A 51,327-nucleotide genomic window follows, 5' to 3' on the forward strand; every position below is an offset into this window, starting at 1 on the left:
AGAAGTCAGCGACACAGCGCCCGCTGCGGCTTGGCTGATAGTCGAAAATCACCGCCGGGTGAGCGGCAAACTCGCCGCTGCGGTAGACCCACATGTAGGATTTGCTCTGCGCTGGGCGATCCCCTTCGTGAAGCACCTGTACGGGGGTTTCATCCGCACATATCAAGGGTTCATTGCGCAGATGCGCCTGCATCAGTTCGACCAGCCCATGCACCTGACGGCCGAGCTGCACACACCAGTTCGCCAGCGTGCTGCGGCTAATCTCGATACCGGAACGCGCCAGAATATCGGTTTGCCGGTACAGGGGCAGTGCATCGACATATTTGGCCGTGACAATGGCGGCCTGCGTGTCCGGGCTGGCTATTGTGCGGGGCAACAAACTGGGCGGCGCCGGGGCGGTGATAATTTTGCTGTGCGTCTGCGTCTTTTCGCACTGCCGGCAAGCGTATTTGGTGCGTTCGTGACGAATAACACTCACTTTCTGCGGGACGATTTTCAGGGTTTCTGAGGTCTCAACGCCGCAGGTGTGCAGCGGTTCGCCGCAACAGTCGCAATGCGGGGCATTCAGGGTATGGCGCTGAACTTCCCGTTCTAACCCGGCGGGCAGCGGCTGACGGCCCTTTTTATGATGGGCAGGCGCCGGTTTGGGCAGGACATCCTGCTGTTCCGCCTCGTTGAACGTGCCTTTGTCGGCTTTTTCACTTTGTTTGCCAAAGCGTTTCGATTTGCTCAGGTTGAGCTGTTCGAGCAGTTGTTTGATTTGAGCACGCAGTTCAGTCAGCGATTCCGCCTGCGCCTGATTCGCGGCCTGAAGCTGGCAGACGAGGGCTTTCAGTTGGTCAATATCATCCGGCAGGTCAGTCATTATTCAGGCTCTCACGGGGGAAAGCCGGAGTGTGACAGCCAGCCGGAGGTAAGATCAAGGTCACGGATCACACTTTTAATCCCCGTAAGGGCTGATGAGCGTGGGGAGGAGAGAGGGTCAACCCCGATAACAGCCAGTTCAGTTGCGGGCGCGTAATGTGCACCGTCCCGTCGGTTTTCGGTGCAGGCCACTGAAAGCGGCCTCTTTCCAGCCGGCGATAGTAAAGCCAGAAGCCGTTGGTATCCCAGAATAAAATCTTGAGTTTATCGCGATGGCGGTTGCAGAAAATAAATCCGGCGTCACTGAGCGGATCGAGGCCGAGGGCATCCACGATCCCCGCCAGCCCGTCGATAGATTTTCGCATGTCGGTGTGACCGGACACTATATAGATCGTGCCACACGGTATCATCGCAGCGCCTCAATCCAGTGGCGGATCTGCGTAGTGGATAACCCTGCCGGCAACTCAGCCCGGATACCATTAGGCAGGCAGAGTGTGACGATGTGTCCGGCATTCAGTGCCTCATCGAGCACAACCGGGTGCAGGTGTTGAGGCTCAGTCTGTTGCCGGCATTTTTTGGACCAATAGTAAAACGTGGCGAGATTAATCTCATGGTGCTGACAAAACGCAGTCACCGTCAGCCCGCTCTGTTTCCGGGTCTCGATAACCGCTGCCCAGTGCTGTTGTTTTTCAGTCAATGTCATGGTGGTTCCCCTTCTCAATAAAAGAAAACACACTATGACAAAAGATTAACCAGTCAGGTATGTGGGGTTAATTAGGCGCTTACGGTTTTTCCGCCTCCCCGCCGGTGCAATACGGATGGAGTCCACGAGGTCAGCCCCATGAAGCAGAGCCGCAAAACCCGGTCAGACGGTCAGTGCTAGGTGCGCTAAATTACACTGATAACACACTGTTTTATCAGATAATATCAAACAGTGTCACGCGGAATGATGTCATTGATTTTTTAGCGCAGGTCGCCCAACAAGGCGATCATCGCCTGACATTTGTCGTGTTAGATAATGCACCTATCCATCATGGGATCGATGAAAAAATTAAACGTCGCTGGTTACGAGAGCACAACCTGTTTTTACTTTACCTTCCCGCCTACAGTCCTGAGCTGAATCTGATTGAAATCGTCTGGAGGGAGGCTAAATACCACTGGCGACGTTTTATCACTTGGACTCAGGAAACAATGGAATATGAGATCAATACATTATTAGCAGGTTATGGTCACCAATTTGCAATTAATTTCTCTTGAGGACTTAACCGAATATTAATTAATGTTTGAAAATATAATTGAAATACAAATTTTTTGAAAAATTTTGCATTTATTTTTTATTACCTTTAATTCTGATGTAGATGTTGAATTTTCAAAAACATTACCATGTGCAATGTCATGTCTTTTTGTATTAATATTATCAAAAAATGATTCCCAAAGACTTCTATCCTTTGATTGTATTGATTTTATTTTTTGTATCAATACGAAATTGTCTAATATTTTTTGTTTTGATAATCTTTTTCTTACTGATGTGTCTATAATTTTTTCAAATCTTTCTATTTCCTTGTCCGTCATTGAAAATACATTATCGAATATTGTTCCACTCAGTTTTTCGAATATTTTCTTCGTTCCTAAATTATCACATATTGATTCAATTATACTGGGCTTTGGATTTTTATTTTTGCTTGGCAGAAATGCGTCATAAGATATTTTAAAGTTACCATGATTTTCTAATTCGTTAATCAAGCTGGTTATTTTTTTATTATTTTCTTTATTATCTTCATATCCAACGAACTGCTTGCAAAATTGTCTTTTCATTGCATCTGGAAGTAATTTAAAATCCATTTTATCTATATCTGAAATGAAGTTTTTAACTAATTCCTTATAAAAATTTTCCATATGTGATACACATAACACCATAGCAGAACGGCATAGACTATTATATGTATCAATATTGTTGTGTATGTGTTCATCTGCCAAGTCAATTATGCAATCAATCTCTCTCCATTGATCATTAAGCTTACTTATATAGTTGACAGTAAACGGCCTCATTATTTATATAACTCCGTAGCTTTAGTCATTCTGGTTCTTAATTTTGAGATATCGTTATAACTTCCAGAACATGCTTCTACATAGCCAGAATCTTTGAATAAGAAGCTAGTGAGTGAATTTCTTGTGAATTTTTCATTCCCTAAATAGTATATCCTGCAAACTGTATCATACACAGCGACATTGAAGCTTGATTTTTTCTTTATTTTACCGGTTGTGTGATCAACATTCCAGTTTGAAAATGGCATATCAATTTTGCTATTTGCAATTCTTTTGAATGTTTCTTCAAATTTATGCTTCATATCTTTCAATTCATTTTCATCTAGGCCATTAAAAAAATCCATTTTATCATTGAGGAATTTCTTAAATCCACTCTTATAGTCTGTATATCCATTGTTATAGTGTAGAGAAAAGAATCTAAGAATTATCTCCTGATCATCCATTTTTGCTACTTTTTTATTGCTAAGATTTGTTGTGTTTTTAAAGTCAATGTTTGAACATAATTCGATAAGGAGATCTTTAAATGGTCCCCTGTAAATTGCATTTCTTAATTCTTGAGATTCTAACTTTAATGCACCTGTATTAAGTCTTTCAAATATATCATACTTTACTTGAGGATCAATAGTTGAATCTATTCTTAGACATTTAATTGTTCTTTCTTCTAATCTTCTTATTAAGAATGCAGGTAAGTCTGAATAAGAGGCATCGTTTAATGGAGATAATACTTCTAATCCAGATAAAGAGTATTTGCCTTTCATAAACTCATATATTGCAGTAATTCTCTGCTGTCCATCAATAACTGAATATCTATATTGTTCATCTTCATCACCTATTTCATCATCCACATCAACATCTAAAGATATATATACATAGGGTATAGGTATATTAAGTATTAAACTTTCTATAAGCCGAGATGAGGCTTCAACCGTCCAGCGATGTCTGCGTTGATAGTCAGGATTTAACTTTATTGTCTTGCGATCTATTTTTTTTACTAACGTTTCTAAATCATATTCTATGTTCTGAGTTTTTACAGTTCTTTCCTTGGCTTTTTTCTGTAAGTCAGCCAGTTGAAATTTTAATGTCATATTATAAGCCTCAATAAAATAGATTAGATAGTATTCTACATCATTACTTATCCCTAGTGAACCAAAACACTTCTATGTTTTTAGCAAATTAAAATTGATAGTGTCCATTATGACCTTAACTGTAAAAAGGTATGGATCTATACTAGATAAACTTCAAGTTGCGATCTGCAATATGAAGTAAAACCTTACATTTTCACGTGTTACGGGAAGGTCTAACATGCACCTTGAAGTTGAATGGGTATATATTGACCCATTAGATGTCTGAAGAGCTGTACAACAGATTCAAACCACACTGACGCGCTGCGCTTGTCTTCTCCGAGTTACCGGGCTAATAAATTAACCCAGTAACACGGAGAGCTAAAAGATCACCTACCAGAGAAAACATTTTTACCTACCCCCTCCCTATTAAAGAATTATGGATAAAACTGTTCACCCTGTTCACCTTTGAATAATTTTATTGAAATTCATGTTGTTAAAGGGTGATGAGTTGAAATTAAACTCATCACCACTCTTCACCCAACCATTCACCCTGAACCGGAAAATTAAGGTGAACAGTGATGAATAGTTGTGAACAGTTTTAAAATAACTATTCACCCTATAATGTTTTGATATATCTGGTTTAAATTATAGGATGAACAGTAGTGAACACTTTTTTATATTTCTTTGAAAAATGCCCATAATCAGAAAAAAATTATTCTTCTGGCTGGCTATTCCTTGTCAGTTTCGGCATCCATTCGGTAGCAGTATCAAGATTCAGGCTCAGATTGCTACGAATGCCTTGTTTGCTTTTCTTGCGTAAATATTGCTGGCTGTATTCTGCCAACGCACCCGGCATATCCATGCCAAAACGAGTTACAGAAACGGGTTTATTCAGGTTATTGCCTTTCATATAAGCAAGATAGGCGTGATAGAGGTATTTATGAGGATTGAACGGCATAATTTCCGCATTACCGATTAACAAGCCATCAGGTTCATGAGAAGCAATCAGGTAGCCACAGAAATCGATCAGTGGATCGGTGCCACGTTTAATATCCAACGCCTCCGCAGATTTCTGTTGTTCTGCCAGTAAGCTCCTTGCAGTTTGTGGATCAGTGAACCGATGCAACAAATGCCGGATAATCACAGGCAATTCTGCCGCGATTTTATCCCGTAGGAGTGGATCACGTTCATTTTCTGGCACAACTTCGGAAAAATTAAAAATCACCCGACGCCGTGACACACCACCACTACGATCACTGAAACTCATGGCATTATTGTTTACTGCCAATACCACCGCTGGAATACGAGTTGAGTAGGGCTGTTTGTGTTTCGGATCGATAGCAACTTCATCACCACCAGTAATTGCCTTGATGCCGGAACCATCGCCCACATAGCGAGTTTGATCTGGCAGGATAATCAGCGAATAGCCGACAATCAACGCCCGTTCCCGTGGGTTTTCTAGTGCAGCCATGCTTGCAGAAACAGTATTGCCTTTACCTGCCAGCATGGAACAAATTTCGGCAAAGATGCTTTTACCGCTGCCTCCGGCTCCGGTGACTTCCAGAAAAAGTTGCCAGTCATAGCGGTTCGCCAGCACCATAAACAGTGCTGCCAGCACTCTGTTTGTTTTGTTTTCACAGTTGGCTGTTGCCTGATTGAGCCAGCGCCAGAACTGTGGCGCGTGATCTTGCAGGGTTTCCCCCGAAACAGGGGAATTGAATTCAACGTCATTGGCAAGCAATAGCCAGTCATTTTTGCGGTGAGGCCGGAACTGACAGGCTTTCAGGTCAAATACACCATTATTGAACCCGATTAAGTGGCGTTCTGGTGGTTGCATCATGGGAAGTTGTAATTTCAGGGCATCTACGGCAGAGCTGATACCATGTGGTGAATACGGTAGTTTCTCTTCCATAAAAGCAGCAACCATTTCCCGCCTTAAATCGCGATCATTGACCGGACGCCAGACAACGCTATCATAGTGATGAACGTTTTCCGAAGCACCATCCAGTGCCAAATCACTGTTATACCGCGCCAGTAACACTTCTCCGCGCTGGCTCGCTCCCATCTGGCATAATGTCAGTTTTGAAGATTCGGTATCATTATTAACCTGAACGGCTACTTTTTTCTTGATTGATGTTGGTTGATAAAGCCCCTGAGCAAAGGCTTGCTGTGCTGTTTCCACTCCGTGTTGTTGACGGTAATCGTCCCAATCGGCTTTGTACTCAGTTGGTGGTAACGTTACCCATCCGTTGATAGCTTTGGCGGTTTTCTCTGCTGTAATCTTGCCAACGTTCTTTTTTGGTTTACCGTTCTCATCTAACTCATCAGGAAGATGCCAATCATTATCTGCGGCAATAATAATTTTCGTATCAGGCCAGTGTTCCCGGACTGATTGAGCGACAGAGAGCAAATTACCTGCATCTATTGCAGCTAGAATGGTGCCTTGATGTAACTGGCTAATAGTCAGTGCCGTGGCATAACCTTCGGTAATGATCACTGTGCCTGGATGTTCTTCCATCTCTGATAATGCAATAAAAGCACTTTTCTTTTGGCTACCAGACAGTAATTTCTTAGTTCCATCCGGTTTGATAATTTGCGCACCTGTAACTTTTTTATCCGGCGTTATCAATGGCAATAACAACGAACCATCTTCCAGTAACTTCTGGTTAGAACAATGCAATCCTTTTGCAGTCAGATAGGACGATTCTCCGGCGACAGTTTGCGCCATCAGTGCCGCTACTCTTTCCGCAACTGACTGCATGGCTTGAACGTTTTCTTTGGCTGGCTTGGATTCCGATAAAGGCAACGCCAGAGCATCAGCAACAACTTTTGCCGCCTCAAGAATCGAGATCCCTTTGGTTTTAGCCACTAAATCTAACCCATCGCCATAATTTGGGGCGTCACACTGGCGGCAATGCCAGTTGCCGTTATGGTGATCATCAATAAGGTGAAAGCGGTCAGTACCGCCGCAAATAGGACAAGAACCATGTTTGCCTTTTGCAGGAATATCAATACCACAGGTGGGTAGAAGATTTACCCAATGATACATAGCAGATTTTTTCACGGATTGGATCAGGTCGAGCGGTTTTTGTTCGCCTGTTTTATCTGAAGATGTAAATTTAGGGTGAGTTTGGGTATGCTGTATATCAGCCATCATCGTTACCTTTCTTAACGGTTGTTGGTTAGACGCCTCGATAGTGTTTGCTGCACTTCGGGGCGTTGTTTTTTATGTCATGCTTTTATGTATTACGTAACTGGCTATCCTATATATAAAATTTTGTTGGCTATGCTACTGGTTTTTCCTGTCACGAAGCGGCTTGGCAAAATCATAAGGAGTTACAAATTGCGCCTTGTTAGCATCCAGATAATCCGCCCACCATTGCACCATCAACCGCCGTTCATCCAAATGTTTGGATGTGTGAATATACGCCGCCCGGACATTGTTTCTTTCGATATGGCTTAACTGGCGTTCGATCGCGTCATCACTCCACAGGCCAGATTCTCCCATTGCACCACGTGCCATTGTGCGGAATCCGTGCCCGCAAACTTCTGTTTTGGTGTCATAGCCCATTGTACGTAACGCATTATTGACGGTGTTCTCACTCATCACTTTCTTTGGATCGTGATCGCCGGGAAACATTACCTCACTTTCTCCGCTCAGACTGTGCAAGGTTTCGATAAGCGAAATCGCCTGATGGCTCAACGGTACAATGTGCTCAGTTTTCATTTTCATACCACGTTGAGAATGTTTAACACCATCAATGGGTTTTCGTGTCGCCGGTATATGCCAGATCGCTCTTTCAAGATCGATTTCTTCCCAACGGGCGAATCTCATTTCACTGGAACGAACAAACGTTAATAAAGTTAGCTCTACCGCAATTTTGGTCAGTAAGCGCCCACGATAACATGAAAGGCGAGTTAAAAATTCAGGCAGGCGTTCATGAGGCAATGCAGGGTGATGTTTGGGTTTTACTATGGTGAGAGTACCCGCCATATCATTGGCAGGGCTATATTCAAGGAGGTCATTTTGGACAGCATAACGCATGATGGCAGCTACACGCTGTTGTAATCTCTGGGCTATATCGTGTTTGCCATCAGTATCAACGGCTTGGATCGGTGCTAACAGTTGGCTGGTTCGCAAAGTGCGAATATCGAGAGTACCAATATAGGGGAAAATGTATTGCTCGAAACCTCGCATAATTCGGTCTCGATGGTCTTCACTCCACCGTTTATTGCTGGCGTGCCATTCACGAGCGATCCGCTCAAAGGTATATGCACCCTTTGATTCGGCTTGTGCGTCTTTTCTCTCTGCTTTGGGATCAATACCTTGAGCGAGCAATTTTTTGGCTTCGTCCCGTTTAGCGCGTGCATCAGCTAATGAGACAACAGGATAGACACCAAAAGCCAGCCGATCTTCTTTTCGATCGGCTGGGCGGTGATACTTCATGCGCCAGTATTTAGAACCGCGCGGCGTGATTTCGAGATATAAGCCAGCGCCATCCGCTAATTTATAGGATTTCTCTTTCGGTTTAGCAGTCTCGATTTGTCGGGCGTTTAGTTTCATTTTTGGGGCACATTTACAATCGAAGTGTAGATGCCCCAAATTATGCCCCTTGGTGCTTGTTGATTGCAACAGACCACAGTAGACGTCAAAATAACTAAGTATCTTGATTTATTGGAGTTTTTTGGGAGTTTGTAGACTTGGATAGACGTTAGGAAACTAACAAATGGTGCCGAAGGCCGGACTCGAACCGGCACACCCGAAGGCGGTTGATTTTGAATCAACTGCGTCTACCGATTTCGCCACTTCGGCACTGAAGTATTCGGAGAACGGGGGCCATTATACCTGCCAGAAGACCATTCGCAACACTTATCCTTTCAATCTTGTTCAAGTGTCTAAAAAAGAATCATTAAATCCATTTTTTCGCCAACAAAGATCAAAACACAACCACTCCGGCAACTGCACAACATAAATTCTTCCTTCACAATTATCTTCCTTCAATAGACAACCTATAAACTCCTTATATAATTCAAAACAATACACTGCTATGAGGTAAATTATCATGACTATTATCAGTTGGATTTTTACAGGTATCCTGTTGGGTATCGTTATCGGTGCCATTATGGCGATTTTTAAGAAAAAAAAATAACAGCTTTATTCCCCACTTGAGCGTTCTCTGATTGGTTAATCCAAAAATGAAAAAACAGCTATATAAACTGTGTACAGTTTCCGCCCTGATATGGGCGATCTCGGCTTGTGCTGATTCTGGCGGTTTGCACCAAAACAAACTCCAGAAATCTCATGCACAACCTGCAAAGTGGGAAGTTTTTGAAGGTAATGACAATATCAAGAAAATGACTACCGCGCTGGTCGAGCAGTATGCGCAGTCCATATTTGATGAAGGTAATCCGTCAGGGATGGCGATGGTGGTAATCGATAATAATCAGGTTGTGCATCGCAGTTTTGGAGAGACTTATCCGGGAAGTGGCGTTCAGCCTCGGCAGGATTCTGTGATTCGTATTGCTTCTATTACCAAATTGATGACCAGCGAGGTCATGATCAAATTGGCACAGAAGGAACGTATTAAGATTACCGATCCGTTGCAGAAATATACTTATTACGGTGTCCATGTACCGGATTATGGCACAGGTCAGCCAATCCGACTGTATCATCTGGCAAGTCATACCAGCGGGCTGCCGCGGGAGCAGCCCGGTGGGAAATGGGGACGTCCTGTGTTTATTTGGCCGACTCAATCGAACCGCTGGACTTGGCTGAAAACCGCAGGGATAAATGCCGTACCCGGTACGACCGCCTCATATTCTAATCTGGCCTATGATTTATTGGCAGATGCGCTTTCCAAAGCCACAGGAAAACCCTATTCCCGTTTGCTACAAGAAGAGATTACCCGCCCTTATCGCATGAAGGATACAACTCTGACTCCCACGCAATCCCAATGTGCCCGCTTGATGGCAGGCGCGAAATCCAGCCCTTGCGTGAATACCATTGCCGCCGCAGGCAGTGGTGGGATTTATTCTACTCCTGCAGATATGCAACGCTGGATGCAACAGTTTTTATCTTCCCAAAATCAGTTAAGGAAGCAAACTGCCAGTCGTGAACAGGGCATCTACTTTAAACGCGCTGATCTAACGTCAATCAAAGGAATGGATGTTGCAGGTCTGGCGGACGGTATCGGTCTTGGCTGGGTATATATGGACGCCAAAGGCAACGTGCCCGGTATTTACCAGAAAACCGGCGGTGGCGGTGGGTTCAATACATATATGGCGATGATCCCGGAACAAAATATCGGCGTGTTTGTGGTGATGACGCGGAAAGAACAAAGTAAATTCAGTCGGGTGACAAGTGGGGTTAATGAATTAGTCGCTGCACTGGCTCTCAATCATAATCAAATTTAATATTGTCAGGATTGACAGAAAAATTACAGCCTGAGTTTTATTTATTTTGCTAATATAAAACTCAGGCTGGTGCGTCGTCGATTCCCATCATTAAGGCTTCATAAAAACCAGCGCTTATTCCTTCAGGAAAGTCAAAAGCATTTATTATATTAAAGGAGATCATTTATATTCCTGCTGAATCTTCCATTACAAAAGAATACTTGGTTAGCAGGATACTTCTCCATATTAATTGGGTTACATGTTTCAAACTCTCCCTCAAATTCACTCACTGACTGCCAAAAAGCCTCCTTTATATTTGTGTTTTCTGCATTTGCAGATCGGAACAATAATGGATTTATAGAATCTATATCATAACCAGATTTCAATATTCTTTTCGGCCGGGAATTAATATTTTTATTAACCTTATCAAGGTATTGATTGTCGATTTATGAGATATCTTCGAAAGAATTAGTTGTTCGACTATAGTGCGTCCTTGTTACGTCAATGACCCCCTGATAAGCCTCTACGATCACCTGAGCAGAATTAGGAAGTAATCGGGAGAAACTGGCTGCAAAAGAATTTCCATACTCATCCCGGCCTGCCGAATGGCAAAATAATAAACTAATATGACGATATCTAGGCATAGCATGTCTGAAATATTTATATAAAATGGATATTAACTTTTCTGGTCCCATAGGGCCAAACTCAACATTAGCCATCTTCCCTCTAGCGATGCCATGACCTGATATATTCAAACGCAACGCTCTGGAGGCATCATGACGTACATCTTCAAAAACATGAAACCCCTCTGAAAAAAATTTAAGGTACTTCATTGTAAAACCCTCCTAATATACTTGTCTCTCATCCGTTATTCTTGTTCCGTTATAAAACCATACGGGATGATGAGGAGTCAGCATTTCATACAAGCCCTGAGCCGTTTTTCCGATATGGTGACCATTCTCATCAAGACATAACATGAAGCCATTTCCGTAATATCCACTATGGCCACATACATTCAGTCGATTTCTTCCATGTGAGTGATCCGGGAGAACGGTAGACCTAAAAAAGATGCTAACAGACATCCTCTTTTAATGTGACAGAAAACCTAAAAGAAAATCGCCCCCACAATTATGAAGTGATTTCATAAAAGCGGAGGCGAGAAGTAAGTTCGATGAAATATCAGGAACTGTTATTTTCGGCGAAGAAGTAAGTAAATACTCACTACAAAGAATAACAGACTTGGCAGCAATGCCCCCAATATCGGTGGCATGCTATAAACCAGACTGAGCGGGCCGAATATCTCATTCAACACATAGAAAAGGAAGCCCATGCTGATACCCACAACTACCCTGAATCCCATCGGTACGCTGCGCAGCGGCCCGAAGATAAAGGAGAGTGCCATAAGCATCATCACCGCAACCGATAAAGGTGCGAAGATTTTCTTCCACATATTAAGCTGGTAGCGTCCGGCATCCTGCTGCCCTTGCTCTAAATACGTGATGTATTGATGTAGGCCACGGATAGAGAGCGCCTCAGGATCAAGAGAAACCACTCCCAACTTTTCTGGTGTCAGCCGGCTTTTCCAATCCGCAGAAATACGTTGTGAACCCGTGATTCGCCCATTTTGCGTTAAATCAGATTCTTCAACCTGAGATAATTTCCATTGCTGGTTATCCTTGTCATATACCGCTGAAGCCGCGTATTTGATGGATAGCAGTTTTTGTTTGTCGTCAACGTGATAAATGTTAACGCCGTTCAGGGAGTTATCCTTAGACACGCTCTGGATATAGACAAAATCATCACCATCTTTCGCCCATAAACCTTTGGTCGTGGACATCAGCGAACCACCAAACATTTTCTGGGCACGATAATTACGGGCAAGCTGCTCCCCTTGTGGAGCAACCCATTCACCAATGACCATTGTCAGCAGGACCAGCGGGATCGCCGTTTTCATGACAGAACCCGCCACTTGTAAGCGGGTAAAGCCGGAAGCCTGCATTACCACCAGCTCACTGCGCGTCGCCAGCGTTCCCAGCCCCAATAGCGCCCCAAGCAAGGCCGCCATCGGGAAGAAGATCTGGATATCTTTAGGAACGCTCAGCAGGGTATAAATACCTGCGGACATCGCAGTATATTCCCCCTGCCCGACTTTACGCAGCTGATCGACAAATTTGATAATGCCGGAAAGCGATACCAGCATGAACAATGTCATCAGGATGGTTTGCAGAATTGTCCGACCGATATATCTATCCAATACCCCAAACATCATGACGCTCCTTGTTTCTTAAAGCGTGAACGTAGTTTGCGCATTGGTACGGTATCCCACAGATTAAGCGCCAGAGCCAGAGCAAAATACGCACCGTTAACCAGCCACATCCAGAACATAGGGTCAAGTTTACCCTTGCCGCCATTGGAACGCAGGGAGCTTTGCAACAGGAAAAAAATCAGGTAAAGCAACATGGCGGGCAGCATACTGATTATCCGCCCCTGACGCGGGTTCACGGCACTCAACGGGACAACCATCAACGCCATGATCAACACCGAGACAATCAACGTCAAACGCCAGTGGAATTCTGAACGTGAATCATCGTCAGTATCATGCCAAAGCTGCTCAATCGATTTCTGCTCGACTTTGCTGTTATCAATATCTGCTCTCTGATGCCCGATCACCGCCTGATAATCAGTGAATTCGGTAATGCGGAAATCACGCAACATCGCCGTACCTTCATAACGCGTACCTTGATGAAGTACAGCAACCTGATTACCATTCGGACGCTCTTCCATATGACCGCCATCCGCAATGACTACCGAAGGACGCTGATCATTCGTCGGACGGAGCTGGGCAAGGAATACGTTCTCAAAGTTATTGCCCTTCACGTTACCGATATAAAGCACCATGTTGCCATCGCGGGAAGGCTTAAATTGCCCTTCCATGATCACAGCAAGACTTGGATTGGCTTTTGCATCTGCCAATACTTGTGCCTGATGTTTGGAAGACCACGGCGTGATCCAAATAACATTGGCAGCCGCCAGCATTGATGTCAGCAATGCCAGAATAAGGGCTGATTTCACCAACACACTTTTGCCCAATCCGCAGGCATACATGACGGTGATTTCACTTTCGGTATAGAGTTTACTGAAAGTCATTAGCACCCCGAGGAATAAACTCAGGGGTAAAATAAGCTGCGCCATCTCTGGCACACCCAAACCTAACAAAGATATAACCAAATTTGCGGGAATATTTCCTTCTACCGCCGCCCCCAACACATCCACTAATTTCTGACAGAAGAAGATCAGTAATAAGATGAAAAGTATTGCGATTTGGCTTTTCAGGGTTTCCCGTACTAGATATCTAATGATGATCACGCTTATTACGCCTGTGAAAACTTGTCTTTTTGCAGGAAAGTCGCTAACTTCGTCGTATATCTACCATTTATATGAATCAGTTTGGCTTCCCCATCGCTAAAATGATACCAAAGCATCCCATATATTGGTTCCCAATTAGAACATACTTATCGTTAGCTAAGTACCAAAAAATAATATGCTTAGCTTAACATAACAGTTAATTTTCCTTGGGATGAATTAATGCGGAACGTGATATTTTAGCGATTGTATCCATCTTTGTCTTTAAGATTCAGGAGAACGCATGGAGTTTAGTGTAAAGAGCGGTAGCCCGGAAAAACAGCGCAGTGCCTGTATTATTGTCGGCGTGTTTGAACCTCGTCGCCTTTCCTCTATCGCAGAGCAGCTTGACAAAATAAGTAACGGCTACATCAGTGCTTTATTGCGCCGTGGTGAACTTGAAGGCAAGGTAGGTCAGACCTTGTTGCTGCATCATGTTCCTAATGTCCTGTCTGAACGTATTTTGCTGGTGGGTTGTGGAAAAGAGCGTGAACTGGATGAGCGTCAATATAAGCAGATTATCCAGAAAACGATCAGTACCCTCAATGAAACCGGTTCAATGGAAGCAGTTTGTTTCTTGACTGAACTGCATGTGAAGGGACGCAACAACTACTGGAAAGTACGTCAGGCGGTCGAAACAGCAAAAGAGTCACTGTATGTTTTTGATCAACTCAAGAGCAGTAAGAACGAACTGCGTCGCCCACTGCGCAAGATGGTGTTTAATGTACCGACCCGCCGCGAATTAACCAGCGGTGAACGCGCCATTCAGCACGGTCTTGCCATTGCATCAGCTATCAAGGCGACGAAAGATCTGGCAAACATGCCACCGAATATCTGTAATGCTGCCTATCTGGCATCACAGGCTCGTCAGCTCGCTGATAATGCCGCCAATCTGACAACCAAAGTCATTGGCGAAGAGCAGATGAAAGAACTGGGCATGAATTCCTATCTGGCTGTCGGTCAGGGTTCACAGAATGAATCCTTGATGGCAGTCATGGAGTATAAAGGCAGCAAAGACGCCAATGCGAAACCTATCGTACTGGTGGGTAAAGGGCTGACTTTCGACTCCGGTGGTATCTCCATCAAGCCGTCCGAAGGTATGGATGAGATGAAATATGACATGTGCGGTGCAGCGTCGGTTTATGGCGTCATGCGTGTTGTCGCCGAACTGCAATTGCCAATCAATGTCATCGGTGTTCTGGCTGGCTGTGAAAACATGCCGGGCGGGCGCGCTTATCGTCCGGGAGATATTTTGACCACTATGTCCGGTCAGACTGTTGAAGTGACAAACACGGATGCAGAAGGCCGTCTGGTACTGTGTGATACGCTGACTTATGTTGAGCGTTTTGAACCAGAACTGGTCATTGATGTTGCAACCTTAACCGGCGCTTGTGTCGTTGCTCTGGGTAGCCACTATACCGGCCTGATGTCCAACCATAATCCACTGGCTCATGAACTGCTGAATGCCTCAGAGCAAGCAGGCGATCGTGCATGGCGTCTGCCATTGGGTGACGAATATACCGAACAGTTAGAATCCAATTTTGCGGATATGGTAAACTCGTGCGGACGTTCAGGTGGCGCTATTACCGCAGGTGCTTTCCTGTCCCGCTTTGCAACCAAATACAATTGGGCGCATCTGGATGTTGCGGGTACAGCATGGCGTTCAGGTAAAGCGAAAGGCGCAACAGGTCGTCCGGTTGCACTCCTGTCACAATTCCTGTTAAATCGTTCAGGTTTGAATTCTGATGATTAATGTCCCTGCCGCACATTTTGTTCAATAGAAGTTTATTCAATAAAACTGCGGTTAATGATATTAAAGGAATAGATAGAATTAAGGGTATTGCAGATGCAATACCCTTTTCCGTCACTACTTCCGTAATCTTGTAGCCAAGAAACTATGAAAAACGCCACCTTTTATTTATTGGAAAAGCTACCATTGGAAAAGCTGCCATTGGAAAGTCTGGCTCCGGAACAATCATCGTCGCCGGATAATTTACAGTCGCATGAATGGCTGGCATGTCAGCTTGCTGCCGATCAGTGGCGGGCAGGGAAGCGAGTCCTGATTGCTTGTGAAAGCCAACAACAGGCTGAAAAACTGGACGAAGCATTATGGCAACGGGAACCAAGTCAATTTGTACCGCACAATCTTGCCGGAGAAGGCCCCCGCTATGGCGCTCCTGTGGAATTGTGCTGGCCGCAAAAAAGAAGCAATGCTCCCCGCGACGTATTGGTGACACTGCTTCCTCATTTTGCAGACTTTGCCACAGCTTTCCATGAAGTGATAGACTTCGTTCCTATTGATGAAAATCTAAAACAGTTAGCGCGCGAACGATATAAATCCTATCGTAACGTCGGCTTTAATTTGACCATGGCAACCCCGCCAACCTATTAAATATTCAAGACACTATGGAAAAGACTCCCGCTAATCAAACGCAATCTGAGCCATCTCTCGATAAAACGTACAATCCGACAGAGATAGAGCAACCTCTTTATCGCCACTGGGAACAGAGTGGTTACTTCAAGCCGAATGGCGATACCAGCCGTGAAAGTTTCTGTATCGTTATTCCACCACCAAACGTCACCGGCAGCCTGCATATGGGCCACGCATTCCAGCAGACTATCATGGATACCATGGTGCGTTACCAACGTATGCAGGGTAAAAACACCCTGTGGCAATCGGGAACCGACCACGCGGGTATTGCGACACAGATGGTTGTTGAGCGCAAAATCGCGGCAGAAGAAGGTAAAACCCGCCACGATTATGGTCGTGAAGCCTTTATCGACAAGATTTGGCAGTGGAAAGCGGAATCGGGTGGCAATATTTCCAACCAGATGCGCCGTCTGGGTAACTCCGTAGATTGGGAGCGTGAGCGCTTCACCATGGACGAAGGTCTGTCCAAAGCAGTTAAAGAAGCTTTCGTCCGCCTGTATCAGGAAGATTTGATTTACCGTGGCAAGCGTCTGGTTAACTGGGACCCGAAACTGCGCACTGCGATTTCTGATCTGGAAGTTGAAAACCGTGAAGTGAAAGGTTCCATGTGGCACCTGCGCTATCCGCTGGCTGACGACGCAAAAACCGCAGAAGGCAAAGATTACCTGATTGTTGCCACGACCCGCCCGGAAACCATGTTAGGGGATACCGGCGTTGCGGTTAACCCAGAAGATCCCCGTTATAAGGATCTGATTGGCAAAGAGATCCTTTTGCCATTGGTCAACCGTCGTATTCCTATCGTCGGCGATGAGCACGCGGACATGGAAAAAGGCACCGGTTGTGTGAAAATCACCCCTGCCCATGATTTCAATGACTATGAAGTCGGTAAGCGCCACAGCCTGCCAATGATCAATATTCTGACCTTCGACGGCGATATCCGCGAAACCGCAGAAGTATTCGATACCAATGGCGAAGCCTCTGATAACTACTCAACCGACATTCCTGCTGAATACCGTGGTATGGAGCGCTTCGCTGCGCGTAAAGCGATTGTGGCAGAGTTCGAGAAACAAGGCTTGCTGGTTGAAATCAAACCTCATGATCTGACCGTTCCTTACGGTGACCGTGGCGGCGTGGTTATCGAACCCATGCTGACTGACCAATGGTATGTCCGCACCGCACCACTGGCAAAAGTGGCGATTGAAGCAGTTGAGAACGGTGATATTCAATTCGTACCAAAACAGTACGAAAACATGTACTACTCCTGGATGCGTGATATTCAGGATTGGTGTATTTCCCGTCAATTGTGGTGGGGACACCGCATCCCGGCGTGGTATGACGCACAAGGTAATGTTTACGTTGGTCGTGATGAAGAAGAAGTCCGTCGCGAAAACAATCTGGGGGCAGATATCACTCTGACTCAAGACGAAGACGTACTGGATACCTGGTTCTCTTCTGGCCTGTGGACATTCTCCACACTCGGCTGGCCTGAGCAGACCGAAGCGCTGAAAACCTTCCATCCGACGAATGTGCTGGTCAGTGGCTTCGACATTATTTTCTTCTGGATTGCCCGCATGATCATGATGACCATGCACTTCATCAAAGATGAAAACGGCAAGCCACAAGTCCCATTCAATACTGTCTATATGACCGGCCTGATCCGCGACGACGAAGGCCAGAAGATGTCGAAATCCAAAGGGAATGTTATCGATCCGCTGGATATGATCGACGGCATTTCGCTGGAAGACCTGCTGGAAAAACGTACCGGCAATATGATGCAGCCACAACTGGCTGATAAAATCCGCAAACGCACTGAAAAACAGTTCCCGGAAGGTATCGAAGCCCACGGTACTGATGCCCTGCGTTTCACACTGGCCGCACTGGCTTCTACCGGTCGTGACATCAACTGGGATATGAAGCGCCTGCAAGGTTACCGCAACTTCTGTAACAAACTGTGGAACGCCAGCCGTTTCGTGCTGATGAACACGGAAGGGCAAGATTGCGGTCAGAACGGTGGTGAAATGTCGCTGTCACTGGCAGATCGCTGGATTCTGGCGGAATTTAACCAAACAGTTAAAGCCTATCGTGAAGCGCTGGATACCCATCGTTTCGACATTGCCGCGAACATTCTTTACGAATTCACGTGGAACCAATTCTGTGACTGGTATCTGGAGCTGTCCAAACCTGCGATCAACAAAGGCTCAGAAGCGGAAGTCCGCGCGGCTCGCCATACCCTGATTGAAGTATTAGAAGGTTTGCTGCGTCTGGCACACCCAATCATTCCATTCATCACCGAAACCATCTGGCAACGTGTGAAAGTTGTCAAGGGTATTGATGCAGATACCATCATGCTGCAATCTTTCCCTGAGTTCGATCAGGCGAAAGTGGATGAGCTGGCACTGAACGATCTGGAATGGATCAAGGAAGCGATCATTGCGGTACGTAACATTCGTGCAGAAATGAACATCGCACCAAGTAAACCTCTGGAAGTTCTGCTGCGTGATGCCAATGAAGATGCACAACGTCGCGTAACTGAAAACCTCAACTTCCTTCAGGCGATGGGCCGTCTTTCTTCTGTAACCGTATTGGCAGCGGGTGAAGAAGCCCCTGTTTCTGTCACCAAACTGATCAATGGGGCAGAAATACTGATCCCAATGGCAGGCTTGATCGATAAAGAAGCAGAGCTGGCGCGTCTGGATAAAGAAATCGAGAAGCTGGATAAAGAGATCAGCAGCATTGACGCGAAACTGGCTAACGAAGGTTTTGTCAGCCGTGCGCCAGAAGCCGTCGTTGCCAAAGAGCGCGAACGTCTGGCAACCAACAATGCCGCAAAAGAGAAATTACTGGCACAGAAAGAGACTATTGCTGCCCTGTAATCTCTCCTGATTGAAGTTTATTCCTATGAAGCCACTGTAATATACGGTGGCTTCAGGCATATTCTCATTGTTAGTTGTAAAAAATGGTTAGAGGGGGTCGAAGTAAGCAGATACATCTGTCTGATTTTACAATGCCCGGTTAAAACAATGCCCGGTTAAAGTCTAAAAAGTTAGCCACTCTGGTCAGAGTGGCTGGTAATCTATACTGTGATTAAATAATCAAAACTAAATCTTATTGAATTCATGTTAGACTGTTTTTTTGAAAATCCAACATTAAAATATAAGCCTCAGTTTCAACTAAAATATTATATACCCCAGTTATCAATTGCCTTATCTGCCATATCAACGCCAGTGTGGGCAAGATTTTCAATACTTTTGTAAGTACCTTCAGATATGACACCTGACTTCTTAAGGCTTTCAGCTGCACTATCAACTACAACCTCAACGCCATGAACAAGGCCCTTAAACAGATCACCCCAGAAACCAGCGCCAGCGACTTGTTCTAACTCAACTTGGTTTAACTCTTTCATATATAACCTCATTTATTTATATCATTGACATAATGTTCCAGAATATAATAAAGAACCACAGCATTAATCAGATACTTGCTTGAATATGGTTCCAGAAAAATTAAAACCTTCACCAAAAATCAGTTAATAAGGAAACAATCAAAAAAATCACCGCAATATATTTTTAATGAATTTTCAGGCTGTTTAAAAAAATTTATATTTGCAGTTAATGTATGGTTAAGGTTTATATCTTTCTGTAACCAAATTCTATTTTTTCTCATGTATTATCATAACCCACTTAATCTTAACGTTAATTAAACAACAATTGTTTAATGTCAACTTAAGTTAAAAACCGCTTAATGTTAAACTTATTTAATAATATATTTATTTGCTAAGAGGATGTTCTAAGTTATTACTACTGGTTATATTAAACTCAAACATTATGAATAGTTTCCCTTCTAATAAAAAATTAATTTCATTCAATTGATTATAGCTCATGGCCTAACGCTAAATAATTTTTTCATTTGTCTTTTCAGGAATGATTCATGACACTGCAATAACGCGTTTAGCAGATGCAATTGTTGATGGTCGATGCGCAATAATAATTCTGGTTATATTTAACGTTGATATTGATTCATTGATATAATTTTCATTAGCTAAATCAAGATGACTGGTTGCCTCATCCATAAATAAAATGCTTGGTCGGCGATAAAGGGCTCTGGCTACCAATAGTCTCTGTATTTGTCCACCGGACATTCCGCTACCTAATTCACCAATGAGTGTTTCATATCCCATCGGCATCAATAAAATATCGTTATGAATATTGCAACGTTTAGCACATTCTTGTATATACTCAAGATTAGGAGAGAGATCAAACCCAGATATATTTTCAGCGATAGAGCCAGAAAGTAATTTATCATCTTGTAATACACAAGAAATACATCTACGGTAATTATTCAGACCAATAACGTTAATATCCAGCCCATTAATTAAAATAGTGCCTTTGCTAGGTTCCAATAGCCCACACATTAATTTCATTAATGTTGTTTTTCCTATACCAGACGGTCCAACAATAGCTACACTTTCTCCCGCTTTGATACTAAGATTAAAATTAGAAATGATGGGTTTTGATAAATTGTCGTATTGATAATGCAAATTGCAAATAGTTAATTCTGCGGGTAATCCTGAAATACCAATATCCCGGTTTGGTGCTTCTCTTTCTGGTTCAGAAAGTACTATATCGGAGATTCGTTCATTATGTAAATTTAACATGCGCAATCTGAGCACCATATCGATCAAATTACTTGCCCTATCAGCAAATTGCCCACGATAGGCGTTAAAAGCGACAAACATTCCAAGGGTCATTTGATTATCTATAACTAATGATGCACCTAACCACAGAATAATAACTTGCTCACAAGTAATAATAAAAGTATTAACGATATCAAAGATTGTACCTATTTTGGCAAGTTTGGTATTTGAGTTAATAGTATCGACACTCAGATTTAACCAGGATTTTGCCCTATTTTCACATAATCCCAAGGATTTTAATGTATTAATACTATATAAAGTTTCCATAAAATGGGAATTTGCTCTGGCATCCTTGACTATTTGCTCTTCGGAAAGTTGCCTATAATATTGATAAGTGAGTAACCTTAAGATGACATAAGTAATAGTGAACCCTGATACTACCCAAACAAGCCAGTCACCGTAGAGTAACATCATAATGAAAACACTGATCAACATAATCGCGTCGATAATACTATTGACAATATTTTTGGTAAAAGTGGTACGTATGATATTTAATGAACCAAATCGTGACTGGATATCACCTAACTTACGTTTTTCAAAGTAAGCTAAAGGTAATTTCATTAGATGATCAAACACCCCTGATTTCCATTGAGCATCAACGAATGTTTCCATCGTAATGGATGTCCAGCTACGCAAAGTAGAGACACTCACTTTAAATAGAATAAAGACAAGCAAACCACAACAAATAATAGTTAATAGGTTATTATCCTTAGCAATAATGACGTGGTCCATAATTAGCTGCGTTCCTACAGGGAGCAGTATATTAATGGCTTCTATAACAAGAGATAAGAAGAAAATTTTCCCCAGTGTCGCCTTAAGTCCCTGAATATTATTTAACAGTGATATGATGCGCAATCTGTTTTGTTTTTTGGCAGGAACAAAATCATTACTTGGCCACAATTCTAATGCAATGCCAGTAAAATGTTTGGAAAATTCTTGTGTACTCAAGACCCGGTGCCCAAATGCTGGATCGTGAATGGTGATTTTATTTTTATTAACTCTGACTAAAACAACAAAATGATTCATGTCCCAATGCAGAATACAGGGTAATTTTAATGCGTGAAGTTCATCAAGATCCAGTGATACGGCTCTGGTTTTAAATTTAAGGGCACTGGCAATACTAATCAATGTAGTTAACGCAACTCCACGTGTAGAAATTCCAAATTGGCTACGTAAATGGGATAAATCAATTTGTAATCCATGATAATGAAAAACCATTGCTAAACTTGCCAACCCACACTCTGCTGCCTCAGTTTGTAAAATTTTGGGGATTTTCCTTTTGAATCCTAGATTCAACTTATTGGTAATAGTTTCAAAATATTTTTTATCCATGTTGTGGCCCCATCAATGTTTTTTTCATGTCATAGAATGGTGAGAACATCCATTGATAAAGGGGACGTTTCTCAAGGAAAAAAGTAGATTGGGCTTTCATGCCATTAGATAAATTTAATTTTCTTCCATTGTAATCAAACTGATTTTTATCTAAGGTAACTAAAACTTTATAATAGGATTCGCTTTTTTCTCCGGCTTTGTTTATAGGAGAGCTTCTATAATGAGACATTTCTTGGGCAGAAGCAGGGATATATGAAATATTATCGATTTGCCCTGAAAACTGCCCGAACTTTTCAAATGGGAATGCATCATAACGTATATTAATGGCATCTCCTTTCGAAATATACGGCAAGCTGCTATTAGGAACCCATAGAATTAAATAGTAATTAGATTTGATATTATATGGAATAACTTGAGCCAGAATATCGTTTAAGGTTATCGTCTGACCAACGGTGAAGCCGAGTGATTCAATGCGTCCATTAATCGGGGAGGTTATTAATAGAGCGCCATTGGCTGCCATTTCAGTTAATTTTCGTTGTAAATCGTCACGCTGAATTTTATATTGAGAAATTTGTTTATCAAAATCAGTCTGTCTAAGAATAATTTCACTATTCAGGTTAGTAATTTTCAATGCATCATTGATATACTGGCTGTATAGATTCTGGTATATGTTTTGTTGCTGATAATAGGAATAGCCATAGCTATTAAATTGATCTTTTGTAATAAGCCCGCGTTTCTGATAGAGCTTGTAGCTTTCCATGTTTTCCTTTGCAAATTCAACCCCCTTACGGGCATTATCAACAATAACTTTAGATTCTTCCTGTGATGCTTCATACTGCTTTTTTTGTTCTTTCAAGCTTTCTAAGGTGATGTACTTATCATCTTGTAAGCTTTCGATAATATTATTAATCTGCATTAATTGGTTTTTTAATGAGTTTTTTGTATTAGTGCTGATTTTTCCTGACTCTGTAATTTGATTGAAATCCACCTGATAAATTTTTTGTCCTTGTTTTACAAAATCCCCCACATTGACGAATTCCTGGGAAATAAACCCTTGTTGAGAAGAGAAAATATTTATTGGATGGGGATTGGTTATCACTTCACCATAGGCATTAATGCGTCTTGTGTAACTACCAAAAGTAATAAATAAAAATAAAATAACTAAAAAAACCGATGAGACAACACAAATAACCCAAGCTGGAATTTTTGCTATTAATAGTGCTTCTCCAATCCATTTGGATTTTTTACTTTCTATAGCTTCTTTCCTAAACAAATTATTCATAGCAGCCATGTGTAATTAACATTTGTGTTTTATTTAGTCATCACGATTTAAGATGCAATATTAAGTTATTATTTATCAACGTAATGGAAGTGTTCCCGATTTATTTTACTGATTATAATGTAATATATTTGGCCTTAACGTAGTGTAAACCGTCAGCAAAATTCCTTGATAGAATGGAACTCTTTCCGGTTCTGTTATGTGGTATTGGGGATAGATGAGGTTAAGCTCTCTCGCTTGACGAAATCGTGCCTCAAAATCATCGGGTTCGCAAAGTGGAAGGCAGGCGTATTTAGCTCAGCAACCACTGTACCAACATAAAAAATGTCAGTGAAAGGCCCAAGCTCTTTAAGATGGAATGTGTATATTTACTGATGACATAAGCCAGCATGACCGTTACCAGAGCAAGCACATATTTGATATCAAACTGTTCAATTAATTCACTTAAGGATAAGTTACCCAGTGAAATATTGACGATAATCGTTCCCAGAATAAAACAGATGGCATAATCCAGAGAAGTAATCAGCAAACCTTTTCCGTTGAATAGCTTATTACTTTTTATCAGAAAAGGAGCCGCTCTTAACACGAAACTGACCACGCCCATTAATACAATCAGCAACATCATAATGTTTTATCCTTTCTGATTTTCCGTTCAATGAGAGCAATTACGATCCCACACAAAACAGGCACCGCCAGATCCATTAATTTCATATCCACTTCATTCAATAACGGCGCACACAATCCTCCCATTACCGTCGCCAATACAGACAAATCTTTGCCCGAACGTTTGGCAGTCAGGGTCGCAAAATGAATGGGAACTAGCATCACCAGGAACAAAGAAAGGGACTCATAATTCAGGTGCTCTGCCGAAATATAGCCCAATAAAGTGGCACAAAAAGTCACCACAAAACAGGGTATAGCAACGCCCAAATAAAAATGAAATTGGGATTTTCCATCTGAGACATTTTCCGCAGAAAGATATGAATGTGCCACCGTATAAGTGCTGGCACTAAATCCCAACATCGACAGCAAAATATTTCGCTTTGGAATACCCTGAAAATATTGCGTCATAACCATCGCCATCAAGAAAAACCGGAAGTTGACCAGCAATGCCAGAATGATAACGGAGAGTGCCGCGCCATCGGCCAGATAACCTACAGCTGCCACCTGCAACGGCGCAGCATATATCAATAATGAGCCGATCAGCGTTTCCATTAATGGAACACCATGACTTTGATAAAGTGCGCCAATTGAAGTAAAAATAAGGAAAAAAGAGATACAGACAGGCAAAGAATCCACCATGCCTTTCCTAATAAACGGATTCAACACTTAGCACCTATATTGAGAGTTATATTTAACGTAGTGAAATCATCAGCATATTGCATGATGAAATAATAGCCATACCTATCATTGCGCTATATTATGAATGGAAGGTTAAAGATATAGCAGGCTATATATCATGGCAATCACTTTAATAATATTTGTGACATAAACCTACTTAATGGAAACTACCCAATAAGTAATAACGCTTATTTATTGTAACTCTTTTCGAAAAATTATATATCTCCTCCCAATATGATATAACTTTATTTTATATATAAGGCTTTTGATATTCCCGTTATAGTAAGAATAATTTCAAAAACAATAGTTTCATCTCGGAGAAATAAAATGAAGGTATTACTGAACATATTATTGGCGGGTATTGTCCAATTTGGATTTACGCAACTCACCTATGCGCAATCTACTCTCGATAACATTCACTCCACAGGCGTATTCCGGATTGGAACAGAAGGCGCTTATGCTCCATTCAGTTACCATGAGGCATCAGGAAAATTGACTGGATTTGATGTAGAAATCGGCCGTGAAATCGCATTGCGTATGAAAGTGAAGCCAGAATTTATTGAAGGCAAATGGGATGGCTTAATTAGTGGCCTTGATGCAGGGCGTTCCGATGCAGTGATGAACCAAATCGCCATTACACCAGAACGCGAGAAAAAATATAGCTTCTCCCTGCCTTATGTGATTTCAGAAGCCGTACTGATTACCCGAAAAGATAATAACGAGATTAAGACATTCAGTGACTTAAAAGGTAAAAAATCAGCCCACACCCTGACCAATAATTTTGCCCAGATCGCCAGAAATTATGGTGCAGACATTATCGGCGTTAACGGTTTTAACCAAGAAGTGGATCTCGTGAGCACAGGCCGTGCAGATGCAACCATCAACGATAAACTTTCTTATCTCGACTACAAAAAACATCGTCCGGATGCACCGGTAAAAATTGTTGCGGCTGATACTCAGGCAGCACAATCCGCCGTACTGCTTCGTAAAAATGACACTGAATTAAAGGCCGCAGTCGATAAAGCCATTACTGAGATAAAAGCAGATGGGACTTATCAACACATATGGGATAAATATTTCGCAGAAGGAAAGAGTGAATAATTAGGATATATCCGTTCAATTCCGAGTTACAGCAAAGCGACAAAGGAGTAAACACACAGCCACATAGCTAATCACTATGTGGCTGTGTGACTGAAGTATGTATTTTATACATTTATTAATAAATCCACTTCGTAACAAATTGCACTAATCTATATTTAGCAGACAATAACATTCATAAAAACTCAACAACTACCGCCTAAAATCGGTAGTTTTAACCTTTCATATGGAGTAATAAATTTCGGGTATTCAATAGCGACTTTAATTCGTTAAAAAGTAAAAAACGGATATCATCATTACCTATTAAATAACAACATCATGATATTTCCATCATATTTTAGCACTTATTACTTGCACAAGTAATAAGTACCTCATATAATATTAAGTCCATAATGATGGATACAATGAGTTATTCAGAATTTCTGATTTACGAAGAAACAACATATCTGATCGCTAGCGCTAAAAGTGCAGCTTATTTAAACTCTACTCGAACAATCCTTTCTAATAAAAATCACAATATAAGCTATTAATTTTTTGTGGGTTACTAAACATGATATATAGAAATAATTCTAATATAAATTATCCGATAGTATCCAGGTCTTTAACTCGATCTAGATCAGAAGGTAATTTATTTGATACATTACGTAATAGCATTACTTTCGAAAATGCAAATTAGATATTAATTTATTATTCAATAGAATTCTTATAAAAGATATAACTGCTAAAGAAGCATTAATGTTATCTAATACTATGAAAAGAAGTATAATATTTAATGATTGCATTTATACTAATAAAAATAAAAAATTAGATAAAAATTTGAAAAAAGCTCACTTACAAGACAATATTTATGAAGTTCTTCCTGATATATTCGAAAAAAGTTTAGACAATTCTCAAAAAAACTGGAATAGTAAATGTAATGATACATACAATACACTTCAACTAATATCTAATCTTTCACATCGTGCTGTATCAGAAAATATTAATAAAGAGAAAAAAAAGGAATTTTACTTTTTTGCTTCTTTTTTTCGTAATGTTCCTGTGGGTATATTAGTACTCTCGGATTCAAACTCAAATCGAGCGGGTATCCCTATAATTAGGGCTATAGTTACTCATATGGGTACCCGTAATTGTGGGAGGTCATTGATCGAATATGCTGTGAACAAATCACAAGAATTAAACCGCAAAGGAGTTGTTCAACTTGAACCAGTCCCAAGTGCGGTTCCAGCTTACCTTAGATTAGGATTTACTGAAGATACGGATGACTGGATGGTGTTAAATCCTGCCAGACAGGGTTCTCTGTGGAATTTGAATAACGGGATTTATCGTTTGTGTCAAGTAATATAAGCAGACAAACCGAATATGCAGATTCGCAGTAATAATAATTTATTAGTTAAACTTTCAATTCGTGAAAAAATAAAAAGCAGGCGCACTCAGCGCCTGTTAATCAAATTTACCAACCAACTGCAATACCAGCGCCCAAGACCGTACCTTCTGCATTATTCCAGCTTGTAGAAGCTTTAATATTCACATTCTCTGTGAGTTTGGCCTGAGCACCAACCGCAACCGCACTACCATCATGATATTGCCCTAAGCCCATGCCAACACTAAAGCGATTCGTATTGCTGAAAGGAATATTGGTCATTGCCGCAACACTGGCAATCCCGGCATTTGCCCTTACTAAAGCCCGCTGCGAAAGAGTTCCAAGATTTATTCTTAATAAACGACTTTCCTATAGCAATAGATTGATAAGCCCCCTCTTCAATAGATGAGTCTTCCATAGCAATACTATTTTGGTTATCAGAACCAAGAATAGATGAGCTATTATCTTTATAAGAAGCATAAGAAGACTGCACGGATAAGGCACTAATTAAAGCTAATAAAATCGCAAGGTTAAATAAAACATTTCTCATTGCTTCACCATAATAAAAACAGATAAATTTATTTATCAAAACAATAAATTACTCAGGGAATAAAAAATAAAGATTAATTCAGGTGATATGAATAATATTTTTTAAAATATCATCAATTACATTTAAATAAGATGATGAAGTAAATACTAGATTTAAATAGAATGCAATATATTCATTCATAGATGATAAATATATCAGACTAATCCTATCATTATACATTACCTGCCATCACTAACCCCCTGATTTTACCAGCCATTAATAATACATCTAAGATTACTCCGATAACACACCTAAAGTTAACAATTAGACTCACCACTATATCTTACATTTATTTTCCTCATAATTTAGATAAAAATATTTATTAAAAAACATTCTTAAAACCAATTAATAAAGTTATTTATTTAAAATAGGAACTTAAAAACACAATAACATCACCATTAATTATTAATTCAACTTTTACCACATTTACATATATCGCCAACCCACCCTAAAGTTCTAAGCTATAACTTTATTGTATATAACGATATCCTTTTCTTGCCATATCATCATTAAAACAACCTTATAAAAAATAAACATATTTTTAATATCAATCTATTAGGAAGATTCTATGACCCCAGATTGGCTCAGTTTAGCGCTGGATTCCCTGTGGCCGATGCTATATGCCGGCCTGACATTCACCATTCCCCTCACGCTGATTACTTTCGCACTTGGGATCTCATTGGGGTTTATCGTTGCTTTAATCAGGCTTTATGGCCCTAAGCCACTGGTTGCTGTAGCTCGGTTTTATGTCTGGTTAATCCGTGGCACCCCTTTATTGGTACAGCTATTTTTGATCTTCTACGCTCTGCCCAGCGTGGGAATTACTCTGGAAGCCTTCACCTCTGCGGTTATCGGCTTTACCCTGAATGTGGGTGCCTATACTTCAGAAGTGATCCGCGCAGCATTGGTTTCGGTTCCTAAAGGGCAATGGGAAGCCTCTCACTCTATCGGCATGAGTTGGTGGCAATCACTGCATCGGATTGTTTTGCCACAGGCAGCACGGGTTTCAATTCCCCCTCTGTCCAATACCTTTATTTCACTGGTAAAAGATACTTCTCTGGCTTCGGTTATTACCGTGCCAGAAATGTTTCTGGCGGCACAGCGCATTGCTGCCGTTACCTATCAGCCGCTGATTCTGTACACCGAAGCCGCCATTCTCTATCTACTCTTAAGCTCAGTGCTGTCAGCACTGCAAGTCCAGTTGGAAAAGAAATTCGCCCAACAAAGCAGCAGCAATAATAAGGAAGCCAAAGATGATTCAGCTCACCAACATTGAGAAAAGTTTCGACGGACAAAAGGTGCTGAAAAATATTAGCCTGACCATTAAAGAAGGCAGCCTGACGGCGCTTATCGGCCCTTCCGGTAGTGGGAAAAGTACCTTGCTGCGTTGTATTAATCTGTTGGAGATCCCACAGGCCGGTAAACTGGAAATTGGCAAAGAGCAGATTACCTTTAACGGTAAGGAAAAACTGCCACATCGTGAAATCCAGCGTTTTAGCCTGCAAACTGGCATGGTATTCCAGAACTTCCAGCTTTTCCCGCATCTGACGGTGATTGAAAATATTATGGAAGGGCTGATTTGGGTACAAAAATGGCCCCGCGAACGCGCCAGAGAACGGGCTATAGAGCTGCTGAAAAAAGTCGGCCTGTCCCACAAGGCCGATGTCTGGCCGAGCACACTATCGGGAGGCCAGCAACAGCGCGTGGCAATCGCCAGAGCAATGGCGCCTTCCCCCAAAGTACTACTGTGTGATGAGCCAACTTCAGCGCTTGACCCTGAATTATCCAAAGAAGTGGTCTCAGTTCTGAAACAATTGGCGGGAGAAGGCACCACCATGTTAATGGCAACGCACGATTTGCGTCTGGCCGCCAATCTTGCTCATGATGTGGTTTTTCTGGAATCCGGCGAGATTATTGAAGCAGGCCCGGCAAAAACCATTTTCACCCGCCCCAGTAAGGTGCGCACTGTCGAATTTATTTCAACCCTGACAGAAACCTTACCGGATTGGGAAATATAGCGAGCAGTCACGTTTGACATCAGCAACATTATTTATTCGGAGAAACGCAATGAAAAAAATTTTGAGTCTGTTACTGGCGGGCGCGACTGCCCTTGCTATTTCTGCCCCCGGTTATGCAGGCAAAGATTTTGATGCCATAAAAGCCTCTGGCGTCTTTAAGATTGGTACGGAAGGCACTTACCCTCCTTTTACCTATCACGATGCCAGCAACAAATTAACTGGCTTTGACGTGGACATCGCACGGGAAATTGCCCAGCGTTTGAACGTTAAACCTGAATTTATGGAAGTCAAATGGGATGGTTTGATCGCAGGATTGGATGCCAAACGTTTTGATGCCGTTATCAACCAAGTCGGTGTTACACCAGAACGTGCAGCGAAATACAGTTTTTCCATTCCTTACACAACCTCTCAGGTCGTGCTGATCACCCGTAATAATAATGGTGATATTAAAACCTTTGCGGATATTAAAGGAAAACGTTCCGCCCAATCACTGACCAGTAATTACGGGCAACTGGCAACGTCTTACGGGGCTAATCTGGTCAGTACAGATGGTTTTAACCAAGCCATTGATTTAGTCGTCACCGGACGTGCTGATGCCACATTGAATGATCGTTTGTCATTCCTCGATTTTAAAAAACAGCGCCCTAATGCGCCGGTTAAAATCGTCGCCCAACAAGCCGATGCAAGTAAATCCGCCGTTTTACTGCGTAAAGGGGATGCTGAATTGGCAGAGGCGGTTAATAAAGCCCTGCAAGAGATAAAAGACGACGGCACATATGCCCGTATCTCCGACAAATATTTTGGCGTGGATATTTCTAAGTAATTTTTCTTTGCTTAATAAGATGGCGGTATTTTTATAAGGCCGCCTTATTCGCATTTCAATCCTCTACTTCTCTGGATGTTCATTCTCTCTATGACAAACCCCATGGGAACCAAGATCTTTTCCTTAATAAAAAAGATATGATTTTTATTTAAGTTACCTATATTATTAATGAAATTTTTTCAATAAGGGATGCTGGGATGATATTCGCTTTATTAATGGTCATTAAATTTTCTGCCTTTTTTGTAATATTTGCAGTAGTTAATTACTTTTTCATTTTAGATAGAAAGTTTAAAAAAACCTTATTATCATCGTTATTGGTTTCTATTATTTTTATTTTAGTTGAAATTTTTTCTCCGGTACTGCTTTACGGTTTTATGTATTTATCTGAGTTCGCGTATAATGTCATAAATTAAAAACTCAGCCTTCTGAACGTCTGGATTATGTCGTGCGTTCAGTGCACGACAATAACATTGTGATATTATTTATCAATTACTTGAAAGACGACAAGTATAATAGTTAAGTATGTATTAGTCAGTTTACATTATAATTTTTCACATCACCATTCTTTATTAATGACAATTAACATATTTAAACACACTAAAAACATTTAACCCGGCGCTATAAAAATTTATTATCCAGCTTATTCTCACTAAAACTAAAAACACTAACAAAGGTAATTCATAGATAACCCATTAATGTGTTGAGAAAAGGATAATCAAAAAATAATACCTAATCAGTAAATAATTTACCCTGCAAAAAAGATAAGGAAAATAAATAATGCTATTTGAAATGGCCACTGCTTATCGTAAATCTAATGCACTGTTTGCTTTTGTGGAAAGCAAAGCACCACTATATTTAAGCACCCAAGATGGCAAAACTGTGGAGCAACTTGCTCAACTATGCCATGTTTCTCAAGATAGGTTCCATCGGTTATTGAATTATATGCAGTCGCTTAATGTGTTAACAAAAAAAGATGATAAATTTTACCTTACTGAGCAATGTTCATCACTAAGCGATCCAGACAGCCTTGAAACATTACATATCAAATTGGAATTAAGTCCAACCTGTTGGGGCGCTTGGTCACAATACGCTGCATCCTTCAATAAAATGAATAGCAAATCTGCTTTTGAACTTAACTATCATGAGAAATTTTTTGATTATCTCAGTCATGAGCATAATAAAACCCTCAAAACGACTTTTGATAATTTAATGTCAAAAGCGACCGATGTAATGAATGAGCATATTATTGAGCATATCCCTCTAAATGGCATTTCTTCAATGATTGATATAGGGGGAGGGCAGGGTTCTTTAGCACAAAATATAAAAATGCACTATCCGCATATCCAATGTCACGTCATGGATCAGTATGATTTTACCAGACAAGAATCAGAAGGGATCACGTTCATCAATGGCGATTTCTTTTCCGCTATTCCATCAGGATATGATGCTTATTGTATAAAAAGTGTTTTGCATAATTGGCCAGATAATAAAGCCATTGATATTCTCAAAAATTTCCATAAAGCAATGAGTGAAGATTCCGTTCTATATGTTATAGATATGATTAAAGAGCAAAATGATGCAAATGCAGAATCATTTGATTTATATATGGATGCCCTTTTGTTAGGTAAAGAACGATACCAGTCAGAATTTGAATCTATCGCAAAACAAGCTGGATTCTCTATCACAAATATATACAACTTGAATTTTTCCCTAACGGGCAGTAACCAGTACATTATTGAAATGAAAAAATAAATTATCAACAACCCGTGGATAAGAAATTGAACTAAGTGCCTGTTCCGAGATCTGAGTCTTGGATCAATAAAAAAACGGATCTTAAAAGGAACAGGCTACGGATAAATAACACATTGATTTGGAGATATCTGTGGCAGTAGCACTAAGAAAACCAAGGCAGCTTTCTTACTAAAAACAGTAAAAAGAGACTGGCAAGCAGCGATACACATATCGCCAATGAAAACGTGAGCATAAACCCTGCCTGCGTAATATACCGTTCGACGGTAAGGTAAAATGCCAATACGCCAACTCCGCTTATCGCATTTCCACGAATAACGTTCAGAGCATCGGCGCGCCCATTCTGGATATGAGTAAACACCGTCAGAGGCCAGGCGATTACTGGTATTGGTGCCAGTATCCCGCTAAGGTCAGATCCGATGGTATTGGCAGATGCCGTGAGAGCAAGCACCATTGTGGTAGCGATAATGATACGTGTAGCCAGATCAAAAGAGGGAGGCTGACGGTTAAGTGATGATGTTGCATATTTTCGGGTGAACACGAGTATACAGAAAATCGCCAATACGATCGTACCGATACTTAATAGAGTGCTATTAATGTTAAGCAATAGCCACGATACACCGCAAAAAAGAAATACTGAACCCGCGCAAGCAACAGAAAGCGAGTACCGTCGGGTCAATGCGATATAGCACAAATAAGTGAATAAAACGGCACCGACTCCTGTTAAAGAACTCAATGCTGAACGTTGTGCAAAATAGGCTCCCTGTTCAACCGCCATGTAAATTGAGATAGAGCCCGATGTCAGCGGCATACCTGATAATATACCGCCCACAAAGCTACCCCACCGTCTGGCTGAAAGAGTAACGAGTAACATTAATAACGGTGTGACGATCAACTTGATAGCAAATAGCATACCCATAGATTTCTACTCTGACCCAAAGGGGGCACAATACAAAGATACATTTGGCCGTGGATGCGCATGGTATGCCAGTCAGAATTGTTATTACAAGCGGTACCACAGCGGATTATTCACAAGCTGAGACCTTGATTAAAAAGCTCGATGCAAAGCACCTATTAGCGGATAGGGGCTATGATAGCAAGACGGTAGTAGAAAAAGCGGAACAACAAGGCATGCAAGTCCAGATATCTAGCCGGAAAAATCGGAAAGTCGCCAGAAAATATGACCGTCAACTTTACCGACTGTGCTATCTAGTTGAAAATACTTTTCTTCATCTTAAGCGCTGGCGTGGCATAGCCACTCGCTATGCAAAAAATAACGCGTCTTTTCTTGCTGTAGTGCAAATTCGTTGCCTTGTTTTTTGGCTGAAAATCTCATGACGACAGCGTCTAATAAAAAGCATTTTTAACACCTATTTTTTGCTTTGAATTACTATTGTAATTTTAGCTTGTATGTTAATTTACTGTTCCCAGATCTAAAAAAACTAGGATGGTAATTTTATGTCGTATATGATTTATTTAACTTTAAATGGTAAAAAGCAAGGCCTCATATCTGCTGGATGCTCAACCCCAGAATCAATAGGAAATAGGTATCAAAACGGACACGAAGATAAAATACAGATACTCAGTTTAGATCATTCGATATCCCGTCAACAAAATGTCAGCCATCAGCCCATACAATTTCTCAAACCCATAGATAAATCATCACCATTATTGTCTATGGCAATAGATTCTAACGAATCGTTAGATGGTAAATTTATTTTTTACAGAACTGGTCAATTAGGGCAGTTAGAGCTTTTCTATGAAGTCAAAATTACAGAGGCCACAATTTCTGAAGTTTCTTGTACCTATCCGAATTCTATAGATGATTTTGATGCCATGCCATATGAAAGAGTTATACTCAATTATAAATCAATCTCATGGAACCATATAACAGCAGGTACATCTGCCTATAGTATATGGGAAAACAGAGTGTACTAAGTAAAAACTAAGCATATATTAAATTATATGCTTAGTGACATCTTAGTGACATAAAGTTATGTTTCTAACATATTCATTTGGTGCAATTAAAGACTTTTTATCACATGTCACATACCCAAAACTTTTTAATTTATTATCAACATATAAAGATACGGGTAAACTAAGAATTAAAGCACCTAAGAACACCCAAGCTAAAAAATTAACAACACGACCTTTATATGGTCTAGGCGTATCTGAAATACAAGCTGATATAATAGAAAATAATAAGTGAAAACCTATTGGAAATCCAAATGAAATAAAAAACACCCGCCAAGAAAAATACACTTTTTCATTTAAATTAATTAGTGAAATGAAATCACGCCATGAGAAAAAAACCACCATGGATATAATAGCCATAACTAACAGCAAAATGATTATATAAAACGCTCTACTCCAAAAAGGGAGAATAACTTTTTTCTGATATTGCTTTCTATATTTATTTGACATATTAAACCCCCTTCATTATCACCATTAAAAACTGTTGGCATCCTATTTAGTTCCAAGGCCAAATGGCTGGAGAACTTAGCGCCATTCTTTGACGATTAATTTCATAATAATCTCCTGGTATTTTCTCATCCGCTTCTCTAATGGCTTCAATTACTTTTTCTGATATACCTAGTTCATTATCAATGTAATATAAAGCAATTCCTATTCCAACACCAATAAAAAACAACCCCGCGGAAACACCAATTATACTCACACCGGCTGCTAAAAAATAACCAGACGCAACTTTACCAATAGCGGCAGTTAATAATGTGGTAATTAATAATTTTGCGGCATCAACAGTTATATTCCCCAGAAATTCTGCCAGAGAATACTCATCTTTTGTCATAAACTCAACAGCCCTATAAGCAAGAGAAAAGTATATACAGAACTTAGCCCCTGAAACTATGCCATTTGCAATACTCTTTGAACCAATACCTATTTTCAATATCCGTTGATCGTTAAGGCGATATCTTGAGCCAGTAATAATTTTTTGAACACTTCTCCTACCTGTTATTTTTATATAATCAACTCCTTTTAATTTGTATTCTTTAGCTTCAACATTAAGACTTCTAAATTCATTAATTATTTTCATTACACCAATAGATTCTATAATATTTCCGGCGAACGAAGATGCTGGGTCGGTGCATGCAAATACTTTATCTTTCCATTCCTTATGAGTACCATCTTTACATAAAGCCGATTTTAAGAAACCAAGGGCCTCTTCTATAGTTAGAAGTGCAATATGTTCTTCATTACCTTTATCATTTAATTTCCTTTCAAGCTCAGCATATTGTTTTTTCCTATATTCTTTCATGTGAGTAAGAGCTTTTAATTTTCCATTATCAAATACTAATTGCTCATCCATAAATTCATCTGAAAATCTTCTACTCATTTAACACCTCATAAAATTATATAACATGATAATTATTAATACTTTGTCTCATATCTTATCGGGCTCTGCTATTTTTTCTTTAGATTTACTGAAGTATTGTGAACTGGCTCAAGTTTCCCTGTCGGGGTATGGCACTGCGCTTTAAGTTGCTCAACCAGCTGATAAGCCTTCTCTGTCAGTGTGGTTTATGGGGTAACAATAATCCTGACAGAGAAAAACCATGACACGTATTTCACCGGAACGTAAATCCGCCGCGCTGGCTAAATTGCTACCGCCGTACAACATGACCGTCGCCGCACAGATATAAGGCACATCGGATAAAAAACACAACAAAAGAATTTTCATATGGGACCATAGCCCCATATTTACTACAAATCCAGCACTAACCGTTTTCCTTTCGCTCTGGAACAACAAATCAGCATTGATGTCTGACTCTTTTTTTCCTCATCGCTAAGATATTGGTCACGGTGATCGGCTTCACCTTCTAAAATCATTATTTCACAAGTACCGCATACCCCTTCACGACATAAACTTTCAACCGATGCGGCCTTATTTCTTTCAATGACTTGTAAGATGGTTGATTCGCTATCCACTTCCAATTCAACGCCGGATTTAGCTAGAACCACTGTAAACGTATCACCGGTTTTATCTTCGATCGCAAATTGCTCAAAATGCAGTTGCTGATCAGGGAAGCCAGCCTTTTGTGCCGCTTGTTTTACACCTTCATGTAATGAGGGTGAACCGCATGTATAAATATGGCTTCCTTCTGCTAATTGAGAAATAAGTGTATCGAGTTCAAGACGAGTCCCCTTGGATGAAATATGACAAACTATTTTATCCTTAAATCCTGATGCCATTAACTCTGGTGTAAAAGCAGGTTCGCTGGCGTTCCGGTAGCAATAATGCAGTTCATAATCAGCATCTTGTTGTTCCAGCTCATGTAAGTGGGACATAAAAGGCGTTATCCCAATTCCACCCGCTATCAATATGTGTTTTTTAGCCCCGGGCACTAATGCAAATAAATTATTCGGCTCAGAAACAATGAGTTTATTTCCAATGGCAACTTTTTCATGCATAAATGCTGAGCCACCACGAGAATACTCTTCTCGCTTAACCGCAATTTGATAACGTTGTTCATCAAAAGGGGAGTTTAATAAAGAATAAGCATTATTATAATGGTTATCACCATCCCGCATCTGCACAAAGATATGGCTTCCGCTGGTAAAAGAAGGTAGCTGTGTGTTTTCATCCGGTATTAACGTAAATCGTTTAATCGTGGGCGTAATAGTTTCAATATCACTGACAATAACACCGAGTTTCTGATAAGTAGCCATAAATGATTCTCAATTATTCATTAAAAACCCTGACAGAGATATTTCAGTTCCAAATAATCTTCAATACCGTGGCTCGAACCCTCACGCCCTAAACCAGATTGTTTTACGCCGCCAAAGGGAGCAACTTCATTAGAAATAAGGCCGGTATTAATACCGACCATGCCATATTCTAATTTCTCTGAAACCCGAAAAATGCGTTGTGGATTTTCAGTATAAAAATAGGCAGCAAGCCCATAAATAGTATTATTAGCAGAATCGATAACGCTATCTTCATCATCAAAAATAACCAGAGGTGCAACAGGCCCAAATATTTCCTCTTCTAATAGATGGCTATTTCCGGCAACACTACCGAGTACCGTTGGCATAAAGAAATTGTCACCTAAAGCATGACGTTGACCACCGAATAATAAATCCGCACCTTTATTTAACGCATCATCTAAAAGAGATTGGACTTTATCCGCTGATTTCGCGTTAATCAGTGGCCCTATTTGTGTTCCTTGCTCAAAACCATTACCGACTTTAAGTTTTTGTACTTCTTCAACAAAACGTTGACTGAATGTCGGATAAATAGCCTGGTGAATATAAAAACGATTCACACAAACACAAGTTTGCCCTGCATTACGAAATTTCGCTGCAATCGCACCTTCTACCGCTTTTTCGACATCCGCATCATCAAAGACAATAAAGGGCGCATTTCCGCCTAACTCCAAAGATACTTTTTTGATACTGTCTGAGCATTGACGCATTAATAAACGTCCTACTTCCGTTGAACCCGTAAAGCTCAGTTTGCGCACACGATCATCTGTGGTGAATGTTTCACCAATAACACGTGAATGCCCCGTGATTATATTTATCACCCCCGCAGGAATACCCGCCTGAATCGCTAACTCCACCAATGCCAATGCCGTAAATGGAGTCTCATTCGCGGGCTTTATGACCATGGTACAACCTGCCGCAAGGGCAGGTGCAGCTTTGCGGGTCACCATTGCCGCAGGGAAATTCCAGGGCGTAATAGCCGCACAAACGCCAATCCCTTGTTTAATCACCATCAGGCGCTTATCCACCGTTGGCGAAGGAATAATTTCCCCGTTTGTACGCTTTCCTTGTTCTGCAAACCACTCGATAAAAGAGGCGGCGTAGACGATTTCACCTTCAGCTTCTGCCAGCGGTTTTCCTTGCTCTAATGTCATGATTTCTGCAAGCTGTTTTTTATTCTCACTGACTAAACGAAACCAATTTTGTAATAACCGGGCACGCTGGTGACCTGTTAATGCCCGCCATTCCGGTAAGGCATCATGCGCAGCCTGAATGGCTTTTTTCGCTTCACTCGCTGCCATATTAGGTATTTTCCCTATGGTTTTTCCTGTAGCAGGATCGGTGACATCCAATGTCTCTTTATTGTCCGCATCGCACCATTGCCCGCTGATATAAGCCTGCTGGCGAAAAAAAGGATTATCTAAGATATTCACTTAATGACCTCACTGATTAAACCCATGCCATGACTGCCCTTACCCAACGCCACTTTATTCATGGTAAGTCTGGGCAATAAGGTTGTGGAAATAAGCAATACCGTGCTCACTAATTCCACTTCCGGTGCTATCCGCCATGATGCGTCCCTGACCAGGATAACCACGGGATTTCAGCCCCTTCTGCACGCTCTCAACCAATCGCAAATCTTCAGGACGAAAAACGTCGCGATACCATTCAATCAAAGATTTCTGTTCTTGAGTCAACTCTTCATTAGTAAAATAAATATCGTAATGTTGCAGTGTTGTTTCGGCATCTATAGGGAATTCATAGATCACCGTCATCATGCCTTTAATTGGCGTCACGTTGTACATGGTACAAGGCCATAACCAAAAGCCATGAAATGAAGATTCACCTTCAAATTTGAAAGATTGATCAGAGGGGATCGCATAGCCAAATTGCAATGACCATTTCTCATGCATCGTATGCCAATAGCGATCTACCTGAACTGAGGTTGAAAAACCCGGATGAGCAGGGCCACAGTGATAACATTCCAGATAGTTATCAACAATGCTTTTCCAGTTCGCCGGTGTTACCGTCGTGAAACGATCTGCCAGCTTTAACTCATAGACTTCGGGGCAAGCCTCTAATACTTTAGCGCTTAACCCCGGTAATTGTTCCTCAACTGTGCCGGCATTCATGTCCATATTAATAAAGACAAAACCGGCATATTCTTCCAGTTTTACAGGGGATAATTGCGCTAAATCTTTATCGAAATTAGCCACATTCTCGCAGTTACGGGCATGGGCCAAAGTTCCGTCGAGCTTGAATGTCCAGGCATGATAAGGGCAAGTGATGACATTTTTTGCCTTACCTTCTCCTGTTAATAACTGGTGCCCACGATGAGGACAAACGTTAAAGAATGCACGCAATACGTTGTCGCGCCCACGAACAATCACAATGCTCTCGCCAATAATTTCACGCGTAACATAATCATTAGGATTGGCAAGTTCACTGCTGTGTGCAACACAGATCCAACTCTTGGCAAAAATCGCCTCTTTCTCATAATCAAACACGTCCTGAGAAGTATAGAAACGCGCTGGCATGGTGTACGCTTCTGTTGGGATTGCACAAAAGTTTTTGGGTAGTGTGAAATTCTGGTGTTGAATGCTCATATCAATTCCTTAATTTTCGTTGATGAAGCCATGACTGGCGGGGATGCTTTTTTCTCTATAGGTGTCATGGATGTTGGCGCAACAACAGGTTCTTGCTGGTTCGGGCTATCAATAAGATGTGCAGGAATGTGTGCATAATCTTGTTTTATCCAGCGAATAAAACCATATGTTTTAATCAGAAGAATCACTAAAAAAGGCAGTGCAGTGAGCACTACGGTGGTTTTCATTGTCTCTAAGGAAGCTTGCGTAAATAGGATTGAAAGTGGGATTAGCGTAATCACTACGCACCAGAAAAGGCGTAAATTCCGGCTGGGGTCCTGGCCTTCACTTAAATTGCGCGTGCTGGTTGCCGCCATAGTGTAAGCGACCGCGTCCATATGCGAGGCCAAGAAAATAATCATGATAAAGAGATAAGCAGCAAGGAAAAATTGGCCTAATGGCAAGGCATTCAATAGTTGGTGAACGGCTGTTTCACCCCCCAACGTATTCAATACTTCAGGTACATTAATAACGCCGGTAATAAATTGATGTATTGCGTAGCTTTCCAAAACACCAAAGAAGAACCAGCAACCAAACGTACTGCCTAATAACAACGCCCAAATCACTTCCTTAATTTTGCGCCCATGAGAAACTCGGGTCACAAACATGGCAACACCGGGAGTATAAGAGATCCACCATAACCAATAGAATACAGTCCAACTACGTGTAAATTGACCATCTCCCAGCGGATCGGTAAATAAACTCATTTGCAAAAAATTCTGCGTTGTTAAACCAATTGTATTAATAATATTATTAATAACAAATTCCGTTGGCCCCACAATCAGGACAAGTAAAGCAAAACCAAATGCTCCCCATCCCACCATTTGGCTTAAACGCCGCATACCATTATCAATGCCAATATAAGAACTTAAACAAAAAATCAATGCAGCTAATAATGTAATGATAGTTTGAACAATAAAATTATTAGGTATACCTGTTAGTGAAGAAAGACCGCCACTTAATGTAGCCGCAGTCACAACTAAAGAAATCGTTAACGCCCCGACAGTAGCAATTAAAAATATCATGTCAATAAGGCGGCCCCAAAAACCATGAGGGTTAATGTTTATAATAGCGGAAATAATCCCTGATAAGCTCAATCCTTTATTTTTTCTGACATGGAAATGATAAGCCATTATCAGTGAAGCCAGTGCGTAAGTTGCCCAGGCACTGATTCCCCAATGGAAAAAAGAGTAACTGATACTGTACTCCAATGCCTTAGGGGTTTGAGGCGTAATATTCAAACCGGGCGTTTGGTAATAATATGCCCATTCCATTACCCCCCAATATAAGGTCGATGAGCCAAGCCCCGCACAAATAAACATAAACAACCAGGACACCGTGTTATATTCAGGTTTTCCTTCACCTAACCGAACATTGCCATATTTACTTATCGCCAAATACAGAACAAACACTAAAGCGGCAAGAACTAATATTTGAATAATTGATCCAAGTAAGCGAGTCAGCCCATTAAAAATGGCATTAGCAATAATACTGGTTTTTTCAGGAAACAAACTAAGTGATACCGCTATTACAATAATACAAGCAAGGCTTATTGCAATTAAGGAAATATCTTTTTTTGTGTTGCTGAACATGAAACCTCCGTTTCGTCACTTTGTGCATATCCTCCATCATTCATAGGGATAGAGTTCCATTGAATGGAAAAATTCATTCGGTATTGCGACAAAATGCCTATTATCGTTGTTATGATTATCGGGTATAGACACGACAAAAGGAAAACGTGCAATAAGTGGGAACGACACTTATTGCCTCTTTTGGCTAAAAACTAAAATATATTGTTGATACACAATTTAAGCAATGAGCCGGACAGTAAATAGATAAAACACACATCGTAAATAATATCTTGTGACATGCGTTAAAAAGCAGAAGAATAAGAGTCATGGCTGACAATAAAAAACAAGTTAATAATCATAAAAAAACCACACCCTAAAAAAAGAGTGTGGCTTTTATAAGAAAGAATCATTTAACTATATCCAATAGATTTCAAGTTGCGTCGCGGCGGCAAGGGAACGACAAATTCGTCGGGAACGAATTTGCCCAGCCAAAGGCTGTCCTCCGGTGAGAGGCAGGAGCCTCTCATTAATCCCCAGGAGCATAGATAACTATGTGACTGGGATGAGTGAGTGCAGCCAACAAAGAGGCAACTTGAAAGACGAAGGGTATATTTTTAATTAGTTAAATGATTAATAATAGCCTCCCCAACCTGTTGCGTCGATGCTTTACCTTTCATATCTGGTGTGACGATCCCTTCCCTTATCACCGCTTCAATGGCAGATAAAATATCGTCATGGGCATCCTGATAACGCGTATCGCCTTCATCTAAGGCAGCTTTACCCAAAAACTGTAACATCATGGCGCCAGCCCAAATCATTGCGATTGGATTGGCAATATTTTTGCCATAAATATCGGGTGCCGATCCATGAACAGGCTCAAACAAAGAAGGGAAATTCCTTTCCGGATTCAGATTCGCAGAAGGTGAAAGCCCGATTGTGCCAGTACAGGCAGGCCCTAAATCAGAAAGAATATCGCCAAACAAATTGGAAGCAACAACGACATCAAAACGCTCTGGATTTAACACAAACCGGGCACAAAGAATATCAATATGCTGCTTATCCCATTTTACGCCGGGATACTGTTTTGCCATCTCTTCGACCCGCTCGTCCCAATAAGGCATGCTAATCGCTAATCCGTTTGATTTAGTGGCCGATGTTAATAACTTACGGGGGCGGCTTTGCGCTAATTCAAATGCATATTTCAAGATACGGTCAACCCCACGGCGGGTAAAAACCGACTCCTGGATTACCACTTCATGTTCTGTGCCTTCATGAAGGCGGCCACCAATCGTAGAATATTCCCCTTCCGTATTCTCTCTGACCACATAAAAATCGATATCTTCCGGTTTCTTGTTCGCCAGCGGGCAAGGCACTCCCGGTAAGAGACGTACAGGGCGCAAATTGACATATTGCTGAAATTCACGTCGAAATTTAAGCAGTGAACCCCAAAGCGAGGTATGATCAGGCACCGTTTCAGGCCAGCCAACAGCACCAAAATAGATAGCGTCAAACCCCATAAGCTGCTTAAACCAATCGTCGGGCATCATTTTGCCGTGCTGAAGATAATAATCACAGCTTGCCCATTCAAAATGCTCAAACGATAAACAGATATCCCACTTTTCAGCTACAGCCTGCAATACCCGAATGCCTTCCGGAAGAACCTCATGACCAATTCCATCTCCCGGAATTGCAGCAATTTTAAACAGTTTTTTCATTAGATATCTCTCATTTATCAGGATACTAAATTGACTTTCCGGCTATCTTATAATTGACTGATTTGCATTCAATCTGAAAAATGTAGAAACATAATTTACGATTTATGAACAATTTACCTATTTTACAGGATCTACGTGTTTTCCTTTTAGTCGCCAAGAGAGCCAGTTTTGTCGCCGCAGCCGAAGAAATTGGGGCATCTCCGGCCTTTATCAGTAAACGCATTGCAATATTAGAAAACATATTAAATGTCACCCTATTACATAGAACAACACGTCGCGTCTCAATTACGGAAGATGGCGAACGCATATACGAATGGGCACAACGTATTCTCAATGATGTTCACCAGATGCTGGATGAACTTTCTGAACTTCGGCAAGAACCGCAAGGGACAATTAGGATCGTCAGTAGCTTCGGTTTTGGTCGGCAATTCGTTGCGCCTGCGTTATCCGCACTTATTCAGGCCTATCCACAATTAGAACTGCGATTTGATGTAGAAGATCGCATTATCGATTTAGTCACTGAAGGCATTGATTTGGATATTCGGGTTGGTGATGATATTGATAATAATCTTATCGCGCGCAAGCTCGCATCTAACCACCGAATTCTCTGTGCATCACCGGCTTATCTCGCACGTAATCCGATGCCAAAATCACTGAATGACCTCCCTTCTCACTCCTGTCTGGTGATCAAGGAGAGAGACCACCCTTTCGGAATCTGGCAATTACAAAACAGTACCGGCTCTCAATCGGTGAAAGTCACCGGGCCTATGTCATCCAATCATGGTGAAATTATTCATCAGTGGTGCCTTGATGGTCATGGCATTACTTTACGCTCTTATTGGGATGTCAGGGAGAGCATCAAATCAGGGGCGTTAGTCCATATCCTGCCTGAATATTATCAATCAGCAAATATCTGGGCGGTCTATGTCACACGTCTGGCGATGTCTGCTCGTGTCAGGGTAACGATTGAATTTCTGGAGCGCTATTTTCAACTACATTATTCAGAACAAATTGAGGTTAAACCGAATCGGAACTAAAACGAAGTGCGGGATAAGCAACTTATCAGCATGTTACATAGATTCATTTACATACATTCACCCAATGAATTATTGGCTAGACCAATATACTTCATAATGTATTATTTACCTCCCTATCAATAAAAATAGAAAGATAAAAAATGACAGCAAAAAACAGACACAACTACGTTATTCGCCCTATCACCCAACAAGACAACACCGGCATCGCCGCTGTTATCCGTGAAGTATCTGCCGAGCATGGCTTAACCGCAGACAAAGGTTTTGCCGTTGCTGATCCGATTCTGGATACATTGTACGAAGTTTACAATCAGCCGCGCAGTGCTTACTGGGTTGTTGAAATGGATGGCGAAGTCGTTGGCGGCGGTGGGGTTGCTCCGCTGGCCGGAGGTGACAGTGATACCTGCGAATTACAAAAAATGTACCTTTCATCGGTACTACGGGGAAAAGGGGTTGCCAGGCAAATCGTGAAGCAATCACTCGAATTTGGTACAGAGCAAGGTTTTAAACGCTGTTATCTGGAAACAACGGAGACTTTGAAAGCTGCCATTGCCTTATATGAAAAACTGGGCTTCAGCTATCTTGATGAGCCACTTGGCAATACAGGCCACAGCGACTGTGAAGTCAGGATGCTCAAGGCACTATAACGATTACCCCCTCAATAAATCAGCCCCACTAAACAAGTGGGGCATTCGGCGGTCACGCTATCTTCAAAAGATCTTAATGCAGTCTGGGTTCATCTTCCTCTGGGGGAAAGAGATCACCTTCGTCATCTTCATCATCCGGCGCGTTGGGATCTTCAAAGTACGTTCCCCAACCATCGTAATTCACACCCATCTTTTCAGCCAGATCCATCAGTTGCTCGACCTGTACGTTGATCAGTTCGGCTTCCAGACGACTTTCACTGATCACATCGCAACACATCAGAACAACACGATCTTCTGTTTCCAGCTCTTCTGCATCTGTCACTTCATAACCTAGCTTAAATGCTTCCAGAGCGGCCTTCTCCAGTTGATCGAAGTTTTCTGCCGAAAAGTGGTGTTCAATAATATAAAGCGCTTCAGGATCACTGCCATCTTCCAATAATTCTTCGATGATCAAACGAGTCTCTTCACGCTGTTCTTCTAAAGCATGTGGGTCTGCCATGCCAATCCCCTCCGTCAGTTGGCTGTCATGTTTTGCATTCTCCCATCTTTTCTTTACAAAGGATATATCTATCCAATTTTGTTCAGGGAGAAGTACAAACCGCAATCGACTGAACCATAATCAGCCTTAATACTGTCACTCTCGCAAGCACCAAAAACGAAACTTGCAATCGGATTTTTTATCGAGATATAGTGAATATAAATTCAATATTGCGCTGATGGAGACAATCCATAATGAACCCATTTTTTCAACGCTCGTTCCTAAGACTTCTTGATATTACTCCTACAGAAGTTAATACTCTTTTAACATTGGCTCATGAATTAAAAACGAATAAAAAATCAGGTTTGGAATCGCCTTTACTCAAGGGAAAAAACATTGTTCTTATTTTCGAAAAAGATTCCACCCGTACACGCAGTGCATTTGAAGTCGCAGCCTATGATCAAGGTGCCAATGTTACCTATTTAGGCTCAAATGGCAGCCAGATCGGGCACAAAGAATCCATCAAGGACACCGCACGAGTGCTTGGGCGCCTGTATGACGGCATCCAATACCGTGGTTATGGTCAACACATTGTCGAAACATTAGCGCAATACGCAGGCGTTCCGGTTTGGAATGGCCTGACGGATGAATTCCACCCGACCCAACTTCTGGCGGATTTAATGACCATGCAGGAACACAGCCAAAAACCGCTATCTGAAATCAAATTTGCTTATTTGGGCGATGCCCGCAATAACATGGGTAACACCATGCTGGAAGCTGCGGCATTGACGGGGATGGATCTCCGCTTAGTCGCGCCAAAAGCATGCTGGCCTGATGCAAACTTGGTTGCAGCATGCCAAAAACACGCTGAAAAAACTGGTGGTCAGATCACTCTAACAGAAGATATTACACAAGGTGTAAAAGAAACTGATTTTCTTTATACCGATGTTTGGGTATCAATGGGTGAACCAAAGTCAGTCTGGCAGGAACGCATTGCATTATTGAAGCCTTATCAGGTCAATATGGACGTTGTGCAAATGACGGGGAATCCGGAAGTAAAATTTCTGCATTGCCTTCCGGCCTTTCACGATGAAGAAACGGCGCTCGGTCAGCAACTGGCGCAAGAATTTAATTTATATGGCGGTCTGGAAGTGACGAATGAAGTCTTTGAATCAAAACACAGTATTGTGTTTGATCAGGCTGAAAACCGGATGCACACCATTAAGGCGGTGATGGTGGCGACGCTGGTGGAAGAATTGAATTGGTAATCGGAAGCTTATGCGGTGTGTTTGAGCACCGCTTTTTGTTTTTTTATAAAAATTTATTATAACGATGATGCAAGCTGGTAAAAGTGGAAAAAACTTTTCAAATGTCCACTGCCATACTGAGCTCTCTCAATCAATTCATCCAAATAATATTTTTCTATCACTCCTCGAGGATTTTTCTTTGTATATTGAATGCCACGAACAAATAGCATGGCTTTAAGATAGTCTCCATGATAGGCTGAATCACTAAATGAGAAATCATCCGGTTTTTTCATCGCTTCAGGATCATTATCTTTTACATTAAAATGATAGAAATAATCGGAGAACTCCGCATGCAATTGATTATGGGAAATCATACTTTTATTCCCAAGGGCCCATGTTTCTATACATGGATTTTGAAAAATAATTTCAACAGAACAAGCCCCTATCTCGATATTTGTTTCCTTTATTCTATCAAGGATAAATTTCTTTCTTATCCTCTAAATCACAAAAATCAGAATCCAATACAATCCAGAAAACATCAAATTTTTTATATTGCTTTATATCTAACAAGCTATTTTTCAACATATTATCTAGCATATGGGGATAGCCTTGCCCACTGATCAAATAATAGTTGCTATCCTCTAATTGAGATAAATTTTCAATTCTCTTTATTGAAGGAGCTAAATGCTCTAACCAAGCGGGGTAAACCTTTCGCTCCGTTTGCTTACCTTCCACTAAAATATAAATATTCATCTTCTGGTTCCCTCCAAATAAATATCAAGATTAATCAATTTAGTAAATGCCTCATGATTAGACTCGTGTAAATTAAAATCTTCAGAGCGATTTGAAGATATCATTGCAGCATTTCTTGATATAATTTTCCAGTTTTTCAGCGGAATATTATTGATAATATAAGGATGGTGACTTGTCAGTATAAATTGCAATCCATTTCCGGTTTCCATAAGAATATCAGTCACATCATTGATACAATTCACACCAAGCCCATTCTCAAACTCATCAATAAGAAATACGGTACCCTCTGGGCTTAAATAGATGTAAGCAATTTGTATTAACGTCTTTAGCATTCCCGATGACATTTCGCGTTGAGAAATCCATTCTTCAATGCCTTTTTCTTTAATTTTTACTCTGATGACAGTAAGATTATGTGAAGGTATAATATCTTCTTTTTCAATTAAAACATCCTCAACCAATGGAAATATTTCTTCATATCTATTTTTTATAGAACAAAATAGTTTATGATTTTTTTCCTGGCATAAGTAGAGCTTATAATAAATGTTATTTATCATTGTAGATCTAACATCACTAATACCTTTCATATCCTTAATTAAATATTTATTAGGTATAACAGATTCTCTTCTGTCATCCATCGTCTCTATTGAAATTATTTTCCTGAAACTCTCTCTAATTATTCCAATATCATTCTCCTCACGTAATAAATTAATAACACTTTCATTCTGTGATAACTTGACTATTGAAGTATCGTTGTAGATTATTCCCTCTTTATCTCTCTTAATCACCTCCTTATTATCTATAATCAACCTTTCTTTAACAATAGATGATTTTTCTCTATCTTTTTCTACCAAATAAAAATTATCTATATAATCAGATGACTGTTCAAACTCTCCAGACCAACAATATTTTTTTCCATTAATTTCAAATTCAACCGCCCAACTAAAACTACTGATATCATCTCCATCTGCAATACGGGTTAATTTATTCAACGCCGATAATATTTGCGTCTTACCAACTCCCGATGCACCAACTAATAAAGTTAAGCTGTCAAAATGTATCTTTTCAATTTTTAGATTTTTGTAACATGACTCTAATGATAGTATTTTCATATCGCATTCTCTTCATTTTAGAGAAAAATAGTTTCTCTTTTATTATTTAATATCCTTATTTTACTTATACATCTAATATTCTCAACTAGTTATAAGTAACGCTACAAATTCAAAAAATGCCTTACAGAAATAACTATGATAGTCATAACCTAGCATATATATTGCTTAATCTCTATCCTGATAGTTCTGTCAGTGCTGATTTATCAATCAGCTTACGCTCCCAATCAGTTCTCCACAGAACTTTTTCATGAAACTCACCCTGCAACGCAAGGTGAGCTTATTCTTTTGATTGTCAGCTATCTATTTCACCAGATTTTTATAGTCTGGTGACCTCTCCCATCCGACGCCTGTTATATTGATTAATCGTCGCCATAAAGCTTGAAGTTGTTCCCTCAGGATCGCCTACGTAATCTGTGCTGACTATTGCAGCAGGATGTTCGCCAGATTGGTTACCAAGGAGTAAATTCTCAACTTCCTCTATCAAAATCCCTTTATTTTTAAATAAATTACTTTTTACACCTGAACTCAACTCCAATTTATTTGGAGAAAGAACCGGCATGTTCGTTTGTAATATATTAAGCACCCCTTGTTTGGCGTTGCTTAAGATTTTACTAAAGACTGCGGCGGTCTTCTCTGCGCTCGTGCTGTTAGCCCACTCTGTGTTAACGCTTTCTTTGTAATCCCAATGTCGCTCTGTTCCATCATATTTCTTTCTATCAACCATGATCCCTATGTTTTTTCCTTTATGCAGTAAATCAACCGTCGCCTCACCTAAACTCGGCACATCATCATGTGTAATAAGACGCTCGCGATGACCTTCGAGGATACTTCGTAAAAATGTATTTGAAGCCGCTGCTGCGGAAGATTTCCCGCTTTCCCCTTTAAATACGAGTTTGAGTAAGTAAAAATTATTGCTATCTCCTGCCGCATGTTCCAAGAGTGATTTCACATCCGAAACAGCATTACCGCCTGCAACGCTGGGGCCATGAAAGAAGCCAAATGTGCCATCTTTATTTTGCGCTACCCGAATATCGAAATATCTGGCCCCTGCTTCTGCTTGTTGCCTCAACGTTCGATTTTGGGTTTTAAACATCCCAGGAAATAGAGCTCCCACGCTACTGAGTCTATTTTTTTCTCTACTATAGGCATAAGTCCCCGCATCGTGGCTTCCCAGCATGGCTATCTCAGATAATTTGGTACCAGTAGGTAACTCACTGTGATTGACATACTCAGACTCACGACCATTAGGATCAAATAATACAATGGGATTATTTCTTACCATCCTGAACAGATTCAGGCCGTCTCCTGTTCCCGCAGGATCGGCACTTAACCAGCGGGCGACCCACGGCTGATAATAACGGTAGCCATAATAGTATAACCCTGTCGCATCCCGCTCTTTGCCTGAATACCGGATGGTCTTGTAATCTGCTTCTATCTGGCTTCTGGCAGCCCAGACCGATGTGCCACCATACGGATAATATTCTTCCAGACTGATGAGTTGCCCGTCGCCATCGACTTCCAATCCACTACTGCCCACCAGATTATCGTAGCTGTAACGCACCTGATTGTTACTAATCTCATCGGGTTTGCCGCTTTCCCAATGTAATACCCGCACTTGCGCACGCCCCGCAACGCCGACGGTGATCACTTGCAGCATTTCTTTTTCGATATCACCGTTTTTTGTCATACGCAGTTCCAGATCCGGCAGATATCACTCAATGCGATAACAATACCTGCATCTACGCTGTCAGTACGCAGAACATCACCAGTGAGAGAGGAGCAATAAGTAAAATTAGGATTGATCGTCTTATCTGATTGCTGTAATGCCTCCAGACGAGGATCAATGCTTTTCTCTAATTTACCTTTAATATCAAAATAATAACGTGTAATTCGTGTATCAGTATGGTCTGGCTGATCCGGATGACGATGATAATGAATATTGCGCACAGCCAACATACGGTTGTCTTGCACAGTAACTATGGGTGTTTTGTGATGAACCTGAAAGGATTTATTTGTCATAATTAGGATTCTCATTAAGAAATAACGGGATGTGTTGATCATTTTCTGAGAATTGAGATAACTGTACTGAATTTCGTGCCCTGATTGAGAGCATCATTGCACGAACTTTTGATAATAATTTTTGAATATAAACGTATCCGATTCACCTGATAATGCAGGATTCAAGTGAATCAGATATAAAGGCAGGTATTAATCAACATCTTCAAGATGTAAAAACATGTTATCAATATTTCTCATCACAAAGAATTTAGCAAGACATCCGAAATTATCAATTATATTGATATGGCCTCCTAGATTATCTTCGTCACGTGTATAATGAAACTTATCACAACATCCAACAGTAGCCCTGATAAACTGGTTACCATTTATGATTGCTATAGGCCAGTCACCATACGGTAAACCTGCTGCTGCCATCGTATCTTCAATTCTGCAATCCTTCTTAACTATATCCATCTCTAACACAGTACCAGCTTGTATTTGGTTATCGGATGTCCTTTTATAGACGGTTATTCCCAACCATGTATCTTGATGTCCTATTAGCTCCTGCTTCTTTATTGTCAATGAGTAGGGTAATACCCAACAAAGTATATAAACCTTTACGTAATACCCTTCTTCAAATTCATGATTTGCAATGAGATTAGATTCTAATCGAAGCTCAGATCTATAGATCCTATACGGTTTATGTGGAGTGACTTTCAGAATATTTAAATACTTCTGCATATTGGTTGTGTATTTATTTCCATCTATAGTTACCACAGCCATAAATTCCATACTCTTATAATTTTCAGTATTGCTGGATTAACGCAATAAGTGCAACATGCGACCGGTATAGGCTTCCATTGGCGTCAGCCCATTTAAAATCTTTCTTGGTGTCATATTCAGCCTCAATTCCATATCGCTGA

General features: G+C 41.0%; 46 protein-coding genes, 1 tRNA gene and 3 pseudogenes. 16 read left to right on the forward strand and 34 right to left on the reverse strand.

Annotation, left to right across the window (positions count from 1 at the left end):
* The 3 genes from tnpC to tnpA form a co-directional block, all read right to left on the reverse strand.
* Positions 1–865: IS66 family transposase (tnpC, locus tag AAC854_RS06405; protein WP_340616374.1), on the reverse strand; the 865-nt coding region annotated here is incomplete at its 3' end.
* Positions 866–932: 67 nt separating this feature from the next.
* Complete coding sequence (gene tnpB, locus AAC854_RS06410; RefSeq protein WP_273549917.1) at positions 933–1,274, reverse strand: IS66 family insertion sequence element accessory protein TnpB; 342 nt, start codon at positions 1,272–1,274, stop codon at positions 933–935.
* Positions 1,271–1,567, reverse strand: coding sequence for an IS66 family insertion sequence element accessory protein TnpA (gene tnpA / locus AAC854_RS06415; protein ID WP_273549916.1), 297 nt, complete (start codon positions 1,565–1,567; stop codon positions 1,271–1,273). Before tnpA ends, tnpB begins: the two co-directional genes overlap by 4 nt.
* A gap of 95 nt (positions 1,568–1,662) precedes the next feature.
* Here tnpA and AAC854_RS06420 point away from each other — a divergent pair.
* Positions 1,663–2,121: pseudogene (locus tag AAC854_RS06420) on the forward strand (IS630 family transposase); the annotation flags it as partial.
* 15 nt (positions 2,122–2,136) lie between these two features.
* On the opposite strand, the gene AAC854_RS06425 reads toward AAC854_RS06420, so the two are convergent.
* From AAC854_RS06425 to AAC854_RS06445, 5 genes are all read right to left on the reverse strand, one after another.
* Positions 2,137–2,913, reverse strand: coding sequence for a HEPN domain-containing protein (locus AAC854_RS06425; RefSeq protein ID WP_340616375.1), 777 nt, complete (start codon positions 2,911–2,913; stop codon positions 2,137–2,139).
* Positions 2,913–3,995, reverse strand: a complete 1,083-nt coding sequence (locus tag AAC854_RS06430; RefSeq protein ID WP_340616376.1) for a GmrSD restriction endonuclease domain-containing protein — start codon at positions 3,993–3,995, stop codon at positions 2,913–2,915. Before AAC854_RS06430 ends, AAC854_RS06425 begins: the two co-directional genes overlap by 1 nt.
* Positions 3,996–4,686: 691 nt before the next feature.
* The gene (locus AAC854_RS06435) at positions 4,687–7,128 is read right to left on the reverse strand and encodes a toprim domain-containing protein (RefSeq protein ID WP_340616409.1); all 2,442 of its coding nucleotides are present in this window, start codon (positions 7,126–7,128) and stop codon (positions 4,687–4,689) included.
* Positions 7,129–7,263: 135 nt separating this feature from the next.
* On the reverse strand, positions 7,264–8,538 hold the full coding sequence (locus AAC854_RS06440) for a tyrosine-type recombinase/integrase (RefSeq protein ID WP_340616377.1): 1,275 nt from the start codon (positions 8,536–8,538) through the stop codon (positions 7,264–7,266).
* A 164-nt stretch (positions 8,539–8,702) separates the two neighbouring features.
* A tRNA-Leu gene (locus AAC854_RS06445) sits at positions 8,703–8,787 on the reverse strand.
* Positions 8,788–9,170: 383 nt separating this feature from the next.
* Here AAC854_RS06445 and ampH point away from each other — a divergent pair.
* On the forward strand, positions 9,171–10,388 hold the full coding sequence (ampH, locus tag AAC854_RS06450; protein WP_340616378.1) for a D-alanyl-D-alanine-carboxypeptidase/endopeptidase AmpH: 1,218 nt from the start codon (positions 9,171–9,173) through the stop codon (positions 10,386–10,388).
* A gap of 425 nt (positions 10,389–10,813) precedes the next feature.
* On the opposite strand, the gene AAC854_RS06455 is transcribed toward ampH, so the two are convergent.
* From AAC854_RS06455 to lptF, 3 genes are all read right to left on the reverse strand, one after another.
* Positions 10,814–11,200 carry a hypothetical protein gene (locus tag AAC854_RS06455; protein ID WP_340616379.1) on the reverse strand — a complete coding sequence of 129 codons (387 nt, stop codon included), beginning with the start codon at positions 11,198–11,200 and terminating at the stop codon, positions 10,814–10,816.
* A 356-nt stretch (positions 11,201–11,556) separates the two neighbouring features.
* Positions 11,557–12,633, reverse strand: a complete 1,077-nt coding sequence (gene lptG, locus AAC854_RS06460; protein ID WP_340616410.1) for an LPS export ABC transporter permease LptG — start codon at positions 12,631–12,633, stop codon at positions 11,557–11,559.
* A complete protein-coding gene (gene lptF, locus AAC854_RS06465; RefSeq protein ID WP_340616380.1) occupies positions 12,633–13,733 on the reverse strand; it encodes an LPS export ABC transporter permease LptF in 1,101 nt (366 codons plus the stop codon). Before lptF ends, lptG begins: the two co-directional genes overlap by 1 nt.
* Positions 13,734–14,013: 280 nt before the next feature.
* Here lptF and pepA point away from each other — a divergent pair, with 280 nt between their 5' ends.
* The 3 genes from pepA to AAC854_RS06480 all read left to right on the forward strand — a co-directional run bounded on the left by pepA (position 14,014) and on the right by AAC854_RS06480 (position 19,073).
* On the forward strand, positions 14,014–15,522 hold the full coding sequence (gene pepA, locus AAC854_RS06470) for a leucyl aminopeptidase (RefSeq protein WP_273548486.1): 1,509 nt from the start codon (positions 14,014–14,016) through the stop codon (positions 15,520–15,522).
* 144 nt (positions 15,523–15,666) lie between these two features.
* A complete protein-coding gene (locus AAC854_RS06475) occupies positions 15,667–16,161 on the forward strand; it encodes a DNA polymerase III subunit chi (RefSeq protein ID WP_340616381.1) in 495 nt (164 codons plus the stop codon).
* A 14-nt stretch (positions 16,162–16,175) separates the two neighbouring features.
* Positions 16,176–19,073 carry a valine--tRNA ligase gene (locus AAC854_RS06480; RefSeq protein WP_340616382.1) on the forward strand — a complete coding sequence of 966 codons (2,898 nt, stop codon included), beginning with the start codon at positions 16,176–16,178 and terminating at the stop codon, positions 19,071–19,073.
* A 305-nt stretch (positions 19,074–19,378) separates the two neighbouring features.
* Here the strand turns inward: AAC854_RS06480 and AAC854_RS06485 are convergent, their stop codons facing one another.
* The 5 genes from AAC854_RS06485 to AAC854_RS06505 all read right to left on the reverse strand — a co-directional run bounded on the left by AAC854_RS06485 (position 19,379) and on the right by AAC854_RS06505 (position 24,806).
* A complete protein-coding gene (locus tag AAC854_RS06485; protein WP_340616383.1) occupies positions 19,379–19,603 on the reverse strand; it encodes a hypothetical protein in 225 nt (74 codons plus the stop codon).
* Between the two features lie 522 nt (positions 19,604–20,125).
* Positions 20,126–22,225, reverse strand: coding sequence for a peptidase domain-containing ABC transporter (locus tag AAC854_RS06490; RefSeq protein ID WP_340616384.1), 2,100 nt, complete (start codon positions 22,223–22,225; stop codon positions 20,126–20,128).
* Positions 22,218–23,516, reverse strand: coding sequence for an HlyD family secretion protein (locus AAC854_RS06495; RefSeq protein ID WP_273548491.1), 1,299 nt, complete (start codon positions 23,514–23,516; stop codon positions 22,218–22,220). Before AAC854_RS06495 ends, AAC854_RS06490 begins: the two co-directional genes overlap by 8 nt.
* 280 nt (positions 23,517–23,796) lie before the next feature.
* Complete coding sequence (locus tag AAC854_RS06500; protein ID WP_273548492.1) at positions 23,797–24,129, reverse strand: hypothetical protein; 333 nt, start codon at positions 24,127–24,129, stop codon at positions 23,797–23,799.
* Positions 24,126–24,806: an AzlC family ABC transporter permease gene (locus AAC854_RS06505; protein ID WP_340616385.1), complete on the reverse strand. Its 681-nt coding sequence runs from the start codon at positions 24,804–24,806 to the stop codon at positions 24,126–24,128. Before AAC854_RS06505 ends, AAC854_RS06500 begins: the two co-directional genes overlap by 4 nt.
* A gap of 366 nt (positions 24,807–25,172) precedes the next feature.
* On the opposite strand from AAC854_RS06505, the gene AAC854_RS06510 reads away from it, so the two are divergent.
* Both AAC854_RS06510 and AAC854_RS06515 read left to right on the forward strand, forming a co-directional pair.
* Positions 25,173–25,946, forward strand: coding sequence for an amino acid ABC transporter substrate-binding protein (locus AAC854_RS06510; RefSeq protein WP_340616386.1), 774 nt, complete (start codon positions 25,173–25,175; stop codon positions 25,944–25,946).
* Between the two features lie 732 nt (positions 25,947–26,678).
* Complete coding sequence (locus AAC854_RS06515) at positions 26,679–27,287, forward strand: type 1 periplasmic-binding domain-containing protein (RefSeq protein ID WP_340616387.1); 609 nt, start codon at positions 26,679–26,681, stop codon at positions 27,285–27,287.
* Positions 27,288–27,393: 106 nt separating this feature from the next.
* Here AAC854_RS06515 and AAC854_RS06520 read toward each other — a convergent pair whose 3' ends face one another.
* Positions 27,394–27,585, reverse strand: a complete 192-nt coding sequence (locus AAC854_RS06520; RefSeq protein WP_340616388.1) for a YadA C-terminal domain-containing protein — start codon at positions 27,583–27,585, stop codon at positions 27,394–27,396.
* Positions 27,548–27,853 (reverse strand): hypothetical protein, encoded by a 306-nt coding sequence (locus AAC854_RS06525; RefSeq protein WP_340616389.1) that lies wholly within the window; start codon positions 27,851–27,853, stop codon positions 27,548–27,550. The genes AAC854_RS06520 and AAC854_RS06525 overlap by 38 nt, the downstream gene beginning before the upstream one ends.
* Positions 27,854–28,460: 607 nt before the next feature.
* On the opposite strand from AAC854_RS06525, the gene AAC854_RS06530 reads away from it, so the two are divergent.
* From AAC854_RS06530 to AAC854_RS06545, 4 genes are all read left to right on the forward strand, one after another.
* Positions 28,461–29,168: an amino acid ABC transporter permease gene (locus AAC854_RS06530; RefSeq protein WP_340616390.1), complete on the forward strand. Its 708-nt coding sequence runs from the start codon at positions 28,461–28,463 to the stop codon at positions 29,166–29,168.
* On the forward strand, positions 29,146–29,910 hold the full coding sequence (locus AAC854_RS06535; protein ID WP_340616391.1) for an amino acid ABC transporter ATP-binding protein: 765 nt from the start codon (positions 29,146–29,148) through the stop codon (positions 29,908–29,910). Before AAC854_RS06530 ends, AAC854_RS06535 begins: the two co-directional genes overlap by 23 nt.
* A gap of 49 nt (positions 29,911–29,959) precedes the next feature.
* The gene (locus AAC854_RS06540; RefSeq protein WP_340616392.1) at positions 29,960–30,733 is read left to right on the forward strand and encodes an amino acid ABC transporter substrate-binding protein; all 774 of its coding nucleotides are present in this window, start codon (positions 29,960–29,962) and stop codon (positions 30,731–30,733) included.
* A 777-nt stretch (positions 30,734–31,510) separates the two neighbouring features.
* Positions 31,511–32,485, forward strand: coding sequence for a methyltransferase (locus AAC854_RS06545; protein ID WP_340616393.1), 975 nt, complete (start codon positions 31,511–31,513; stop codon positions 32,483–32,485).
* Positions 32,486–32,627: 142 nt separating this feature from the next.
* Here the strand turns inward: AAC854_RS06545 and AAC854_RS06550 are convergent, their stop codons facing one another.
* Positions 32,628–33,401, reverse strand: a complete 774-nt coding sequence (locus tag AAC854_RS06550; RefSeq protein WP_340616394.1) for a hypothetical protein — start codon at positions 33,399–33,401, stop codon at positions 32,628–32,630.
* Between the two features lie 14 nt (positions 33,402–33,415).
* Here AAC854_RS06550 and AAC854_RS06555 point away from each other — a divergent pair.
* Both AAC854_RS06555 and AAC854_RS06560 read left to right on the forward strand, forming a co-directional pair.
* Positions 33,416–33,820, forward strand: a pseudogene (locus AAC854_RS06555) (IS5 family transposase); the annotation flags it as partial.
* 120 nt (positions 33,821–33,940) lie between these two features.
* Positions 33,941–34,420 (forward strand): Hcp family type VI secretion system effector, encoded by a 480-nt coding sequence (locus AAC854_RS06560; protein ID WP_340616395.1) that lies wholly within the window; start codon positions 33,941–33,943, stop codon positions 34,418–34,420.
* 42 nt (positions 34,421–34,462) lie between these two features.
* On the opposite strand, the gene AAC854_RS06565 is transcribed toward AAC854_RS06560, so the two are convergent.
* The 8 genes from AAC854_RS06565 to AAC854_RS06600 form a co-directional block, all read right to left on the reverse strand.
* Entirely contained in the window at positions 34,463–34,906 is a 444-nt protein-coding gene (locus tag AAC854_RS06565) for a DUF1240 domain-containing protein (protein WP_340616396.1), read from the reverse strand.
* Positions 34,907–34,952: 46 nt separating this feature from the next.
* Positions 34,953–35,837, reverse strand: a complete 885-nt coding sequence (locus tag AAC854_RS06570; RefSeq protein WP_340616397.1) for a hypothetical protein — start codon at positions 35,835–35,837, stop codon at positions 34,953–34,955.
* 150 nt (positions 35,838–35,987) lie between these two features.
* Positions 35,988–36,182 carry a hypothetical protein gene (locus AAC854_RS06575; RefSeq protein WP_340616398.1) on the reverse strand — a complete coding sequence of 65 codons (195 nt, stop codon included), beginning with the start codon at positions 36,180–36,182 and terminating at the stop codon, positions 35,988–35,990.
* Between the two features lie 23 nt (positions 36,183–36,205).
* A complete protein-coding gene (locus AAC854_RS06580) occupies positions 36,206–37,171 on the reverse strand; it encodes a PDR/VanB family oxidoreductase (RefSeq protein ID WP_340616399.1) in 966 nt (321 codons plus the stop codon).
* Positions 37,172–37,191: 20 nt separating this feature from the next.
* Complete coding sequence (locus tag AAC854_RS06585; RefSeq protein ID WP_340616400.1) at positions 37,192–38,640, reverse strand: NAD-dependent succinate-semialdehyde dehydrogenase; 1,449 nt, start codon at positions 38,638–38,640, stop codon at positions 37,192–37,194.
* 54 nt (positions 38,641–38,694) lie between these two features.
* The gene (locus tag AAC854_RS06590) at positions 38,695–39,813 is read right to left on the reverse strand and encodes an aromatic ring-hydroxylating oxygenase subunit alpha (RefSeq protein ID WP_340616401.1); all 1,119 of its coding nucleotides are present in this window, start codon (positions 39,811–39,813) and stop codon (positions 38,695–38,697) included.
* Complete coding sequence (locus tag AAC854_RS06595; protein WP_340616402.1) at positions 39,810–41,444, reverse strand: BCCT family transporter; 1,635 nt, start codon at positions 41,442–41,444, stop codon at positions 39,810–39,812. Before AAC854_RS06595 ends, AAC854_RS06590 begins: the two co-directional genes overlap by 4 nt.
* A 593-nt stretch (positions 41,445–42,037) precedes the next feature.
* Complete coding sequence (locus AAC854_RS06600) at positions 42,038–43,138, reverse strand: tartrate dehydrogenase (protein ID WP_340616403.1); 1,101 nt, start codon at positions 43,136–43,138, stop codon at positions 42,038–42,040.
* Positions 43,139–43,242: 104 nt separating this feature from the next.
* Between AAC854_RS06600 and AAC854_RS06605 the strand changes: the two genes are divergently transcribed.
* Both AAC854_RS06605 and AAC854_RS06610 read left to right on the forward strand, forming a co-directional pair.
* Entirely contained in the window at positions 43,243–44,175 is a 933-nt protein-coding gene (locus tag AAC854_RS06605; RefSeq protein WP_273548503.1) for a LysR substrate-binding domain-containing protein, read from the forward strand.
* 140 nt (positions 44,176–44,315) lie between these two features.
* Positions 44,316–44,819, forward strand: a complete 504-nt coding sequence (locus AAC854_RS06610) for a GNAT family N-acetyltransferase (RefSeq protein ID WP_273548504.1) — start codon at positions 44,316–44,318, stop codon at positions 44,817–44,819.
* Positions 44,820–44,892: 73 nt separating this feature from the next.
* On the opposite strand, the gene rraB is transcribed toward AAC854_RS06610, so the two are convergent.
* The gene (rraB, locus tag AAC854_RS06615) at positions 44,893–45,318 is read right to left on the reverse strand and encodes a ribonuclease E inhibitor RraB (protein WP_047965061.1); all 426 of its coding nucleotides are present in this window, start codon (positions 45,316–45,318) and stop codon (positions 44,893–44,895) included.
* Between the two features lie 233 nt (positions 45,319–45,551).
* Between rraB and argF the strand changes: the two genes are divergently transcribed.
* Positions 45,552–46,565: an ornithine carbamoyltransferase gene (gene argF, locus AAC854_RS06620; RefSeq protein WP_340616404.1), complete on the forward strand. Its 1,014-nt coding sequence runs from the start codon at positions 45,552–45,554 to the stop codon at positions 46,563–46,565.
* A gap of 56 nt (positions 46,566–46,621) precedes the next feature.
* Here argF and AAC854_RS06625 read toward each other — a convergent pair whose 3' ends face one another.
* The 6 genes and pseudogenes from AAC854_RS06625 to AAC854_RS06645 form a co-directional block, all read right to left on the reverse strand.
* Complete coding sequence (locus tag AAC854_RS06625; protein ID WP_340616405.1) at positions 46,622–46,918, reverse strand: hypothetical protein; 297 nt, start codon at positions 46,916–46,918, stop codon at positions 46,622–46,624.
* A gap of 97 nt (positions 46,919–47,015) precedes the next feature.
* Positions 47,016–47,297 carry a hypothetical protein gene (locus AAC854_RS06630; protein ID WP_340616406.1) on the reverse strand — a complete coding sequence of 94 codons (282 nt, stop codon included), beginning with the start codon at positions 47,295–47,297 and terminating at the stop codon, positions 47,016–47,018.
* Positions 47,294–48,406, reverse strand: a complete 1,113-nt coding sequence (locus AAC854_RS06635) for an AAA family ATPase (RefSeq protein ID WP_340616407.1) — start codon at positions 48,404–48,406, stop codon at positions 47,294–47,296. Before AAC854_RS06635 ends, AAC854_RS06630 begins: the two co-directional genes overlap by 4 nt.
* 1,228 nt (positions 48,407–49,634) lie before the next feature.
* Positions 49,635–50,117, reverse strand: a pseudogene (locus AAC854_RS24230) (RHS repeat-associated core domain-containing protein); the annotation flags it as partial.
* Complete coding sequence (locus tag AAC854_RS24235; RefSeq protein WP_422824055.1) at positions 50,090–50,425, reverse strand: hypothetical protein; 336 nt, start codon at positions 50,423–50,425, stop codon at positions 50,090–50,092. The gene AAC854_RS24235 and the pseudogene AAC854_RS24230, both read right to left, overlap by 28 nt.
* A gap of 189 nt (positions 50,426–50,614) precedes the next feature.
* Positions 50,615–51,187, reverse strand: a complete 573-nt coding sequence (locus AAC854_RS06645) for a hypothetical protein (RefSeq protein ID WP_340616408.1) — start codon at positions 51,185–51,187, stop codon at positions 50,615–50,617.
* Between the last annotated feature and the right edge of the window lie 140 nt (positions 51,188–51,327).

It is taken from the genome of Xenorhabdus entomophaga, from assembly GCF_037996725.1.
GTDB classification, from domain to species: domain Bacteria; phylum Pseudomonadota; class Gammaproteobacteria; order Enterobacterales; family Enterobacteriaceae; genus Xenorhabdus; species Xenorhabdus khoisanae.

Excerpts from the sequence above, each read along its gene's own strand:
- tnpB (WP_273549917.1), bottom strand. The coding sequence starts at position 1,274 with ATGATACCGTGTGGCACGATCTATATAGTGTCCGGTCACACCGACATG.
- tnpA (WP_273549916.1), bottom strand. The coding sequence starts at position 1,567 with ATGACATTGACTGAAAAACAACAGCACTGGGCAGCGGTTATCGAGACC.
- AAC854_RS06425 (WP_340616375.1), bottom strand. The coding sequence starts at position 2,913 with ATGAGGCCGTTTACTGTCAACTATATAAGTAAGCTTAATGATCAATGG.
- AAC854_RS06430 (WP_340616376.1), bottom strand. The coding sequence starts at position 3,995 with ATGACATTAAAATTTCAACTGGCTGACTTACAGAAAAAAGCCAAGGAA.
- AAC854_RS06435 (WP_340616409.1), bottom strand. The coding sequence starts at position 7,128 with ATGGCTGATATACAGCATACCCAAACTCACCCTAAATTTACATCTTCA.
- AAC854_RS06440 (WP_340616377.1), bottom strand. The coding sequence starts at position 8,538 with ATGAAACTAAACGCCCGACAAATCGAGACTGCTAAACCGAAAGAGAAA.
- ampH (WP_340616378.1), top strand. The coding sequence starts at position 9,171 with ATGAAAAAACAGCTATATAAACTGTGTACAGTTTCCGCCCTGATATGG.
- AAC854_RS06455 (WP_340616379.1), bottom strand. The coding sequence starts at position 11,200 with ATGAAGTACCTTAAATTTTTTTCAGAGGGGTTTCATGTTTTTGAAGAT.
- lptG (WP_340616410.1), bottom strand. The coding sequence starts at position 12,633 with ATGTTTGGGGTATTGGATAGATATATCGGTCGGACAATTCTGCAAACC.
- pepA (WP_273548486.1), top strand. The coding sequence starts at position 14,014 with ATGGAGTTTAGTGTAAAGAGCGGTAGCCCGGAAAAACAGCGCAGTGCC.
- AAC854_RS06475 (WP_340616381.1), top strand. The coding sequence starts at position 15,667 with ATGAAAAACGCCACCTTTTATTTATTGGAAAAGCTACCATTGGAAAAG.
- AAC854_RS06480 (WP_340616382.1), top strand. The coding sequence starts at position 16,176 with ATGGAAAAGACTCCCGCTAATCAAACGCAATCTGAGCCATCTCTCGAT.
- AAC854_RS06485 (WP_340616383.1), bottom strand. The coding sequence starts at position 19,603 with ATGAAAGAGTTAAACCAAGTTGAGTTAGAACAAGTCGCTGGCGCTGGT.
- AAC854_RS06490 (WP_340616384.1), bottom strand. The coding sequence starts at position 22,225 with ATGGATAAAAAATATTTTGAAACTATTACCAATAAGTTGAATCTAGGA.
- AAC854_RS06495 (WP_273548491.1), bottom strand. The coding sequence starts at position 23,516 with ATGGCTGCTATGAATAATTTGTTTAGGAAAGAAGCTATAGAAAGTAAA.
- AAC854_RS06500 (WP_273548492.1), bottom strand. The coding sequence starts at position 24,129 with ATGATGTTGCTGATTGTATTAATGGGCGTGGTCAGTTTCGTGTTAAGA.
- AAC854_RS06505 (WP_340616385.1), bottom strand. The coding sequence starts at position 24,806 with ATGGTGGATTCTTTGCCTGTCTGTATCTCTTTTTTCCTTATTTTTACT.
- AAC854_RS06510 (WP_340616386.1), top strand. The coding sequence starts at position 25,173 with ATGAAGGTATTACTGAACATATTATTGGCGGGTATTGTCCAATTTGGA.
- AAC854_RS06515 (WP_340616387.1), top strand. The coding sequence starts at position 26,679 with ATGTTATCTAATACTATGAAAAGAAGTATAATATTTAATGATTGCATT.
- AAC854_RS06520 (WP_340616388.1), bottom strand. The coding sequence starts at position 27,585 with ATGACCAATATTCCTTTCAGCAATACGAATCGCTTTAGTGTTGGCATG.
- AAC854_RS06525 (WP_340616389.1), bottom strand. The coding sequence starts at position 27,853 with ATGAGAAATGTTTTATTTAACCTTGCGATTTTATTAGCTTTAATTAGT.
- AAC854_RS06530 (WP_340616390.1), top strand. The coding sequence starts at position 28,461 with ATGACCCCAGATTGGCTCAGTTTAGCGCTGGATTCCCTGTGGCCGATG.
- AAC854_RS06535 (WP_340616391.1), top strand. The coding sequence starts at position 29,146 with ATGATTCAGCTCACCAACATTGAGAAAAGTTTCGACGGACAAAAGGTG.
- AAC854_RS06540 (WP_340616392.1), top strand. The coding sequence starts at position 29,960 with ATGAAAAAAATTTTGAGTCTGTTACTGGCGGGCGCGACTGCCCTTGCT.
- AAC854_RS06545 (WP_340616393.1), top strand. The coding sequence starts at position 31,511 with ATGCTATTTGAAATGGCCACTGCTTATCGTAAATCTAATGCACTGTTT.
- AAC854_RS06550 (WP_340616394.1), bottom strand. The coding sequence starts at position 33,401 with ATGGGTATGCTATTTGCTATCAAGTTGATCGTCACACCGTTATTAATG.
- AAC854_RS06560 (WP_340616395.1), top strand. The coding sequence starts at position 33,941 with ATGTCGTATATGATTTATTTAACTTTAAATGGTAAAAAGCAAGGCCTC.
- AAC854_RS06565 (WP_340616396.1), bottom strand. The coding sequence starts at position 34,906 with ATGTCAAATAAATATAGAAAGCAATATCAGAAAAAAGTTATTCTCCCT.
- AAC854_RS06570 (WP_340616397.1), bottom strand. The coding sequence starts at position 35,837 with ATGAGTAGAAGATTTTCAGATGAATTTATGGATGAGCAATTAGTATTT.
- AAC854_RS06575 (WP_340616398.1), bottom strand. The coding sequence starts at position 36,182 with ATGAAAATTCTTTTGTTGTGTTTTTTATCCGATGTGCCTTATATCTGT.
- AAC854_RS06580 (WP_340616399.1), bottom strand. The coding sequence starts at position 37,171 with ATGGCTACTTATCAGAAACTCGGTGTTATTGTCAGTGATATTGAAACT.
- AAC854_RS06590 (WP_340616401.1), bottom strand. The coding sequence starts at position 39,813 with ATGAGCATTCAACACCAGAATTTCACACTACCCAAAAACTTTTGTGCA.
- AAC854_RS06595 (WP_340616402.1), bottom strand. The coding sequence starts at position 41,444 with ATGTTCAGCAACACAAAAAAAGATATTTCCTTAATTGCAATAAGCCTT.
- AAC854_RS06600 (WP_340616403.1), bottom strand. The coding sequence starts at position 43,138 with ATGAAAAAACTGTTTAAAATTGCTGCAATTCCGGGAGATGGAATTGGT.
- AAC854_RS06605 (WP_273548503.1), top strand. The coding sequence starts at position 43,243 with ATGAACAATTTACCTATTTTACAGGATCTACGTGTTTTCCTTTTAGTC.
- AAC854_RS06610 (WP_273548504.1), top strand. The coding sequence starts at position 44,316 with ATGACAGCAAAAAACAGACACAACTACGTTATTCGCCCTATCACCCAA.
- rraB (WP_047965061.1), bottom strand. The coding sequence starts at position 45,318 with ATGGCAGACCCACATGCTTTAGAAGAACAGCGTGAAGAGACTCGTTTG.
- argF (WP_340616404.1), top strand. The coding sequence starts at position 45,552 with ATGAACCCATTTTTTCAACGCTCGTTCCTAAGACTTCTTGATATTACT.
- AAC854_RS06625 (WP_340616405.1), bottom strand. The coding sequence starts at position 46,918 with ATGATTTCCCATAATCAATTGCATGCGGAGTTCTCCGATTATTTCTAT.
- AAC854_RS06630 (WP_340616406.1), bottom strand. The coding sequence starts at position 47,297 with ATGAATATTTATATTTTAGTGGAAGGTAAGCAAACGGAGCGAAAGGTT.
- AAC854_RS06635 (WP_340616407.1), bottom strand. The coding sequence starts at position 48,406 with ATGAAAATACTATCATTAGAGTCATGTTACAAAAATCTAAAAATTGAA.
- AAC854_RS24235 (WP_422824055.1), bottom strand. The coding sequence starts at position 50,425 with ATGACAAATAAATCCTTTCAGGTTCATCACAAAACACCCATAGTTACT.
- AAC854_RS06645 (WP_340616408.1), bottom strand. The coding sequence starts at position 51,187 with ATGGCTGTGGTAACTATAGATGGAAATAAATACACAACCAATATGCAG.